Origin of the sequence: Bacillus sp. 17RED48, from assembly GCF_019837545.1 — a bacterium.
Classification (GTDB): Bacteria; Bacillota; Bacilli; order Bacillales; family Bacillaceae_G; genus Bacillus_A; species Bacillus_A wiedmannii.
The window spans coordinates 115,343-171,404 of the sequence record NZ_JADAXG010000008.1 but is presented as its reverse complement, the minus strand read 5'-3'; the positions used below and the strand labels follow the sequence as shown (position 1 = coordinate 171,404).

Annotated in this window: 68 protein-coding genes, 1 pseudogene, 1 riboswitch and 1 other annotated feature (2 of these 71 cut by a window edge); of the genes and pseudogenes, 15 read left to right on the top strand and 54 right to left on the bottom strand. The window is 36.4% G+C overall.

Going from position 1 to position 56,062, the window contains the following annotated elements:
- On the bottom strand, positions 1 to 190 hold the 5' portion of the coding sequence (locus ILT06_RS25800) for a YutD family protein (RefSeq protein ID WP_002008894.1). Its footprint begins 122 nt before the window's first position; the window shows 190 of its 312 coding nt (coding positions 1–190); the start codon lies at positions 188 to 190; its stop codon lies beyond the left edge, outside the window.
- A 115-nt stretch (positions 191 to 305) separates the two neighbouring features.
- Here ILT06_RS25800 and ILT06_RS25795 point away from each other — a divergent pair, with 115 nt between their 5' ends.
- Positions 306 to 884, top strand: a complete 579-nt coding sequence (locus ILT06_RS25795; protein WP_002191082.1) for a YhcN/YlaJ family sporulation lipoprotein — start codon at positions 306 to 308, stop codon at positions 882 to 884.
- A 30-nt stretch (positions 885 to 914) separates the two neighbouring features.
- Here ILT06_RS25795 and ILT06_RS25790 read toward each other — a convergent pair whose 3' ends face one another.
- Entirely contained in the window at positions 915 to 1,646 is a 732-nt protein-coding gene (locus tag ILT06_RS25790) for a MerR family transcriptional regulator (RefSeq protein WP_222655645.1), read from the bottom strand.
- Between the two features lie 99 nt (positions 1,647 to 1,745).
- Between ILT06_RS25790 and ILT06_RS25785 the strand changes: the two genes are divergently transcribed.
- Positions 1,746 to 2,561: a YhfC family intramembrane metalloprotease gene (locus ILT06_RS25785; RefSeq protein ID WP_142289305.1), complete on the top strand. Its 816-nt coding sequence runs from the start codon at positions 1,746 to 1,748 to the stop codon at positions 2,559 to 2,561.
- 22 nt (positions 2,562 to 2,583) lie between these two features.
- Here the strand turns inward: ILT06_RS25785 and ILT06_RS25780 are convergent, their stop codons facing one another.
- Positions 2,584 to 3,027 (bottom strand): hypothetical protein, encoded by a 444-nt coding sequence (locus ILT06_RS25780; protein ID WP_064469504.1) that lies wholly within the window; start codon positions 3,025 to 3,027, stop codon positions 2,584 to 2,586.
- 134 nt (positions 3,028 to 3,161) lie between these two features.
- Here ILT06_RS25780 and ILT06_RS25775 point away from each other — a divergent pair, with 134 nt between their 5' ends.
- Positions 3,162 to 3,716 (top strand): histidine phosphatase family protein, encoded by a 555-nt coding sequence (locus ILT06_RS25775; protein WP_064469505.1) that lies wholly within the window; start codon positions 3,162 to 3,164, stop codon positions 3,714 to 3,716.
- Positions 3,717 to 3,790: 74 nt separating this feature from the next.
- Positions 3,791 to 4,270: a YbaK/EbsC family protein gene (locus ILT06_RS25770; RefSeq protein ID WP_000272726.1), complete on the top strand. Its 480-nt coding sequence runs from the start codon at positions 3,791 to 3,793 to the stop codon at positions 4,268 to 4,270.
- 20 nt (positions 4,271 to 4,290) lie between these two features.
- Here the strand turns inward: ILT06_RS25770 and lipA are convergent, their stop codons facing one another.
- On the bottom strand, positions 4,291 to 5,187 hold the full coding sequence (gene lipA / locus ILT06_RS25765; RefSeq protein WP_000166376.1) for a lipoyl synthase: 897 nt from the start codon (positions 5,185 to 5,187) through the stop codon (positions 4,291 to 4,293).
- 189 nt (positions 5,188 to 5,376) lie between these two features.
- Here lipA and ILT06_RS25760 point away from each other — a divergent pair, with 189 nt between their 5' ends.
- Entirely contained in the window at positions 5,377 to 6,360 is a 984-nt protein-coding gene (locus ILT06_RS25760) for a M23 family metallopeptidase (protein ID WP_064476286.1), read from the top strand.
- Positions 6,361 to 6,396: 36 nt separating this feature from the next.
- On the opposite strand, the gene yunB is transcribed toward ILT06_RS25760, so the two are convergent.
- The 20 genes and pseudogenes from yunB to ILT06_RS25660 form a co-directional block, all read right to left on the bottom strand.
- Positions 6,397 to 7,128: a sporulation protein YunB gene (gene yunB / locus ILT06_RS25755; protein WP_064476285.1), complete on the bottom strand. Its 732-nt coding sequence runs from the start codon at positions 7,126 to 7,128 to the stop codon at positions 6,397 to 6,399.
- A 54-nt stretch (positions 7,129 to 7,182) separates the two neighbouring features.
- On the bottom strand, positions 7,183 to 7,485 hold the full coding sequence (locus ILT06_RS25750) for a YunC family protein (protein WP_000248463.1): 303 nt from the start codon (positions 7,483 to 7,485) through the stop codon (positions 7,183 to 7,185).
- Positions 7,486 to 7,549: 64 nt separating this feature from the next.
- On the bottom strand, positions 7,550 to 8,941 hold the full coding sequence (locus ILT06_RS25745) for a bifunctional metallophosphatase/5'-nucleotidase (protein ID WP_081257355.1): 1,392 nt from the start codon (positions 8,939 to 8,941) through the stop codon (positions 7,550 to 7,552).
- Between the two features lie 532 nt (positions 8,942 to 9,473).
- A complete protein-coding gene (gene sufB / locus ILT06_RS25740; protein ID WP_001118829.1) occupies positions 9,474 to 10,871 on the bottom strand; it encodes a Fe-S cluster assembly protein SufB in 1,398 nt (465 codons plus the stop codon).
- A 48-nt stretch (positions 10,872 to 10,919) separates the two neighbouring features.
- Positions 10,920 to 11,351 carry a Fe-S cluster assembly sulfur transfer protein SufU gene (gene sufU, locus ILT06_RS25735; protein ID WP_000009525.1) on the bottom strand — a complete coding sequence of 144 codons (432 nt, stop codon included), beginning with the start codon at positions 11,349 to 11,351 and terminating at the stop codon, positions 10,920 to 10,922.
- Complete coding sequence (gene sufS, locus ILT06_RS25730) at positions 11,341 to 12,561, bottom strand: cysteine desulfurase SufS (protein ID WP_001020765.1); 1,221 nt, start codon at positions 12,559 to 12,561, stop codon at positions 11,341 to 11,343. Before sufS ends, sufU begins: the two co-directional genes overlap by 11 nt.
- Entirely contained in the window at positions 12,561 to 13,853 is a 1,293-nt protein-coding gene (sufD, locus tag ILT06_RS25725) for a Fe-S cluster assembly protein SufD (RefSeq protein ID WP_000152177.1), read from the bottom strand. The genes sufS and sufD overlap by 1 nt, the downstream gene beginning before the upstream one ends.
- A 15-nt stretch (positions 13,854 to 13,868) precedes the next feature.
- Complete coding sequence (gene sufC / locus ILT06_RS25720) at positions 13,869 to 14,654, bottom strand: Fe-S cluster assembly ATPase SufC (RefSeq protein WP_000929161.1); 786 nt, start codon at positions 14,652 to 14,654, stop codon at positions 13,869 to 13,871.
- A 238-nt stretch (positions 14,655 to 14,892) separates the two neighbouring features.
- Positions 14,893 to 15,699 carry a methionine ABC transporter substrate-binding lipoprotein MetQ gene (gene metQ / locus ILT06_RS25715; protein ID WP_088046858.1) on the bottom strand — a complete coding sequence of 269 codons (807 nt, stop codon included), beginning with the start codon at positions 15,697 to 15,699 and terminating at the stop codon, positions 14,893 to 14,895.
- A gap of 72 nt (positions 15,700 to 15,771) precedes the next feature.
- Entirely contained in the window at positions 15,772 to 16,584 is an 813-nt protein-coding gene (metQ, locus tag ILT06_RS25710; RefSeq protein WP_222655644.1) for a methionine ABC transporter substrate-binding lipoprotein MetQ, read from the bottom strand.
- Positions 16,585 to 16,607: 23 nt separating this feature from the next.
- Positions 16,608 to 17,273, bottom strand: coding sequence for a methionine ABC transporter permease (locus ILT06_RS25705; protein ID WP_000359328.1), 666 nt, complete (start codon positions 17,271 to 17,273; stop codon positions 16,608 to 16,610).
- On the bottom strand, positions 17,266 to 18,291 hold the full coding sequence (locus ILT06_RS25700; RefSeq protein ID WP_000601755.1) for a methionine ABC transporter ATP-binding protein: 1,026 nt from the start codon (positions 18,289 to 18,291) through the stop codon (positions 17,266 to 17,268). The genes ILT06_RS25705 and ILT06_RS25700 overlap by 8 nt, the downstream gene beginning before the upstream one ends.
- Positions 18,292 to 18,492: 201 nt before the next feature.
- A riboswitch (SAM riboswitch) is annotated at positions 18,493 to 18,600 on the bottom strand.
- A 125-nt stretch (positions 18,601 to 18,725) separates the two neighbouring features.
- Entirely contained in the window at positions 18,726 to 19,070 is a 345-nt protein-coding gene (locus tag ILT06_RS25695; protein WP_064476281.1) for a hypothetical protein, read from the bottom strand.
- Positions 19,071 to 19,224: 154 nt separating this feature from the next.
- Positions 19,225 to 19,533 (bottom strand): thioredoxin family protein, encoded by a 309-nt coding sequence (locus ILT06_RS25690; RefSeq protein WP_081257354.1) that lies wholly within the window; start codon positions 19,531 to 19,533, stop codon positions 19,225 to 19,227.
- A gap of 3 nt (positions 19,534 to 19,536) precedes the next feature.
- Positions 19,537 to 19,881, bottom strand: coding sequence for a toprim domain-containing protein (locus ILT06_RS25685; RefSeq protein ID WP_000640866.1), 345 nt, complete (start codon positions 19,879 to 19,881; stop codon positions 19,537 to 19,539).
- 256 nt (positions 19,882 to 20,137) lie between these two features.
- The gene (gcvH, locus tag ILT06_RS25680; protein ID WP_088046856.1) at positions 20,138 to 20,521 is read right to left on the bottom strand and encodes a glycine cleavage system protein GcvH; all 384 of its coding nucleotides are present in this window, start codon (positions 20,519 to 20,521) and stop codon (positions 20,138 to 20,140) included.
- 41 nt (positions 20,522 to 20,562) lie between these two features.
- Complete coding sequence (locus tag ILT06_RS25675) at positions 20,563 to 20,928, bottom strand: arsenate reductase family protein (RefSeq protein ID WP_002129756.1); 366 nt, start codon at positions 20,926 to 20,928, stop codon at positions 20,563 to 20,565.
- 528 nt (positions 20,929 to 21,456) lie between these two features.
- On the bottom strand, positions 21,457 to 21,699 hold the full coding sequence (locus tag ILT06_RS25670; RefSeq protein ID WP_141525236.1) for a DUF3937 family protein: 243 nt from the start codon (positions 21,697 to 21,699) through the stop codon (positions 21,457 to 21,459).
- Positions 21,700 to 21,819: 120 nt separating this feature from the next.
- Positions 21,820 to 22,029, bottom strand: a pseudogene (locus ILT06_RS25665) (hypothetical protein); the annotation flags it as partial.
- Positions 22,030 to 22,319: 290 nt separating this feature from the next.
- Positions 22,320 to 22,709: a hypothetical protein gene (locus ILT06_RS25660; RefSeq protein ID WP_141530027.1), complete on the bottom strand. Its 390-nt coding sequence runs from the start codon at positions 22,707 to 22,709 to the stop codon at positions 22,320 to 22,322.
- Positions 22,710 to 22,861: 152 nt separating this feature from the next.
- Here ILT06_RS25660 and ILT06_RS25655 point away from each other — a divergent pair, with 152 nt between their 5' ends.
- Positions 22,862 to 23,251, top strand: a complete 390-nt coding sequence (locus tag ILT06_RS25655; protein ID WP_088046852.1) for a hypothetical protein — start codon at positions 22,862 to 22,864, stop codon at positions 23,249 to 23,251.
- Between the two features lie 273 nt (positions 23,252 to 23,524).
- Here the strand turns inward: ILT06_RS25655 and ILT06_RS25650 are convergent, their stop codons facing one another.
- Together ILT06_RS25650 and ILT06_RS25645 are read right to left on the bottom strand one after the other, a co-directional pair.
- A complete protein-coding gene (locus tag ILT06_RS25650) occupies positions 23,525 to 23,677 on the bottom strand; it encodes a hypothetical protein (protein WP_002034624.1) in 153 nt (50 codons plus the stop codon).
- Positions 23,678 to 23,732: 55 nt separating this feature from the next.
- The gene (locus ILT06_RS25645; RefSeq protein WP_064476276.1) at positions 23,733 to 24,260 is read right to left on the bottom strand and encodes a hypothetical protein; all 528 of its coding nucleotides are present in this window, start codon (positions 24,258 to 24,260) and stop codon (positions 23,733 to 23,735) included.
- Positions 24,261 to 24,403: 143 nt separating this feature from the next.
- Between ILT06_RS25645 and ILT06_RS25640 the strand changes: the two genes are divergently transcribed.
- Positions 24,404 to 25,051 (top strand): phosphatase PAP2 family protein, encoded by a 648-nt coding sequence (locus ILT06_RS25640; protein ID WP_064476275.1) that lies wholly within the window; start codon positions 24,404 to 24,406, stop codon positions 25,049 to 25,051.
- Between the two features lie 43 nt (positions 25,052 to 25,094).
- On the opposite strand, the gene ILT06_RS25635 is transcribed toward ILT06_RS25640, so the two are convergent.
- The 12 genes from ILT06_RS25635 to ILT06_RS25580 form a co-directional block, all read right to left on the bottom strand.
- On the bottom strand, positions 25,095 to 26,108 hold the full coding sequence (locus tag ILT06_RS25635) for a PTS sugar transporter subunit IIC (RefSeq protein WP_064476274.1): 1,014 nt from the start codon (positions 26,106 to 26,108) through the stop codon (positions 25,095 to 25,097).
- Positions 26,109 to 26,130: 22 nt separating this feature from the next.
- Positions 26,131 to 27,081 (bottom strand): L-lactate dehydrogenase, encoded by a 951-nt coding sequence (locus ILT06_RS25630; RefSeq protein ID WP_064476273.1) that lies wholly within the window; start codon positions 27,079 to 27,081, stop codon positions 26,131 to 26,133.
- Between the two features lie 292 nt (positions 27,082 to 27,373).
- Positions 27,374 to 27,622 carry a spore coat protein gene (locus ILT06_RS25625; RefSeq protein WP_001002991.1) on the bottom strand — a complete coding sequence of 83 codons (249 nt, stop codon included), beginning with the start codon at positions 27,620 to 27,622 and terminating at the stop codon, positions 27,374 to 27,376.
- A 13-nt stretch (positions 27,623 to 27,635) separates the two neighbouring features.
- Positions 27,636 to 27,821 carry a hypothetical protein gene (locus ILT06_RS25620; RefSeq protein WP_001180550.1) on the bottom strand — a complete coding sequence of 62 codons (186 nt, stop codon included), beginning with the start codon at positions 27,819 to 27,821 and terminating at the stop codon, positions 27,636 to 27,638.
- Positions 27,822 to 27,967: 146 nt separating this feature from the next.
- Positions 27,968 to 28,681, bottom strand: coding sequence for a CPBP family intramembrane glutamic endopeptidase (locus ILT06_RS25615; protein WP_103655021.1), 714 nt, complete (start codon positions 28,679 to 28,681; stop codon positions 27,968 to 27,970).
- Positions 28,682 to 29,098: 417 nt separating this feature from the next.
- Positions 29,099 to 29,386 carry a DUF2178 domain-containing protein gene (locus ILT06_RS25610; RefSeq protein WP_064476271.1) on the bottom strand — a complete coding sequence of 96 codons (288 nt, stop codon included), beginning with the start codon at positions 29,384 to 29,386 and terminating at the stop codon, positions 29,099 to 29,101.
- Complete coding sequence (locus tag ILT06_RS25605; protein WP_064476270.1) at positions 29,383 to 29,610, bottom strand: helix-turn-helix transcriptional regulator; 228 nt, start codon at positions 29,608 to 29,610, stop codon at positions 29,383 to 29,385. The genes ILT06_RS25610 and ILT06_RS25605 overlap by 4 nt, the downstream gene beginning before the upstream one ends.
- 175 nt (positions 29,611 to 29,785) lie before the next feature.
- Positions 29,786 to 30,343 carry a TetR/AcrR family transcriptional regulator gene (locus ILT06_RS25600; protein WP_064476269.1) on the bottom strand — a complete coding sequence of 186 codons (558 nt, stop codon included), beginning with the start codon at positions 30,341 to 30,343 and terminating at the stop codon, positions 29,786 to 29,788.
- 3 nt (positions 30,344 to 30,346) lie between these two features.
- The gene (locus ILT06_RS25595) at positions 30,347 to 31,069 is read right to left on the bottom strand and encodes an MBL fold metallo-hydrolase (protein ID WP_064476268.1); all 723 of its coding nucleotides are present in this window, start codon (positions 31,067 to 31,069) and stop codon (positions 30,347 to 30,349) included.
- Between the two features lie 141 nt (positions 31,070 to 31,210).
- Positions 31,211 to 32,995 (bottom strand): acyl-CoA dehydrogenase family protein, encoded by a 1,785-nt coding sequence (locus ILT06_RS25590; protein ID WP_000416287.1) that lies wholly within the window; start codon positions 32,993 to 32,995, stop codon positions 31,211 to 31,213.
- 217 nt (positions 32,996 to 33,212) lie between these two features.
- On the bottom strand, positions 33,213 to 34,385 hold the full coding sequence (locus tag ILT06_RS25585) for an acetyl-CoA C-acetyltransferase (protein ID WP_064476267.1): 1,173 nt from the start codon (positions 34,383 to 34,385) through the stop codon (positions 33,213 to 33,215).
- Positions 34,386 to 34,406: 21 nt separating this feature from the next.
- Positions 34,407 to 36,788 carry a 3-hydroxyacyl-CoA dehydrogenase/enoyl-CoA hydratase family protein gene (locus tag ILT06_RS25580; protein ID WP_064476266.1) on the bottom strand — a complete coding sequence of 794 codons (2,382 nt, stop codon included), beginning with the start codon at positions 36,786 to 36,788 and terminating at the stop codon, positions 34,407 to 34,409.
- A 237-nt stretch (positions 36,789 to 37,025) separates the two neighbouring features.
- Between ILT06_RS25580 and ILT06_RS25575 the strand changes: the two genes are divergently transcribed.
- Together ILT06_RS25575 and ILT06_RS25570 are read left to right on the top strand one after the other, a co-directional pair.
- Positions 37,026 to 37,172 carry a YuzL family protein gene (locus ILT06_RS25575; RefSeq protein ID WP_001096344.1) on the top strand — a complete coding sequence of 49 codons (147 nt, stop codon included), beginning with the start codon at positions 37,026 to 37,028 and terminating at the stop codon, positions 37,170 to 37,172.
- A gap of 97 nt (positions 37,173 to 37,269) precedes the next feature.
- A complete protein-coding gene (locus tag ILT06_RS25570; RefSeq protein WP_064476265.1) occupies positions 37,270 to 38,109 on the top strand; it encodes a D-alanyl-D-alanine carboxypeptidase family protein in 840 nt (279 codons plus the stop codon).
- Between the two features lie 22 nt (positions 38,110 to 38,131).
- Here ILT06_RS25570 and ILT06_RS25565 read toward each other — a convergent pair whose 3' ends face one another.
- The 4 genes from ILT06_RS25565 to ILT06_RS25550 form a co-directional block, all read right to left on the bottom strand.
- Positions 38,132 to 39,049 carry a proline dehydrogenase family protein gene (locus ILT06_RS25565; protein ID WP_000436767.1) on the bottom strand — a complete coding sequence of 306 codons (918 nt, stop codon included), beginning with the start codon at positions 39,047 to 39,049 and terminating at the stop codon, positions 38,132 to 38,134.
- Positions 39,050 to 39,359: 310 nt separating this feature from the next.
- Complete coding sequence (locus tag ILT06_RS25560; protein ID WP_001290592.1) at positions 39,360 to 39,605, bottom strand: YusU family protein; 246 nt, start codon at positions 39,603 to 39,605, stop codon at positions 39,360 to 39,362.
- A gap of 48 nt (positions 39,606 to 39,653) precedes the next feature.
- On the bottom strand, positions 39,654 to 39,956 hold the full coding sequence (locus tag ILT06_RS25555) for an MTH1187 family thiamine-binding protein (RefSeq protein WP_002089423.1): 303 nt from the start codon (positions 39,954 to 39,956) through the stop codon (positions 39,654 to 39,656).
- Between the two features lie 77 nt (positions 39,957 to 40,033).
- Positions 40,034 to 42,034 carry a methyl-accepting chemotaxis protein gene (locus ILT06_RS25550; protein ID WP_064476335.1) on the bottom strand — a complete coding sequence of 667 codons (2,001 nt, stop codon included), beginning with the start codon at positions 42,032 to 42,034 and terminating at the stop codon, positions 40,034 to 40,036.
- Between the two features lie 188 nt (positions 42,035 to 42,222).
- On the opposite strand from ILT06_RS25550, the gene ILT06_RS25545 reads away from it, so the two are divergent.
- The gene (locus ILT06_RS25545; protein WP_064476264.1) at positions 42,223 to 42,981 is read left to right on the top strand and encodes a TrmB family transcriptional regulator; all 759 of its coding nucleotides are present in this window, start codon (positions 42,223 to 42,225) and stop codon (positions 42,979 to 42,981) included.
- 27 nt (positions 42,982 to 43,008) lie between these two features.
- Here the strand turns inward: ILT06_RS25545 and ILT06_RS25540 are convergent, their stop codons facing one another.
- The 3 genes from ILT06_RS25540 to ILT06_RS25530 form a co-directional block, all read right to left on the bottom strand.
- Entirely contained in the window at positions 43,009 to 43,191 is a 183-nt protein-coding gene (locus tag ILT06_RS25540; RefSeq protein ID WP_088047832.1) for a hypothetical protein, read from the bottom strand.
- 82 nt (positions 43,192 to 43,273) lie between these two features.
- Complete coding sequence (locus tag ILT06_RS25535; protein ID WP_098103575.1) at positions 43,274 to 44,458, bottom strand: MFS transporter; 1,185 nt, start codon at positions 44,456 to 44,458, stop codon at positions 43,274 to 43,276.
- Between the two features lie 105 nt (positions 44,459 to 44,563).
- Positions 44,564 to 45,880, bottom strand: coding sequence for an APC family permease (locus ILT06_RS25530; RefSeq protein WP_098103571.1), 1,317 nt, complete (start codon positions 45,878 to 45,880; stop codon positions 44,564 to 44,566).
- A gap of 65 nt (positions 45,881 to 45,945) precedes the next feature.
- Positions 45,946 to 46,182, bottom strand: a binding site (T-box leader).
- 166 nt (positions 46,183 to 46,348) lie between these two features.
- Here ILT06_RS25530 and ILT06_RS25525 point away from each other — a divergent pair.
- Positions 46,349 to 46,576, top strand: a complete 228-nt coding sequence (locus ILT06_RS25525; RefSeq protein WP_064476261.1) for a hypothetical protein — start codon at positions 46,349 to 46,351, stop codon at positions 46,574 to 46,576.
- A gap of 81 nt (positions 46,577 to 46,657) precedes the next feature.
- Here the strand turns inward: ILT06_RS25525 and ILT06_RS25520 are convergent, their stop codons facing one another.
- From ILT06_RS25520 to ILT06_RS25510, 3 genes are all read right to left on the bottom strand, one after another.
- Entirely contained in the window at positions 46,658 to 47,473 is an 816-nt protein-coding gene (locus ILT06_RS25520) for a hypothetical protein (RefSeq protein ID WP_088047830.1), read from the bottom strand.
- A gap of 129 nt (positions 47,474 to 47,602) precedes the next feature.
- The gene (gene yidC / locus ILT06_RS25515) at positions 47,603 to 48,385 is read right to left on the bottom strand and encodes a membrane protein insertase YidC (protein ID WP_098103570.1); all 783 of its coding nucleotides are present in this window, start codon (positions 48,383 to 48,385) and stop codon (positions 47,603 to 47,605) included.
- Between the two features lie 28 nt (positions 48,386 to 48,413).
- Positions 48,414 to 48,698 carry a hypothetical protein gene (locus ILT06_RS25510; protein ID WP_000394931.1) on the bottom strand — a complete coding sequence of 95 codons (285 nt, stop codon included), beginning with the start codon at positions 48,696 to 48,698 and terminating at the stop codon, positions 48,414 to 48,416.
- 276 nt (positions 48,699 to 48,974) lie between these two features.
- Between ILT06_RS25510 and ILT06_RS25505 the strand changes: the two genes are divergently transcribed.
- Entirely contained in the window at positions 48,975 to 49,868 is an 894-nt protein-coding gene (locus tag ILT06_RS25505) for a YitT family protein (RefSeq protein ID WP_000530035.1), read from the top strand.
- A 110-nt stretch (positions 49,869 to 49,978) separates the two neighbouring features.
- Here ILT06_RS25505 and ILT06_RS25500 read toward each other — a convergent pair whose 3' ends face one another.
- Complete coding sequence (locus ILT06_RS25500; protein ID WP_064476258.1) at positions 49,979 to 50,500, bottom strand: GNAT family N-acetyltransferase; 522 nt, start codon at positions 50,498 to 50,500, stop codon at positions 49,979 to 49,981.
- A gap of 461 nt (positions 50,501 to 50,961) precedes the next feature.
- On the opposite strand from ILT06_RS25500, the gene ILT06_RS25495 reads away from it, so the two are divergent.
- The gene (locus ILT06_RS25495) at positions 50,962 to 51,348 is read left to right on the top strand and encodes a DUF3938 domain-containing protein (protein ID WP_001077775.1); all 387 of its coding nucleotides are present in this window, start codon (positions 50,962 to 50,964) and stop codon (positions 51,346 to 51,348) included.
- A 246-nt stretch (positions 51,349 to 51,594) separates the two neighbouring features.
- On the opposite strand, the gene ILT06_RS25490 is transcribed toward ILT06_RS25495, so the two are convergent.
- The 4 genes from ILT06_RS25490 to ILT06_RS25475 all read right to left on the bottom strand — a co-directional run bounded on the left by ILT06_RS25490 (position 51,595) and on the right by ILT06_RS25475 (position 53,845).
- Positions 51,595 to 51,735 (bottom strand): DUF3985 family protein, encoded by a 141-nt coding sequence (locus ILT06_RS25490; protein ID WP_000404783.1) that lies wholly within the window; start codon positions 51,733 to 51,735, stop codon positions 51,595 to 51,597.
- Positions 51,736 to 51,831: 96 nt separating this feature from the next.
- Positions 51,832 to 52,884: a site-2 protease family protein gene (locus ILT06_RS25485; protein ID WP_064476333.1), complete on the bottom strand. Its 1,053-nt coding sequence runs from the start codon at positions 52,882 to 52,884 to the stop codon at positions 51,832 to 51,834.
- Positions 52,885 to 52,926: 42 nt separating this feature from the next.
- Entirely contained in the window at positions 52,927 to 53,634 is a 708-nt protein-coding gene (locus tag ILT06_RS25480) for a DUF3169 family protein (protein ID WP_142289384.1), read from the bottom strand.
- Positions 53,624 to 53,845 carry a helix-turn-helix transcriptional regulator gene (locus ILT06_RS25475; protein WP_088047828.1) on the bottom strand — a complete coding sequence of 74 codons (222 nt, stop codon included), beginning with the start codon at positions 53,843 to 53,845 and terminating at the stop codon, positions 53,624 to 53,626. The genes ILT06_RS25480 and ILT06_RS25475 overlap by 11 nt, the downstream gene beginning before the upstream one ends.
- Positions 53,846 to 54,009: 164 nt before the next feature.
- Between ILT06_RS25475 and ILT06_RS25470 the strand changes: the two genes are divergently transcribed.
- Complete coding sequence (locus tag ILT06_RS25470) at positions 54,010 to 54,801, top strand: hypothetical protein (RefSeq protein ID WP_149173747.1); 792 nt, start codon at positions 54,010 to 54,012, stop codon at positions 54,799 to 54,801.
- A gap of 55 nt (positions 54,802 to 54,856) precedes the next feature.
- Here ILT06_RS25470 and ILT06_RS25465 read toward each other — a convergent pair whose 3' ends face one another.
- Positions 54,857 to 55,471, bottom strand: a complete 615-nt coding sequence (locus ILT06_RS25465) for a DedA family protein (protein ID WP_088047827.1) — start codon at positions 55,469 to 55,471, stop codon at positions 54,857 to 54,859.
- Between the two features lie 413 nt (positions 55,472 to 55,884).
- On the opposite strand from ILT06_RS25465, the gene ILT06_RS25460 reads away from it, so the two are divergent.
- Positions 55,885 to 56,062, top strand: the 5' portion of a protein-coding gene (locus ILT06_RS25460; RefSeq protein ID WP_000388758.1) for a DUF3978 family protein. It continues 266 nt past the right edge of the window; 178 of the gene's 444 nt are visible here — the first part of the coding sequence; the start codon lies at positions 55,885 to 55,887; its stop codon lies off the right edge, out of view.

The following is a 56,062-nucleotide window of genomic DNA, read 5'->3' as shown; positions in this document are numbered from 1 at the left end:
AACCGCGCAATCTAAGTTGCTCATAACCCCAGTCCCCAACGATATAATCATATTTATTTAAAATTTCTGCATAACGCTCTTTAAATGCTTCTTCACTAAAACCGTCACGAAAGTTTTTAATTACTTCGTACTGCACATTATTAATGCTCACCGTAGCATGCATCTCTTGCTCTTGCTTTTGCTCCATCATTAACTTCCTCTCTAAGCATTCTTCTTTTTATCGTATCACAAAGCATACCAACCAACAATTTCAAATACAAAAAATTGAAAATTAGTGCATACTATGGAGAAGGAGGTGATACATCGTGAAAAAACAAATTATACTCTCTCTCCTCACTCTTTCCTTATTTGCAGGCTGTCAATCAACGAATAAAGCCGAAATGGAACGTGAAGAAGGAAGTCGTGTTCTTGTTTCCAATAAAAACGACATGTATCATACGGAAAATACAAATACACGGCTTACAAGAGTCGGTTATTCATCTAAACAAAAACATGAAGTATCTAACAAACAAGTAGGAGCCATTAACCGCGAGAAAGTCGCTGAAATGATTACAAGCATGACAGTCAAACTTCCTGACGTTACAAACGCTGCTACGCTCGTTACCGATGATGAAGTATTTGTTGTATACCGTGCAAACACAACGGATCCAAAACTCGTAGCAGATCAAGTATATAAAGCTGCTTTGTCCATCGTCCCTCGCTATTATAAAGCATATGTATCAACAGACCAAAAGTTGATTTCTCAAATTCAAGGGCTTCAATCTGGCGCGTTAAATGATACAGAATATACACAAAGCCTTGATATGCTAAAGCGAGAAATGAGCAAAAATCCTCATTTGAACAATACGGGGGATCAGACTTTGAATGATATGATAAAAAAATAAAGAAGGTGGAGAAAACCTCCACCTTTTTTACTATTTCTTACAATCCGCATAAACCTCCATCGCATCACACATAAACTGTGCTAACCCCTCACCAAACTTATCGATATTTTTCGTAAAGCGCTCATCAGCGACATACATTTGACCGAGTCCTTTAAAAGCATCTAATGAATATTCTCCGAAGTTTTGCAAGTAATCGTACCATACCCCGATTGCTTCTTGTGCCTCTTTAGAATCTGGTGCGCCGTGTCTAAGCGCCGCCAAATTTCTATAAATCGTATTAAACTCTTCTTGATTGTCTTTTGACATACCTTTCGCGTATTCATTCGCTTTATCTACAGCTGCGTCTCCCCATCGTTCACGCGCTTCTTCTTCGTACGGATTATGGCTGAAATCGAAGCCTTCAAATTTCTCTTTATTCGTCATTTCAATCTCTCCTTTTGTATGCTGAATTGTTTTATCAATCGTCGCAATCACTTTATCTAACCTAGCACGCTTTTCAAGAAGCATTTTCTTGTGAAGCTGTAGTGCTTCTTCGTGGTCAAATGATGGACTCATGATAATTTCTTTAATTTTCTTTAAAGGGAAGCCTAGTTCTTTAAAAAATAAAATTTGCTGCAATGTCTCTAAATTTTCATTGGAATACAGACGATATCCAGACTCTGTCTTCTCGTCTGGGGTTAATAACCCAATTTCATCGTAATGATGCAGTGTGCGCACACTAATTCCAACTAAATTAGCTACTTCCTTTACCTTCATTGTCATGTGTATCTCCCCCTTAATACATACGATAAAGTATGACGCAACGTTAGAGTCAATAAGTACATTCATTTTTTGTTAAAAGTTTCATCTCTCCCATATTTCATGCATAATAGATATGTACATATATTAGAAAGCGGTGAAAGTATGGTTTCAAATACTGTAATTGCCAGCATCATATTTCAACTCGTTGTTTCGGTTCTGGTCCCAATTGTTGTACTCGTTTATTTCCGTAAAAAATATAATATTAATTGGAAAGTGGTCGGCGTTGGTGTTCTTATCTTTATTGGATTTACCCAAATTCTCGAAACACCGTTCCACCTATTTATGCGCGGTAATCCAGCAATCGCTCCATTTTTAGAAAATCCGTTTGTCTTTGCAATTTATGGCGGACTAACTGCTGGTATTTTTGAAGAATTAGGACGCTTCGTTGCCTTCTTCTTCCTACTAAAAAAATATCTAGAATATAAAGATGGCTTCGCTTATGGAATTGGTCATGGCGGGATTGAATCCATTTTAGTTGGCGGATTCTCTGCCTTGCAGACACTTATATTCGCTAATGCTATTAACAATGGTAGCTTCGCTCAAATGGCAGAAAAACTACCACAATTAAATGTTGTAAAGGATATGTTAATAGAACAACCTGCTTATTTATACTTCCTTGGCAGCTTGGAAAGAATTATGGCCCTTGTATTACAAATTGCCTTTACAATGCTTGTCTTATTCGCTGTAAAACAGAAGAAATATATCTTCCTTGTTTACGCTATATTATTCCACGCATTTGTAGACTTTTTCGCGGCGCTTTACCAAACAAAAACAATTAACATCTTCGTCGCAGAAGGAATTACCCTTCTCTTCACAATTGGTGCTGTCATTCTTATTCGTAAAATGAAAGCGAAATTAATGAGTGTACCGGCGTAAAAATAACCCACCAGTTGGTGGGTTATTTTTTATATGGATTATCGTAATGATGATAACTTTTGCCCTCTCGCAGCTCCTTCTTTGTTTCTGCATCTATAACAATGTACTTATGAAATTCGTCTACTTCATTTTGAGAAAAGGAAGCGAAAAAATAAACTTGGCGATCAGGGTGAATAAAAATATCTTGAAGCACCACTTCACCCCGGCAACCCACGGCTGTTTTTTGCCTGAAAGAAAATTCTTCATCGGGCACTTCTTTAAATAAAATCTTTTTCCGAACGCTATATGTTGCATTGTTGTATTCTTTATAGATTTTCTTATCTAACTGTTCGTAAAACACACCCTCACTCACAAACGATTTATTTCGATTGCTTGGATAATTTAATTTTTGATTGGATTCTGCATATGTTGTGGACAAGTGTATAAAAAAACAAAGACCGAATATAATACATATCATTTTTTTCATCATTACACCTCAAATATTCATTTATCCACATTACTTTTCCACATATTTAGATCAATATGCCGTTTCCAATAAAAAGGAATTTTTTCCACATTTGTCGAAGTATATAGCGTCAACTTGAAAGATGGGGATGAATTATGAAGAAATTGATTGTAATACGACATTGTTCAGCAACTGGACAAGAACGTGATGCCGAATTAACGATTGCAGGAAAAAATCAAGCAAACACTCTTGCTACATTCCTCTTAGAAAACCAACCACAAATAGATCATATTATTTCAAGCCCATTTGTGCGAGCTATCGATTCTATTCGGCCCTATGCGCTTCAAGCTAACTTGTCTATCCAAGAAGATGAACGATTAGCTGAACGCATATTAAGCGACGTTCCAATGGATGATTGGTTGCAAAAACTAGAATCTACTTTTACAAATATAGATATTGCCTTTTCAGGCGGAGAGTCTACAAAACAAGCGACGGATCGAGCTATATCACTTATCCAAGACGTTTTAAAGTTAAACCATACTACAACACTACTCGTTACACACGGCAACTTACTCACGCTCATTTTAAAGCACTTTGATCATACGATCGGCTTTATTGAATGGAGAGCTTTAACGAATCCTGATATTTACGAAATTACACTCGATAAACAATGTATCCTAAAACGATTATGGGGAGCACCGTCCAAGTAATATCTCTTTCCAACACATTCAGTTGACGCCACGAGAAGAAACTGTACTAACAATAGAAAGGGGTATCACTCCATATGTACGAAGATGTACTTGCTTTACTACATAAAACAAATGCTTCTTACGAAAAGTTTGAACACGAACCAGTACTCGATTATGAAACAGATCGTATCGTACGTGAAAGGCTTGGCTTACACGGCACTCCAAGTAAAAGCTTATTTTTAAAATCAAAGTCTGGAGATTATTACGTATTTTTCACGTTAGAGGGCACAAGGCTCAACCGAGGAGAGATGAAAGAAATAACTGGAGAAAGCTTATCTCTCTGTTCTCCTGATGAGCTAAGAGAAGAAACAGGCTGTACGCCAGGATGTGTAGCTCCTTTCGGTTATTCACAACATGTAACGATTATTGTGGATAGTGCTATTTATGCTTACGATAAAATTTTAATTACACCTGGTGTACCTGAATTTACAATTGAATTATCCACAGAGGAATTAAAGAAAATCTTATTAACATGCCCAAATACTGTTTTAGAATATAAACAAAAAGAGAGCTAATCATTAGCTCTCTTTTGTCATTATTTTGCTTCTGCTACTTTTTCTTTTGCAGAACGAACTTGCTCGTCCGCATGGTAAGAAGAACGTACAAGTGGGCCAGCTTCACAGTGACTAAATCCTTTGCTAAGTGCAATTTCTTTAAGCTCTGCAAATTCTGCTGGTGGGTAATATTTAAGAACTGGTAAATGCTTCTTAGATGGTTGTAGGTATTGTCCAAGAGTTAAAATATCCACATTGTTTGCACGTAAGTCATCCATTGCTTCAATTAAATCTTCTCTCGTTTCACCTAAGCCCACCATAATGCTCGATTTAGTTGGAATATCAGGCTGCATTTCTTTCGCTCGACGTAAAAACTCTAATGAACGGTCATATTTTGCTCTAGCGCGAACTCGGTTAGATAATCGACGTACTGTTTCAATGTTATGGTTTAAAATATCTGGTTTTGCATCCATTAACATTTTTAAGTTTTCTTCTACTCCACCCATATCAGATGGTAATACTTCGATTGACGTAAATGGGTTTTTGCGACGAACAGCGCGTACTGTTTCAGCAAAAACAGCTGCTCCGCCGTCCTTTAAATCATCACGTGCAACCGCTGTTATAACAACGTGCTTTAAGCCCATTTGTACTACAGAATCTGCTACGCGTTCTGGCTCTTGTAAATCAAGCTCAGTTGGTAAGCCTGTTTTAACCGCACAAAAACGACAAGCACGTGTACAAACCGCACCTAAGATCATAAATGTTGCTGTTTTCCTTACAGCCCAGCATTCATGAATATTCGGACATTTCGCTTCTTCACAAACTGTATGAAGATTCTTAGAACGCATCATTTTCTTTAAGCCTGTATAGTTTTCATTCGTGTTTAACTTAATTTTCAACCATTCGGGCTTGCGCTTATATTCTGTTTGTTTTGTCATGGTTATCAACTCCGCACAATATGAAATAGTTTACCGTGTTCGCTTCTTTCAATGTAACATATCTATTCTAACGTATGAAAGCGATTTGCTCAAATGAAGATTCTAAGATTTTTTCCAATCGTTCCCTATAATGAAATACTCCGTATATCCCACACTAAAAAGAGTGATGTTGTGAAAGGAGTCTATTTCATGCTTCGAAAAATTTCTCTTTTGCTTTCGATTTGCTTTCTTCTCCACCAAAACATCGCTTACGGTGAAGATAATCAGCAAAGCATATACGAAAAGCGCATGGCACTATATAAAGAAACCGAGCAATCTTCAGGCATTCCGTGGTATTACTTAGCTGCAATGGATCAATATGAAAGAAATATACGGAGCGTAAGAAAAGATATTCCGAAAAAACCAGATGCCATCATTTCCCTTTATTTCAAACCAGAAATATGGGCTGGACCCGTTAATATTAACGACACTCTTCCCCATACAATTTCTCTATTTGGCGGGATGGGTTTAGATGGTGACAAAGATGGATTTGCAAATGCAAATAACGACCGTGATCTTTTGCATACAGCAGCAACGATTTTAAAGAAACAAGGACCGTCCGAAGACCGTATTCACATTATGCTTTGGGAATATTATAGACGTGCGAAAACAGTTGAATTAATTACCGAATACGCCCGTATTTATAAACATTATGGACGTATTAATTTAGAAGGAAATGCTTTCCCTCTCCCGATTCGTAGTGATCATAGCTACCGTAGTACTTTCGGTGCTGGAAGAAGTTTCGGGGGAAGGAGAGTTCATGAAGGAACCGATATTTTTGCAGGCTACGGCGTACCAGTAAAATCCACTTGCTATGGCATTATTGAAACAAAAGGCTGGAACCGTCTTGGCGGATGGCGCATCGGCATTCGTGACCTTCATAATAACTACCATTATTACGCTCATTTAGGCGGATTCTCAAAGGAAATACAGCTTGGACAAATTGTTGAGCCCGGAAAAGTAATCGGATTTGTCGGTAGCACCGGTTACGGCCCTCCAGGCACAGCTGGAAAATTCCCGCCCCACCTACATTTCGGCATGTATAAAGACAATGGTTATACAGAATGGGCTTTCGATCCATATATGCATTTAAGTCTTTGGGAGCGAAAAGAACGCGCGAATACAAAGCGATAACCGTAGCAATATGCTACGGTTATTTTTTTAATTCGGCTAACTATCCGTTTTCTTTTTATCAGGTACAACAACACTCCCGCTTCCATAATAAGTAGGTACTTCCCCTTGAACAATGCGCGTTGCAATCGGAACGTCTTGCTTCACTGTTATTTCTTTCGTATGAAATGGAATAATCACTTGCAACGTGACTTCCATCTCCATAATAATTTGAATCGCTGTCGTATTGATCCCGTGCGGTTCAATTTTTTGTTTAATATCCGTATTCACATGACCAATCGTCGTGAAATCGATTGGAATATCGGGACCTATATTTCCAAGAAGCGCATTATCCGTTACACGACCAAAAGGAACTGCCATCGTTGCTCCATTTTTTTCAGAAATACCTAGCCCCTTCAAATCACCTTGTTCTACTTGCTGTAAATATTTTTCTATGTATGTAGTCGTTGATGTTACGATTTCATTTACTTGCTTCGTATTTAAATTAATTGTGGATACTTTCCCGTTTTTATCATTTTGTACTTTCATTAATGAATCGACATCGAATCCTTCATTAATTCTATCTTTTACCGCCTTTGTCATAATCGCTGTCGCCATTTTATGCGTCTCTACTTCTCCATATTTAAGTAATGTTGGCTGAATGCTACTATTCACAATCCATAATCCTTGCACGAGTAATATGACAAAAAGAATAAACGACATAAGCAGTATGTACCGAAAGGAAATAGGCCCCCTTCGAAACCGCGAATTTTTCGAACGAAATATACTCATAAAAAAACCTCCTTCTTATATCATTTCTATGCAAGAAGGAGGGACGATATATGCTTATCTCATTTTTAATAATGCTTCTTTTCCGATTGTGCCTGCCGTAATACCTAAAGCTTCGGCTTCAATCGTTACTGATTCTAGCGGTGCTTCAAGAAGCTGTTCAATCGTTCTTACACCAACCGCACGGCCAGCAATAATTCCTCGATCCCCTAACTTCTCATTTAAAAGACCTACATCTAATGCACCGCACATAATATATCCTTTATCGCTCATTACAGCTAGCAAATTTGTCTTTGGAAGTTTGACGCTAACCGCAATAAACGTATAATTATCAATTATAATTGGCTCCACATTAACCATAGTTCACACTCCTCTCTTTCTTATCTGTATGACAAGAGAAAAATGAGTGTTACAAGTAACTAGCCTATAGTTTGACGGAAGATGTATGAGTTATCAACACGTCTGTTAACACATCTCTGAGTAACTCTGGCATATAATATTGTTTGTCAGAAAGTGTGGATAGCTCTGGGTATAAGTATCCGAACGTAAACATATCAATCGTTCCTACCGTATATATACGATCTAATTCCAGCGATTCCCCGTTAATCAATACATCTTCGAGTAAAATTTTATTCCCAGGAATCGTATCTGGAATGACCTCTACACCAGCATAAATCATTTTTCCCATCACTTTTCCGCGAAATCCGAATCCTTTTACCTCAAGGTTCTCCATATTCGGGCGACGCGCTTTCAAAATAACTTCTCGTAACGTTTTTCCTGGCACTTTTAATAAACATGGATTAATTGGATGTGGACAAATTCTGTGAATATCTCCGCGCGTCACAACACCTTCTTCTAATCCTTCAAGAAGTACACCAGCGTTCACCATGCCAATCTCTGCATCGCACCACGTTTTCAGCGCATTTGCTAACATGTGAGAAAATGATGTCTCATGAAACCAATCGATCGGTAATGATTCCTTTAAATGAACGACAGGCTCTGCCATAATATGTTTACTTTCTTCCTGCAGCATTTCAATTGTGGATAACGGTTTGTTATAAGCACCTAAACGTTCTGTTTTAATCGCCCTACCGTCCTTTTTCAATAACTTCTTCGTCTCTTTATCCACAGTAAGCTGAACGTGCCCAACGTAACGTCCCCACTTTTCACAACAACAAAGTAAAGTATTATTCATGAGAACTCCACGCTCAAATAAATGGTGCGTATGTGCACCTAAAATAACATCTATATCATAATGCTCTGCCATATACTCATCCATGCTTTTTCCAAGATGAGAAAGGACAACCGTAATATGAGCCTCATCTCGCACTTCTTCTAAAATAGACTCTAAATGGATAAGTGGATCTTCAATATGCCAATCGAGCATATGATAAAACTCTGGATAAGCTACCGTTAACCCGATAAAGGCAATCGTAATCCCATCTGTCGTTGTATGTAATTTATAAGGCTTTGCCCACTCCGGACGTACACCTTCTTTTTCAAATAAATTCGCAACGAGCACCTCAAATCCTGCATCATCATATAGACGATTCAAATGCTCCTTCGCTAACGTAATTCCTTCATTATTTCCGATTGTTACATAATCATATAACGCCTCATTCAAAAGCTTCGTATTGCCAAGTCCATTCGTCGCTTCCGAAATACTATGAAAACGATCCACATGATCGCCGATATCAGCCGTCAAAACGGTCTCTCCCGCTTCCTGTCTTCGCTTTTTCTCCCCTTGTACAAACCGAGAAATTTGCGGCCAATTTTCAAAATGACTATGTATATCGTTTGTATGATAAAGGTGGATGATTGTTTCTTTATTTATATTCAGAGAAAAAACCTCCTCTCAGTTCCTTACTGCCATTTACGCTACACGTACGCAATAATCCTGTAAATACTTTTCGTCTTTTCTTGCTATTTTACATTGTACTCGCATTGTGAGAAAAAGCAAAAGATTGCCCTTTTTGATATGAAAACTTTTTCTATTGTTTGGAAGGATTCTAGATGGTTGGGTTGGGGTTCGGGGGATTTGTCAAAAAGTTTAACAGAGAGTTCGGTAGGTCGGGGGCGATTGGATTATCCAGTGGGTTTATCAATATCTTTGCCTTACTTCCAGTTGTTCTCTTTTCATATAAAATGTTGCGGGGTATATGAAGAATTTCTTTTGTCTTACTTTGTCGAATCGTCGATATATTCCGAGTTATGATCGATATATTTAAAAAATCGTTGATATATTTAACCGAACATCCACCCAGGTATCCCTACCTGGACTGAACTGAATAGACCCCAGCACAACATAAAAAAGCGCCCTGCATTGCAGGGCGCTTCCACTTTATCTATTAACCAATAGAACCTTCCATCTCAAACTTGATTAGGCGGTTCATTTCAACTGCGTATTCCATTGGAAGTTCACGTGTGAATGGCTCAATGAAGCCCATTACGATCATTTCTGTAGCTTCTTGCTCAGAAATACCGCGGCTCATTAGGTAGAATAATTGTTCTTCTGATACTTTCGATACTTTCGCTTCGTGTTCAAGTGAAACGTAATCGTTTTTGATTTCGTTGTAAGGAATTGTATCAGATGTAGATTGGTTATCCATGATTAACGTGTCACACTCGATGTTAGAGCGAGAGTTTTTCGCTTTTGGTCCGAATTGTACGATACCACGGTAAGTTACTTTACCACCATGCTTCGCAATCGATTTAGAAACGATTGTTGAAGACGTGTTTGGTGCTAAGTGAATCATTTTTGCACCAGCATCTTGGTGTTGGCCTTTACCAGCAATCGCGATAGATAATGTTAAACCACGAGCGCCTTCGCCTTTTAAGATAACTGCTGGGTATTTCATCGTTAATTTAGATCCGATGTTACCGTCAATCCATTCCATCGTTGCGTTTTCTTCACAAACCGCACGTTTTGTAACTAGGTTGTATACGTTGTTCGCCCAGTTTTGGATTGTTGTATAACGGCAATATGCATCTTTCTTAATGATGATTTCTACTACCGCACTGTGAAGTGAGTTAGTCGTGTAAACAGGTGCTGTACAACCTTCTACGTAGTGTACGTGTGCGCCTTCGTCTACGATGATAAGCGTACGCTCGAATTGTCCCATATTTTCAGAGTTAATACGGAAGTACGCTTGAAGTGGTGTATCCACTTTAATACCTTTTGGAACGTAGATGAATGATCCACCAGACCAAACTGCAGAGTTTAATGCAGAGAATTTGTTGTCTGTTGGTGGGATTACTTTTCCGAAATGCTCACGGAAAATATCTTCGTTCTCTTTTAATGCGCTATCTGTATCTTTGAAGACGATTCCTAGAGCTTCTAGGTCTTCTTTCATGTTGTGGTATACAACTTCAGATTCGTACTGTGCAGATACACCAGCTAAATATTTTTGCTCCGCTTCAGGAATACCTAATTTATCAAATGTCGCTTTAATTTCCTCAGGTACTTCATCCCAAGACTTCTCAGATTTCTCAGATGGTTTTACGTAGTACGTAATTTCATCGAAATCTAAGTCGTTTAAGTCGCCGCCCCATTGTGGCATTGGCATTTCATAGAACTTATCCAGTGATTTTAAACGGAAGTCTAACATCCACTGTGGTTCTTCTTTCATACGTGAAATCTCTTCAACGATTTCTTTTGTTAAACCGCGTCCAGCACGGAAAATCGAAACGTCTTTGTCTTTGAAACCATATTTATAATCGCCGATATCTGGCAGTTGCTTCGCCATGTTGGTGTGTCCCTCCTTAGATAACCTCGTTTTTAGGAACCTTTAACATTACTTATCTTCGTTTAAGCCCTTTTCTAACGCTTTCCACGCTAATGTTGCACATTTAATACGTGCAGGGAACTTGCATACGCCTTGTAATGCTTCAATATCTCCTAAATCAATGCTGTCATCGTACTCTTTTCCTAGCATCATGTCAGAGAAAATTTTAGAAAGCTGAAGTGCCTCTTCAATTTTCTTACCTTTTACTGCTTGTGTCATCATCGAAGCTGAAGACATTGAGATAGAACATCCTTCTCCTTCAAACTTCGCCTCTTGCACAATACCTTCTTCTACTTTCATCGTAAGTTGAATACGATCGCCGCAAGTTGGATTGTTCAAGTTAACAGTAACACTATCTTCTAACACGCCATTGTTACGAGGATTCTTATAATGATCCATAATAACTTGACGGTATAACGTATCTAAATTATTAAATGACATTTGTGAAATACTCCTTTGTCTTGATTAGCGATTCAACAAATGTATCAATTTCTTCTTTTGTATTATATAAATAGAAGCTCGCACGTGCTGTAGAAGAAGCTTTCAGCCACTTCATAAGCGGTTGTGCACAGTGGTGTCCTGCGCGAACCGCAATGCCTTCTACATCTAATACAGTTGCTACATCATGAGGATGTACGTCTTCAATATTAAATGTAACAAGACCAGCGCGATGCTTTGGACCATAAATTGTAACGCCATCTACTTCTGATAGTCTTTCTAAAGCATATTGCGCTAATTCATGTTCATGCTTTTCAATATTATGAAGACCGATTTCTTCTAGGAAATCAATTGCCGCACCAAGTCCGATTGCATTACCGATAATCGGTGTACCTGCTTCAAACTTCCACGGAAGCTCTTTCCAAGTAGATTCTTGTAAATCTACGAAATCAATCATTTCACCGCCAAATTCAATTGGCTCCATATTGTTCAGCAATTCTTTTTTACCATATAATACGCCGATACCTGTAGGTCCGCACATCTTATGAGCAGATAATGCGTAGAAATCACAGTTTAAATCTTGTACATCCACTTTCATATGAGGTGCACTTTGTGCTCCATCAACGATCATGATTGCACCGTTTTCGTGTGCGATTGCTCCGATTTCTTTTACAGGGTTAATCGTTCCAAGTACGTTTGATACTTGCATAATAGAAACGATTTTTGTATTCGGTGTAACTGTTTGACGAACATCTTCTAAAGAAATTGTACCGTCTGGTTGAAGCGGAAGGTATTTTAAAGTTGCACCAGTTTTCTTCGCAACTTGTTGCCACGGAATGATGTTACTATGGTGCTCCATGTAAGAAATAACGATTTCATCGCCTTCTTTTACATTTTCAAGACCATAGCTAGCCGCTACTGTATTTAATGCAGTTGTCGTTCCGCGCGTGAAAATAATCTCTTCCATTGATTTCGCGTTAATAAACTTGCGAACTTTCTCGCGTGCACCTTCATACGCGTCGGTAGCTTTCGTACCGAGCGTATGAACACCGCGATGCACGTTAGAATTATATTCTTTATAGTAACGTTCTAACGTTTCAATTACTTGAATTGGTTTTTGAGAAGTTGCTGCACTATCGAAATATACAAGTTGTTTGCCGTTCACTTTTTGATCAAGAATTGGAAACTGTTTGCGTATTTCATGAATATTCATTAGCGAACTTTCCTTTCAATTACCTCAACAAGCTGTGCTTTTACTCCTTCAATTGGAAGCTCATTTACTACAGGTGCTAAAAATCCATGGATGACTAAACGTTCTGCTTCGCGTTTTGGAATACCACGGCTCATCAAGTAGTATAATTGGTACGGATCTACGCGGCCTACTGAAGCTGCGTGACCTGCCATTACATCATCTTCGTCGATTAAAAGAATTGGGTTTGCATCACCGCGAGCTTTTTCATCTAACATAAGAACGCGAGAAGATTGTTGTGCATTTGATTTAGATGCACCGTGTTCAATCTTACCAATTCCGTTAAAGATAGATGTTGCACTATCTTTTTGTACACCGTGTTTTAAAATCCAACCTTCAGAGTGTTTACCGAAGTGAACAACTTTAGTTGTAAAGTTTTGCGTTTGGTTACCACGGCCAATTGTTACTGTTTTCGTATCAGCATATGAACCGTCGCCCATTAAGTTCGTAACGTTCTCTGAAATTGTGTTTCCGTCATTCATAAGGCCTAGAGCCCAATCAATGCGGCCGTCGCGTCCAACTACACCGCGGCGGTTAACGTAAGTTGTTACATCTTTTGCTAATAGATCAACCGCACCGAACTTCACTTGTGCGCCTTGTTCCACGATTACTTCTGCTACGATATTTGCAATACCTTTAGCATTTTCATTTGCAACGTAGTTTTCTACATAAGTTGCAGTACTGTTCGCATCAGCCACGAATAATACGTGGTTATATACGTTAGCTTCTTCGCCGTCTACTAAGAATACAGCTTGAAGTGGAGTTTCAAGAACAACGTTTTTCGGAACATATACAAATGCACCGCCGTTGATTAATGCAGCATGAAGTGCAGTTAAACGATGCTCGTCTACCTTCACGCCGTCTTTCATTAAATACTTTTGTAATAATTCAGCATGCTCTGTTGCAGCTGTTACGATGTCTGTAAAAATAACACCTTTTTCTTTTGCTTCGTCTGCTAAAGAAACGAATGCAGTTGTACCAGTACGTTGTACTAATACGCTGTTATTTTCATCGATTAAGTTTTTCACTGCTTCTGGAAGCTCTGTTAAAGAACTTACAGGCTCTTGCTTAGCAGCGTCGCCTTTTCCGATAAAGTCCCATTTTTCAATTTTCGTTTTATCAGGCGTTGGCATTGGAAGTTCAGTTGCTTGTGCAAGAGCTTGTAAGCGGAACTCAGTCAACCAAGCAGCTTCGTTTACTTCGCTTGCGCGCTGACGGATTGTTTCTTGATCGAAAGGTAATGTACCGATTGTCATGTTTATGCTCCTCTCTTACGCTTCTTGCTCTGCTGTTTCGTCTTCAATACCTAATTCTTTTTTAATCCAGTCGTAACCTTCAGCTTCTAGACGTTGTGCAAGCTCAGGGCCACCAGATTTAACGATACGACCGTTCATCATAACGTGAACGAAGTCTGGAGTGATGTAGTTTAATAAACGTTGGTAATGCGTAATCATTAGGCAACCGAAATCTTCGCCGCGCATTTGGTTAATACCTTTAGATACAACTTTTAATGCATCGATATCAAGACCTGAGTCGATTTCATCTAAGATTGCGATTTTTGGCTCAATCATCATTAATTGAAGAATTTCGTTACGTTTTTTCTCTCCACCAGAGAAACCTTCGTTTAAGTAACGTTGTGCCATTTCTGGATCCATTTCTAGGAATTCCATGTTTTTATCTAATGTACGGATAAATTTCATAAGAGAAATTTCATCGCCCTCTTCACGACGTGCATTAATTGCAGAACGTAAGAAGTCAGCGTTTGTTACTCCGCTAATTTCACTTGGATATTGCATTGCTAGGAATAGACCTGCTTGTGCGCGCTCGTCTACTTCCATTTCTAATACATCTTCACCGTCGATGATGATGCTACCTTCTGTTACTTCATACTTTGGGTGACCCATAATCGCAGAAGATAAAGTTGATTTACCTGTTCCGTTAGGTCCCATAATTGCGTGGATTTCTCCACCTTTTACTTCAAGGTTTACACCTTTTAAAATTTCTTTGCCATCAATTGATACGTGTAAGTCTTTAACCGTTAATGTAGAACCAGCCATCTCAATACCTCCATTAATCCTATATATACATTTTAAAAATTCCTAAAACGTTCATATTCTCATTTTATTCTCATTCTAATCTTATATCAAATAAAATGATATCGCAAACGACGAAAAAAAGTAACAATTTTTTCACAAATGTATATAAGTATTTCCCTTGCATCCTTATATGATACACCTTTCTTCTTATTTATATAAAGAAAAAAGGACTGGGAATTTTCCAGTCCTTTCCTTGTGTTTATTCACTTACCGAAAGTACAGCACCTTTATATTCTTTATTAATAAAGTCTTGGATTTCTTTTGAATGCAGTACTTCTACTAATTCTTTAATTTCTTTTTTCTTCTCGTCACCTTTACGAACTGCAATAATATTTGCGTACGGAGAGTCTGATCCTTCAATCGCAATTGCATCCTTTGTTGGATTTAACTTCGCATCAATTGCATAGTTTGAATTAATGAATAAAGCATCACCTTCATTATTTTCATACAGCTTTGGTGACAATCCAGGCTCTACATCTGTTTTAAACTTTAAGTTTTTCGGATTTTCTACAACATCTTTTACTGTTGCTTTAACAACATCTACACCGTCTTTTAATTTAATAACGCCGCCTTTTTGTAACAATGCGAGCATACGGCCACGCTCCGCTACGTTGTTACTCATAATAACTGTTCCGCCATCTGGAAGTTCTTTTAAACTTTTATATTTCTTAGAATAAATGCCCATTGGCTCTAAATGGATTTTTCCTGCGTTTACAATTTTATATCCCTTTTCTTGAATTTCTTTATCTAAGTAAGGAATGTGCTGGAAGTAGTTTGCATCAATTTCCTTATCCGCTAATGCTTTATTCGGCAGAACATAATCTTGGAATTTTTTAATTTCTAATTTAATACCCTTTTTCTCTAATATCGGCTGTGCCTTTTCTAAAATAACGGCGTGCGGCACGTTAGAAGCTCCTACAACAAGCTTATTCTCATCTTTCCCTCCGCAAGCAGCTAATGTAAATACAGACAGCGCTGTAACAACTGACAGTAGAATCTTTTTCATATGATGTCCCCTTCTCCCTTATAGTTATGTAGTTATAAAAAAGGGCCGGCATACACCAGCCCTTTTCAGCAATTATTCTTTTACAGGAACAACCGCTCCTTTATATTCTTTAGTAATAAAGTCTTCGATTTCTTTAGAATGCAATACTTCTACAAGCTCTTTAATCGCTTTTTTATCTTTATCACCTTTACGAACCACTAATACGTTTGCGTATGGAGAATCATCACCTTCAATTGCCATTGCATCTTTTTCTGGGTTTAATTTCGCATCAATTGCATAGTTCGAGTTAATTAAAACAGCGTCGCCTTCTTTATTGTTATACACTTGTGGTAATAAACCAGGCTCAATATCCGTTTTGAACTTTAAGTTTTTCGGATTATCTGCAATATCTTTTTGAGTTGCACTAACTGGATCTACTCCGTCTTTAATTTTTAAAATGCCTTCTTTTTGTAAAATCGCTAAACCACGTCCATGGTCAGTAACGGAATTACTCATAATAATTGTCGCCCCGTCTGGAAGTTCTTTTAAGCTCTTATATTTTTGAGAATATACACCGATTGGCTCTAAATGAATTTTCCCTGCTATTTCAAAATCATATTTTTTATCTTTCATTTCTTTTTCTAAATACGGAATGTGCTGGAAGTAGTTTGCATCTAAATCCTTATCCGATAACGATTTATTTGGTAACACGTAATCTTGGAACTTTTTCACTTCTAATTCAATTCCTTTTTTCTCAAGTAACGGTTTCGCCTTTTCTAAAATTTCAGCGTGCGGTACGTTAGAAGCACCAACAACAAGTTTCTTTTCATCTTTATCTTTCCCGCCACAAGCAGCTAACCCAAAAATTGAAGTTGAAATAAGTGCTGTAAGTAATAATTTTTTCATTTGAAATATCCTCCCATTTTTTATTATCGTTTATCTATTCGAGTCGTTAAACTATCACCAATCCACTGAATGAAAAATACAACTAATAATACACAAATTGTCGCAACGATTGTTACATCGTTATTTCCTCGTTGGAATCCTTCTAAATAAGCAAGCGTTCCAAGGCCACCAGCACCAACAACTCCCGCCATTGCTGTATAGCCTACTAAAGCAATTGTCGTAACCGTGATACCAGATACTAATGCTGGTAACGATTCTGGAATTAACACTTTCAAAATAATTGTGCTTGTTTTTGCTCCCATTGCTTTCGAAGCTTCAATTACACCTTTATCAATTTCACGAAGCGCAATTTCAACCATTCTTGCGTAAAATGGTGCCGCTCCAATAATTAAAGCTGGAAGTGCTGCACTCGCTCCAAGAATTGTTCCAAGCAGAATCTTTGTGAATGGGATTAATAAAATGATTAAAATGATGAACGGTATCGAGCGGAAAATGTTTACGAACGCTCCAATCCCCGTGTTAACCGCTTTGTTTTCCCATAAATTATCTTTCGCTGTCATAAAGAGTAACAATCCTAAAATTAGTCCTAATACAAATGTGGCAAGAGCTGCGATTGCCGTCATATATAACGTTTCACCAGTTGCTTCTAACATTTGATTCCAATCAACATTTGCAATTAACTTATCCATGTGCAATCACCTCCAGCTCTACTTGATCTTGATGTATTCCCTCTATTGCTTGCTGAATCGCTGTTTCCTCACCATTTAAATGAACAACTAAACTACCGTAAGAGCCGTTATTCGTTTGTGCGATGTTTCCTTGCAAAATGCTAACTTCTATATCACTGCGTTGCATTAATCTTTGAAGTACTGGTCTTTCTACAGCTTCACCGATAAACTGCAAACGAATTACTTTACCATCTGGATACTTTTCAATTAAACTTTCAATCGTTTCATTTGTATCTTCAGAATCCGTTAACTGCTGTACAAATCGCTTTGTAATGTCTTTCTGCGGATTGCGGAATACATCAAGTACTGGACCCGTTTCTACAATCTTTCCTTTCTCCATTACCGCCACTCGATTACAAATCTTTCGAATCACGTGCATCTCGTGTGTAATGAGTACAATTGTTAAACCGAGACGCTTATTAATATCTAATAATAAATCTAAAATTTGATCTGTCGTTTCTGGATCAAGAGCTGATGTCGCTTCATCACATAAAAGCACTTGTGGGTTGTTAGCTAATGCTCTTGCAATACCAACGCGTTGCTTTTGTCCTCCGCTTAGCTGAGATGGATACGCGTCTCCTCTTCCTTCTAATCCAACAAGATGAATTAACTCATCTACGCGTTTTCTTCTCTTCGCCTTATCGACACCTGCAATTTCAAGTGGGAACTCGATATTTTCGCGTACAGTTCGTGACCAAAGTAAGTTGAAGTGCTGAAAAATCATTCCGATTTCTTGCCTTGCCTTACGAAGTTCACTCCCTGTAATTGCTGAAATCACACGATTTGCAATTGTAATTTGGCCAGAAGTTGGTTTCTCTAACTGATTGAATAATCTAATTAACGAACTTTTCCCAGCGCCACTATATCCGATAACACCAAAGATTTCACCTTTGTCTATTTTTAAATTGGCATTATCTACAGCAGTGACATCACCGCTTTTTGCTTTATATATTTTCTTTACATTTTCTAACAAGATCATGATGTTCACCCCTTTTTTTGTTCTAGCCGCTGAAGCTAGATTTTTGGTCGACTCCGCAATTTTTTATTTTTAATGCGTGTAGTCCACCGTTATCACTACTTTTATTATTTGAATGTCCTCCACATTCAAACAACAAAAAAACCTTTCCGCTTTTAGAGAAGCAGAAAGGTTTATATGCGTATATAACAACATTATCCCTCTCTCTCATCTCTCAAAGCATTTGCTTTGCAGGAATTGGCACCATTTCAACATAAGTTGACGGTTGCCGGGCTTCACAGGGCACAGTCCCTCCACCTCTCTTGATAAGAGAAATCAGATTACATTTTCGTCTGATTTGTAATTTATGAAATTGTCTATATTTTATGAATTGAATTGTATCAATATCCATACGCCATGTCAACAGAAATTTTCGTAAAAAAAGAAACTTCAGACTTTTAAGCACCCACTGACATCGGCTTACATATATGAAACATCGATTCAACTAATAGCATCGTTCGATACGTGCCCGAATATTGTACACGTCCATCGTTCATTAACATTTGCAATCGTACATTTCCGTTCACCAATTGTTTTACATCTTCCTCATCTACACAAACGATTTGCTCCGTTCCTCGTTCCTCATGTAGCAGCTCTATATAATCTCTTGAAATTTGTAACGAACAACTTTCATCTCCAAAGCGGAAATTAACAGTTCTTTCTCCTTGTCTTAAAAGCGGCTCTAAATGATATTGACCATTAGCGTAATTTACAAATGATTGCAGCAAAGAATATAATTTCACCCTAAATCACATCCTTCATATCACTTTCTATTACACATACCATTCCCTCTCACTAAAGAGCAATCCTGTTACTTTCGCTCGACAAATACTGTAGCCACCCTGCATCTCGACATATTTCCCGAGAAATATGTCGAGGCGGCAAAAACTTTGCCGCCTACTTTAATTCCGTATATAAATATTCAACCGAATGAAATGCATATATCTTCTTCATGAGTGTCCCATTTTCAAAAACAAGTAAACACGGTACACTTTCTATCCCATACTCTTTCGCTAAATGCGGGGCATAATTTAAATCTAACATTCCAATTTTCAAATCTTCAATTGTCATCTCAACGACCGTTAACATCTTCTTTGCCAATTGGCATGTTCCACACATTGGTGTATACACATATAACACTGTTTTTTCTTCATTTCCTATTAGGGCTGTAGCTTCGGCACCTGTCCAATCAATCACTTCTATCATTCCTTACCGTAAATATTCTGTATAAACGTCAATGTCAGCTCCCCATAATACATTTGCTAAGTGTGAAGATGGCGCAGTTGCCACTTCTCGGTACGAGCGATCAATATAAATATGCTCTGCTTGCGGAAATTCTTTTCGAAACTGTTTCCTTAACTTTTCTCCAGCATCATCAGCATCCACTAGTACATACACTTCCTTATCAAAAAACTGATCAATGAGCTCATCCATTTTCGATAAACCAATTGTACCATTTGTACAAACAATTTCCACCGGTTCACGAATAATAGATTCAATCTTTCTTCTATCTGATTTACCTTCTACAATAATGACTTTTTCCACATAAATCATATGTCATCACCCGATCACCATATACTATACAACCTTTAACTTAGTATATAGTATATTCGTTATTTTCATGTTGTTTCCTGTTTATTTTTGCAAAAGAAAAGCGCAAGCGGCTCGTTCAGATTACGAAGCCACATGAAACCTTACCGAAAAACGTTCATTCCCATAATAGCTTATTCATTTACACTCGATTTTAAATGTATTATGTAACACAAAATAAAAAAGGACAGCACAAAGGCTGTCCTTTAGTCGACTATAATTAGTCTTGGTTTGTCATTTCTGCATATTTTTCTGCAGTTAATAACTTCTCAACTTGGCTTGCATCAGAAAGTTCAACTTTAACCATCCATGCACCCTCGTATGGAGATTCGTTAACTAGTTCTGGTTGGTCACTTAATTCTTCGTTTACTGCTACAACTTTACCACTTACAGGTGCGTATAATTCAGAAACTGTTTTAACAGATTCTACGCTTCCGAATGGCTCGTCAGCTTCGATTGTTGCACCTACTTCAGGAAGTTCAACGAATACGATATCGCCTAACTCACCTTGCGCAAAATGAGTAATACCGATAACAACCGCATTACCTTCTGTTTTTACCCATTCGTGTTCTTCAGAGTAACGTAAATTATTTGGAATGCTCATGACTGTACCTCCAGTGAATGTATTAATTATGTAAAAATACCTTATTGGTACTTTTTCCACACACTTTCAAACTGCTCTTCGTTAAAACCAAGTGTTACACTCGTTCCATCTGTTACAATTGGACGTTTAATTAACATGCCATCAGATGCTAAAAGCTCATACATTTCGTCTTCGCTTGCATCCTTTAACTTATCTTTTAAACCAAGTTCGCGGTAACGCATTCCACTTGTATTAAAGAATTTTTTTAATGGTAATTCACTTTTCTCATGTAAATTACGTAAATCTTCTTTTGACGGTGGATTTTCAACAATATGAATCATCTCATATGCTACATCGTTTGCCTCAAACCATTTCTTTGCTTTTTGACATGTGCCACACTTTGGATATGAATAAAATGTTACTGTCATAAATTCACCTACTTTTTTACTAACCTTTACCTTTATCATATAGAAAACGTTTTATTATTTCAAACGATTATTCGCTAAACTTTTACTTATTTCGTGATAATTTTTAATAATCCTGCAAATTTTTCTTATTTTTCCGCCATTTATTAAGAAAAAATAAATATATAATTTTTTTAAATTTTTTTCTCATCCCACGCCGAACATATATCTTAAACAAACGTTTGATTAACTCCCTATTTTTCTTTGTTAACCCTTGAATTGCATCGGTTTCTTTCTACCGAACATACACCTTAAACAAACGTTTGATTAATTTCCTACTTTTCTTTGTTAACCTTTGAGTTGCATCGGTTTCTTTCTACCGAACATACATCTTAAACAAACGTTTATTTAACCATTTCAGCCTATAATCACAGAACCCGGAAACACTTTAAATGACAAAGGCGTACAGATAAAAGGAACTAACGATTTTGGCCGTAATAGTGAGAGTATTCCATGATGTTGAAGAAATTACTGCAAAGAAAAAAGACGCATTTAAATGGATGCGTCTTTTGGAGATGTTTCTTTTGTGAAATCATATAAAGCAATTGCGCCTAAAATAACCAATATACTTTCAGGGGCATCTAACAAAATAGTTCTCCAAGTTTCTGAGACTACCCATTTAATACCTGCCGCTGATTCGAGATATGCTTGAAAATAACTGATTGTAAAATCAATTACACATAAACATACAAGTAATGTTAGACCAAATCGAATTAATTTCTTGTTTTTAAACATATAACACCTCTCAAAATTCATTGGATATTTCTGATTTGAGTTCGTTATATACAAAAATCCCTATATTTAATTTTAACATAGAAAATATCCAAATAAATACAATATGTACATTTGCATATTTCATGAATATTGAGGAACTACTTTTAATAAAAAAGCCCTACTAGTGTAGGACAAAATAGCTTTAGCAATCCCAACAAGTAATCGCATAAATAACAGAATCAGTTGAACCACCATATAGACAATCCCAGCTCTTGAAATAAGGGAAAATCCCTGTTCCTGGCCACCGACCATAATGAATAACCCGCCGCATAACGCTACAACGGATGCAATAGCACCGACAGGTAAGAAATTACTGCAAAGAAAAAGCCATGTATACACATGACTTTCATAGCATAATCACTTCTATATTCAATACAAATTAAAGTGAATTATATTTCTTTACTTTTAAAGGAATAGATATTACATATAAATCTATAGCATAAGTAATAATCAAAATCCCTTTTCCTTCATCAGCAAATTTTGCTTGCAGAAACTTTTCTGAAACTTTCCTTTTTCTCCATCTCTTTGGAAGGTATTCGAATCCTAAGAACATAATAATAGCCCGATACTCATTAACTTAACTACTTTTCTTTTTTCCATGATATTTCAAATTCTCCACCATGTTCTTCTGTTATAATTTTAACTTTATATGTATCATCTTTAGACACTTTAATATTATTTTTACTGTTTCCACTATTAACTTCCAGTATTGTATTATCATTTGAATCTAAAACATAAGCCTTTATGGTTCCTTGCTTCGTTTTATCATCAAAGATAAATATCCAGCTTTCACCTTTTTTTACATCCATATCTTGAGTTGCAAAACCTGTGAAACTTTTATACTTTCCATCTATACTATTTGAACCTCCATGAACCTTACCACCAACAATCGTTCCCTCTCTTGTAAAACAACCACTAAGAACTACCAAACATAGAACAAATAATAATGTATTTTTAATAGTTTTCAACATCATTCCCCCCTTATCCTCACAATACATATCCTCTTATTTACATTTTTTCTTTCATAAAGAAAAATGGATCTTTGTCCCCGTAAATAACGTAATGAATGTTGACAATCCCCTTGTTAGAGTACCATATTAAAAATAAAAAGGAGTAATAAGCAATGGATATTAAAATAGTGGATATATCAGAAAAATTATTAGATGGATATAAAGTTTTAGTTCAAGTAGATAGCAATCCATTTATCGCTGAGTGTGATGGGGATAAGCCAGAAAAAAACGAAAACTATAATGTAGAAATACATATAGATGATGAATTTATATGGAATACAAATATAACCTTTTCAGATAAAAATGCAAATGCAATAATTCAGAATAGTAAAGGCTTTAAAGTAATTGCTAAGCTAGATTATAACAGTGAGGATAACTTAGCAACACTAAATATCTACGATAGTATCATACTAATTGATTTAGAAGGAATTGAGCAAGATATAACAAATGAATGGGTAGAAATGCAGTGCACTTCAATTAAGATATTTAATACTAATTTTTAACAGAAATCCATTACATAACTATGGCATAGTCGTTATGATGTAGTGAGGTATAGAAAGAGTAAGCGAGTATATAAATAAACATGTTTATATGCATATGAATATCCTACTGCAATTCCTGCTCAAGCAGACGCCACTAACCATACCTTAGCCACTCATAACCGCAAGTCCAGTCTCAACAGGAACGCTTATTGGCCATAATGAAGCTAAAGCTGCTTGCATACTTGCCCACAAACCAATACCAATCGCAAGGGGGGAGATGTGGAACTAACATTATCATCCCTTGATAAAACGAGCTAATACTCGATGCGCTTTATTAAATTTTATAATTAAATCTGCAATAGCTGATATAAAATTATAAATCGGTATCATTACAGCCGCGAATGCATCTGGCATACGTTGTAAAGCTTGCGTGAGCTTCTCAATCACATTGTTATATGCTTCTACATAAAAAAATAAGAAGCCTCGTTTACAGGCTCCTTCATCATCTATTCAAATAATCTGCAATTGTTTGAAATACTACGATATACATATTATGAATACTTTCTTCTGTATTTCCACCATTCGATAAACCAACTGCCCATTGTTGTCCTTCACCACTTCCGATATTTGCAAAACCTTGCGTATACATAGCATTTACATCTTTTCGTGCACTGTTATACTCTATCCCTTTTGTAATAAAAGTTGAATATGATTTATCTTGTAAACCAATAAAAAACACTGGTTTCTTTAGCGATGAAAATACATCTTTATACTGCTCTGTTGAGGCTTCTTGAAAGTGATCTTTCATTATTAGAAAACCATCCACTTCCTTAGATTTCTTTTCCAATTCCTCTAACTTCACATTTTCAAACTTTATATTTCTAAACGTATCTTTCGGCTTTTCTCCAATAACTCCAATTACGAGTGCTCTCCCGTTATATTCTAATTTCTCTCCTTCTTTATCCTTTGCACACCCAGCACTCACTAGGCATATCAATATAAAAAATAAGAAATACGATAAACGCTTCATTTAGCACCCTCCCCTTCTTTTAAGTCAAGTGACGAAAACGTAAGGTTAATTCAAGAAAATGTAAGTAAAATCGATAGCTCAAATGACATTTCTATATTATAATCAATTGAATTTACTTACATTACTAAACATAGGAGATTATCATGAAGAAATTTAAACTTTCATCTTTTCTTCCGTTAAGTTATATACTTCTACTCGTACTCGTAAGTCCCCTTTACGATGTATTAAATAAATCTACTGTACACGCAGTAGATGTCACAACTGTAGTAGATGATTGGATTCCATTTGTGAAAGCATTTATTATTCCTTATTTACTTTGGTTTCCTTACTTATACGGCGCACTTATTTATTATTGCTTTGCAGATCGAAAACAATATTATGTCACTTTAAGTAGTATAATTTTTGGAAAACTTGCTTGTTTTTCTATTTATTATTTTTGGCAAACAACTGTACCACGTCCAACAGTCGTTGGATCAGACGTATTTTCCGAACTAGTCCGCTATATTTATAGTATCGATCAGCCGGTAAACTGTTTCCCTAGCATTCACGTTCTTACTACCTTTGTGATTATGCTAGCTGCCTTTAAACGTAGAGAACAACATGCTTTTGAATATTATATTCTTACCTTCTTCGGTACGCTTATTATTTTATCAACGCTATTTACGAAGCAACACGCATTTGTAGACGCCATTTCTGGAATGACGCTTGCAAGCATACTTTACTTCGGCGTTCAGCTTTTATTAGCAAAAGAAACTGTACGTGTTCCAGTAAAACAAAATCACAAAATGTAAAAAGCAGACTGTGGCTTCCAGTCTGCTTTTCTCTATATAAAATTTAAGATTGCGGTACAGTCATATCACCAGAATGAATACGACCTGCTTTTTTAAGAGCAATGTAAAGTATATAAGAAACAGCTACTGGAATGATGATATAAGTGATTACCATCGCTGGGACAACTTCCCATCCTTCGCTAGAAATTAAATTAATTGGTGCGATAAGAGAACTTAATCCAAGACCTGCAATTTCTTTTCCTGCTTCCAGTTGGAAAATTAATGCAGATACTGGACCAACTATAGCACTGGCGACGACAGTTGGGACGAGAATCATTGGATTTTTAGTGATATTTGGCAACTGTACTTTCGGAGTACAAAGCGCTTGAGCTAATATACCGCCTAAATTATTTTCTTTCGCTGAGATTACAGAGAATCCGATAAACTGAGCAACGCAGCCTGCAAGAGCAGCACCACCTGCAACACCGTCTAAGCTAAGTGCGATCGCTAACGCAGCTGATGAAGCTGGAGAGATAAGTAATAGTCCCCAAACGACTGCAATAACAATAGAAGCGATGAACGGGCTACCAGCTGAACTATCTTTAATGAATGCTCCAACTGTATTTAACACAGGAGTAATATTATGAGATAACCATATACCGACTAAACCAGAACCTAATATTGCTGCAAATGGAACGAGCATCATATCTAACGCAGTTTTTCCGCTTAAACGTTTACCAATATATACAGCTAAAGTTGCTGTTAATAATGCACCGATTGGTTCACCTGTTTTAATGATTAGACCCGCTTCAGTAATGGAAATGGATCCGGCACCAATCGCTCCAGCTACCATAGCCGAGAAAATTACAAGACCATTTGCGCCGAGCATAAAGGCAATTCCGGCACCAATGGCTGGTGCCATAAGTGATTTTGCAACAACCCCGATTGTAATAAGCATTGGAATATCAACAATTCTTCCTATATTTTCGATTAGTAAACCAATTCCAAGGGATACGAAAATACCTTGTGCGATTCCAGCTGATGCTTTAAATACACGAGACATTATATATTCCTTCATTTGTTTCACCTTCTCCTATAAGTTAGTAACCAATTGTTTTCATATAATCACGTAAAATATCGTTTGATTTTGCGAATCGAGATTCTTCATCCTCTGTTAAATTTAGTTCTACAATTTCTTTCATACCATCTCTAGTAATAATAGCTGGCACTCCTGTACAAATATCATATTCACCATACTCACCATCTAAAATGGCTGATACAGCAATTACACGGTGATCATCATTAAAGATTGAGCTCGCAATATACGCTAGAGAATTTCCGATTCCGTAATAAGTAGTACCTTTTCGTTTATAAATTTCCCATCCAGCTTTTGCAGTCTTCTCAACAATTTCATCTAAATCTATTTCACCAAATTGGTCTTTTTTCTCTTCTAAAATTTGTAGAATCGGCTTTCCACCAACCGCTACGTGAGACCAAGCAACCATTTGAGAATCACCATGTTCTCCTAGAGAATACCCATGAATACTACGAGGATCTACATGTAACATTTCAGATAAAATTGTTCTTAAGCGAGAAGAATCTAATGATGTACCAGTACCGATCACACGATTTCTAGGTAATCCAGATAATTTCCACACTTGATATGTAATAATATCAACTGGGTTCGATGCAAGTAAGAAAATACCATCAAATCCACTTTCCATTACGCCTCCAACAATACTTTCCATAATCTTCGCACTCGCTCCTAAAGTATCTAAGCGACTTTGTCCAGGTTTTGGTGCTGGTCCTGCTGTAATAATAACGATGTCCATATCTTTGCAGTCTTCATAGCTTCCTGCATATACTTTTGTTCTTGTATTTGTAAAATTAATGCAGTGTGATAAATCCATCGCTTCCCCAACTGCACGTTCATGATTTATATCAATTAATAATAGTTCTTCGCAAATGCCTTGATTTACAATGGAATATGCACAACTTGATCCAACTAATCCAGTACCGATAATTGCAATTTTTCTTGTATTTCTTTTCATAGCAATCTCTCCTAATTGATCATATAATCTATTTCTTTTGTTCTTTACACTCCTCATTATATAGATTCCCACGATATAAACCATGGATACTTTGTGAATCATTGAGCAAACTTTTTGTCTTTTTTGTGAATTGTTATATTACATTTTCGTCATATTTGTTACAACTGGAAAAATATTTATTATATATTTATTGACATATATAAAGTGAAACCTTAATCACCCTTCACCAATTGTACTTTTACGGGACAAAACAAAAAAACGAGCGACTTCATTCGCCCGTTTTTTCATCCCATTATTCTGCACTTAATTGGCCTTTTAATTGCTGTACAATCATTGGGTTAGCAGGTGCAGCTGGCTTATAATAACTCTTTTGCTTTGCGTACTCATACATATTACGTTGACGCATCTCATCTTGATTACGAATTTGGATTAACGTTTGATGTAACTGTTCATTATCAGACTGAGAAATATAATTTGCATAACTTGTTAAACTTGCATTTAATCCTGCTAAATAATCGTTTACCATATCTTTTTCATTCATCTGTCGTTTCCTCCTATCCTAGGAAAGTCATTAATTGCTGTTTCGTATTTCGTGCATCTTGCGCATCCTTTTGTAACATTTGTTTCAGTTGTGGATCTGTACAAGCCTGTGCATACTGGTCTAACTTATTAATAATTGTTGCATGTCCACCAATTAAATGGCGTAAGTTTTCTACTTCAAGCTCTGTTAAATTTTGCATAGAATACTCCTACCTTTCTTTATTCGTTCACTGTTAGTATTTAGCTCTTTTTTGATTGTATACATGAATTAACTTTTTCACGTGCATACAAAATAAAAGATGAATAGCTAAGCCATTCATCTTTTATACTGGTTATGTATTTATTTTTATAGAGACACAATCATACTTATACTCACAAGTAAGTTCCATACAATGTGTAAAACAATACTAGGTATAATAGATTGCGTCTTTTTGTATAACATTGCAAATACCATTCCCATAATCGTTGCCGTAATCAGAAGACCTCCATGAAGAATTCCAAAAATGAAGGAAGAAATAATGATACCAACTAAAAAATTATATTTCTTTTCTAAAAATCGATATAAAATACCTCGAAATAGAATTTCTTCTTTAATCGGTGTAATTATAGCAACACTTAACACATATATAATACTTTGTATGCTATTTTGAATCCCTAAGCTCCCTAATTGTTCCTTCTGTTCTTCTGCACTTTCAAAACTAAACACATGTAACATTAAATATTGTGATAACGCAATGACTATAAAACCAATTAATAGATATAAATATGTCTTCCCATTCTTCAAAACGGATACATCCCAAATAGATTTAATAAAATGAAGAACTGGTTTATAAGCTAGTAAAACGATAGCAACAACAGCTGCATCTATTAAAAGGAAATAGTACCCCTCTAAATTATCACGCAACGCTTCCTCACCATAAATCCCCAAAGCCAAACCAAGGAATAATCCTCCCAGAAGTAAGAATCCTAAAATGGTTGCTATCATTACAAATAGATTTTTATATGTTATATTCTCTATTTTTCTTTCCGCACTATACGCTTCTAACCCTGTTTTACTCATAATATTCCTCCATTTGTTTTCATTTCCCTCAACAAAAATCCTTTAATGTAAATATAAAGATAATATAGCAAATCTTTCAAAAGAATAATATGCAATTTTACATATTATGAAAACTTTGTATTCTATAGTTTTAGGAATCAGATTGCTATACAATAATTATTATATGAAGTTTCAAAAAACTTTCTATCCACCATACCCCTCGCATCATATAAAACTTATTAGTTAAAGGAGCAATGACTATGAAAACCCATGAATTCCTTACAGAAATTCAGAAAGGCTCTGAACCTAGTCCCTATCAAGATCCTATCGCATTCAGTTTCGTTTGCTTTTTCTTAGCGATATATACATTTTTCAAACCTGCAAAATAATATCATTTAATAAGAAAGAGCCTCTAAACCATTAGAGACTCTTTTCCATCTAATATCTTCTTTTCAAAACTACAATAGTTAAAGCATACGAACAAAGTACTCCAGCTAATAAAAATGCATTTGCTAACTTATACTCTTCGCCTGTCAATGAATATAGATTCCCGATTAAAAAGATAACTAAATATAGAAATAAAAATACAAATAATGAAATTTTAGCTGCATTCCCTGTAATATGCTCGCCTCTTTCATCTTCCCCTTCATTCTTCTGAAAACGTGTTGAATATAAAACACCTATTATTCCTGCTACTGAGATTATGATCCCTATTACAACACTCATTCCGTTTCCCCCTCTATCTTATATTGAAAAACTTCATGAAACTCCTTACCGAAAATATGTGCAATTTCAAAAGCTAAAATTAAAGATGGATTGTAACGATTCGCTTCAATTGAGGCGATCGTTTGTCTACTTACCCCAGCTTTGTTCGCTAAATCTGTTTGTGACCAGCGCTTTTCTGCTCTAAGTACAACGAGATTATTTTGTAAATTTCCACTCTGTTTCATAACCCCTCCTCTTTTTACATTATTTTCTATATTTTAGTTGTAATTTATTTTTAACATCATGTAAACTATTTTCAACACCAAATGAAACTTTTATCCATCTACCGTTCTTTTGAAATCATATATACTAAAAAACCTTAGAATCGCTTCTAAGGTTTCGGGTTGTCTCGCTTCCTATTCAACCTCTCATTACATGTAATCCTTTAATAAATGTTTCCAATAATACATGTAAACTTGTATCTAAATCTAGCGGCAAACCAAATCCACCCTGCTGTTCAATCGACGCAAATCCATGGCAAATACTTCTGAATCCACGTGTCGCATGAAGTGCATTCTCTCCTTCTAAGCCGTACTGCTGTAAAACCTGAAGACAAAGCTTTACAATTCCGTCACCTGCTTTTCTTACTTCTTCATCTCGTAAAAAGGTTGCTTCATACAGTCCAGGGTGTTTGCGGACGAATGCTACATACGCTTCTCCTAAAGCATGAATTGCTTCATCCATACGTTTACCCTCAGCCGATTCTTCCAGTCTGTTATGCAGCTGTTTTATTCCGTACATACCGAGATTTTTCCGTACATCTTGTAAACCTTTCACATGATTATATAGCGAGGGTGAACGTACCCCTAATGTTTGCGCTAATGAGGCTAACGTTACTTCTTGTATTCCATTTATATCTGCAATTTCTGCTGCTGTTTCTACAATTTTTTGCAATGTAAGTCCGATTCTCGGTGACATAAATTAACCTTCTTTCCTACTTTCTATATTCCGCTTAGCTTCCTTAATAGCAAGTTTTATGACAGTGCCTGGATCCTTTATCATTTTCCCATGTCCTGCCGCAAGCAAGGAAGGCTCATATTCGCTTAACTTCTCTGCACTTTGTAGTGATATTTCTTTGCTCCACGTTGCCATCGCAGGAAACGGAAACCAAAATTTCATTTGTCCCGAAACAGCCATACCTCCTCTTGTTTGGAAGGCATCCCCGACAATAAGAGCTTTATTTCTTACATCAAGGAACGACATGGATCCTGGCGTATGTCCCGGTGTCATAATCGCAAGAAGCGATCCAACTCGGTCGCCATCTTCCAATAAAACATCAGGTACCGTTTTTATCTTTTTAGGTACACCGCCTTTTATCGGCATATTCGGTTCATCCTTTTGTAACTTCGTATCTCCTTCTAAAAGCTTTGCGTCCCGCTTAGAAATATAGACTGGAACATTAGGAAGCACTTCCTTTAATGCGTCTAATGCACCAATATGATCATCATGCGCATGTGTTAATACAATCTTAGTAATTGGCTTCCCTATTTTCTCAGCCACCTGTAAAATTCCTTTCGCGCTATATGGCAAAGCCGCATCAATTAAAGTTAAACCATCTTCTTCCTCGACAAAGTAACAATTCACAGGAAACACTCTTGGCAAAAATGACAATTGGTATACCGTTTTTTCATGTATCACTCTCATATTTCCAGCTCCCTTTCTGAATAAAACTAATGCTATTAGTTTTATTATACTAATGGTATTAGTTTTATGACACTAAAATTTTCATTTTTGCAAAAAAAAAAGAACAGTAGCCGTTTATACGACTACTGTTCTTTACACCTATTAAACTGTGTAACGCTCATCTTCTAAAATTTTCGCAGCAATTTCACGCTTCTTCGGAATTACGTTAAGTGGTGTGTGGCGAGTTAATTTACGTAATGATGATAACATCATGCGCAGCATGTCGCCGTTTTCAACTGCGATAAGTGTTTCTTTCGCATCTGCTTCGATTTCGTTGAATGCTTCTTGACAGAATACTTCAGTGTATAACACTTTTTGTTTATTCTTTTCAAGACCAGTTGTTTTAATTGCTTTTTCTGTACGAAGAACAGCTGACTCCATTGCGTAAAGGTTGCTTACGATATCAGCGATATTCACAAGAATTTCTTGCTCTTTATCTAATGCTTTACCGTATTTTTGAGCAGCTAATCCAGCTACCATTAAGCCGATTTTCTTCGCGTTAGTTACTAAATATTTTTGAAGTGCTAATGGCTCATCGCCTACTTCTTCTGGCATCATCATCATTAACTCTTCTTGTAATTTTTGTGCTTTTTGAAGAAGTGGTAATTCACCTTTCATCGCTTTACGTAAGAACGTACCTGGTACGATTAGGCGGTTAATTTCGTTCGTTCCTTCGAAAATACGGTTAATACGAGAATCGCGGTACATTCTTTCAATCTCGTACTCTGCCATAAATCCGTAACCACCGTGAATTTGAACACCTTCATCTACTGTATAATCTAGTACTTCAGAACCGAATACTTTATTTAAAGAGCACTCGATTGCATATTCAGCGATAGAAGCTGCTACTGCTTTACCGTCCTTTACTTCCTCTTCAGATAATGTGCTCATGCGGCTTTCGAATAAACCTACTGTACGGTATACAGAGCTTTCAGCTGCATATGTTTTCGCTGCCATGTTCGCAAGTTTCTCTTGAATTAATGGGAAGCGAGCGATTGGTTGTTTGAACTGTTGACGTTGGTTTGCATATTGTGCTGAAATTTCTACTGCACGTTTCGCAGATCCAACTGTACCAACACCTAATTTATAACGGCCGATATTTAAAATGTTGAACGCGATAATATGACCTTTACCGATTTCACCAAGTAAGTTTTCTTTCGGTACTAATGCATCTTCTAAAATTAACGTACGAGTTGAAGAACATTTAATACCCATTTTCTTTTCTTCTGGGCTTGTAGATACGCCAGCATATTCTTTCTCTACGATAAATGCAGAGAAGTGCTCTCCATCAATTTTTGCGTATACGATAAATACGTCAGCGAATGCAGAGTTTGTAATCCATTGTTTTTCACCATTTAATACGTAATGTGTACCTTCTGCATTTAAACGTGCAGTTGTTTTCGCACCTAATGCATCAGACCCTGAACCTGGCTCTGTTAATGCGTATGCCGCTAATTTTTCACCAGTTGCAAGTAATGGTAAATACTTTTTCTTTTGCTCTTCGTTACCAAATAAAACGATTGGTAAAGATCCGATACCTACGTGAGCACCGTGAGTAATTGCAAAACCACCAGCGCGAGAGAATTTCTCTGCGATTAACGCTGAGCTTACTTTATCAAGGCCAATTCCGCCGTACTCTTCTGGTACGTCAGCGCCTAATAAACCAAGTTCCCCAGCTTCTTTTAAAAGGCGAACAGAACGATCAAACTCGTGTTGCTCTAAATATTCAAGCTCTGGAAGAACTTCATTTACGATAAAGTCCTCTGTCGTTTTTGCAATCATTTTATGCTCAGATGAAAAATCCTCTGGCGTAAACACTTGATCAATCGTAATCTCATCAACTAAAAAGCTACCGCCTTTAACCGCATTTCCTACTGTTTTTTCCATGAAAATTTCCTCCTTCATATTTTCATAAGCCGCTCCTTTCTTTTTGAAAGAAGCTGGCTCTCAATTTTATTTTTTATAAACCTTTGTTGCTTCCATTCTTTGCATGGGCGTCTCGTTCTGAACGAGCCACTTCCACTTTTTATAATCTAGTTCCAGCGGCTAGAATGTTCGGTGGCTTCGCTTCTTCCTCACATTCTGAACGAGCCGCTTCCACTTTTTATAGTAATTCAAACACTCCCGCTGCTCCCATTCCGCCACCGATACACATTGTTACGATACCGAATTGTTGGTTGCGGCGTTTCATTTCGTGAATAAGAGATAGTGTTAGTTTTGCTCCTGTACAGCCAAGTGGATGTCCAAGTGCGATTGCACCGCCGTTTACGTTTACTTTTTCTTCATCTAAACCAAGCTCACGAATAACTTGGATCGATTGAGAAGCGAATGCTTCATTTAGTTCGAATAAGCCAATATCAGATAGCTCTAAACCAGCTAATTTTAACGCTTTTGGAATTGCAGCAATTGGGCCGATTCCCATTACTTCTGGTGGTACGCCAGCTACTGCAAATGAACGGAATTTCGCAAGTGGTTTCATGCCATCACTCACTGCTTTTTCACGATCCATTAATAGTACAGATGCTGCACCGTCACTCATTTGTGAAGAGTTACCAGCTGTTACAGAACCGCGAACGTTAAATGCTGGACGTAATTTACCTAAAATGTCTAGCGACGTTTCTGCTCTTACACCTTCGTCTTGTGCGAAAATGATTGTTTCTTCTTGCAGTTTATTGTTTGATCCAACAGTACGTAACGTTACATCTACAGATACTGTTTCATCAGCAAAGTTCCCTGCAGCTAATGCATTCGCAGCACGTTGATGACTTCTTACTGCAAATGCATCTTGTTCTTCACGAGAAATTCCATATTTCACAGCAACTTGCTCTGCTGTATGTCCCATACCCATATAATATTCTGGAGCTGCTTCAACAAGGCGACTATTTGGACGAACAACGTGTCCCATCATCGGAACTAAACTCATTGATTCCGCTCCGCCTGATAATACTGCTTCCGAGTGACCAAGCATAATACGCTCCGCTCCGTAAGCAATACTTTGTAACCCTGAAGAACAGTAACGGTTAATTGTAATAGCTGGAACATCGTAAGAAAGTCCTGCTAGTCCGCCGATATTACGAGCCATATTTAAACCTTGCTCTGCTTCTGGCATTGCACAACCGAAAATTAAATCGTCGATTGGTCCTTCATAATTCGCACGCTTTAACGTTTCCTTTACTACTAACGCCCCTAGATCGTCAGGACGAACTGTTTTTAATGAACCCCTCTTTGCTTTTCCAATTGGTGTTCTTGCTCCCGCAACAATGACAGCTTCTCTCATGAACGATATCTCCCCTCGTTATTAGTTACGTAATGGCTTTCCTTTTACAAGCATGTGCTGCATTCTTGCTTGTGATTTCATCTCACTTACTAAGCTAATAAATGCTTCACGTTCTACATCTAATAAATACTGCTCATCAACTTCTGTTCCGTACGGCACTTTTCCGCCCGCAATGACATATGCAAGTTTCTTCGCAATGTGAAGATCATGTTCAGAAATGTAACCTGATAAATGCATTGCTTCTGCACCAAGTACAAGTGTTGCATATCCTGTTTCACCAACAACTGGTATCTTTTTGCGAATCGGCGCTTTATAACCTGCTTCATATAAAGAAAGTGCTTTTTGTTTCGCATCATATAGTAAGTGATCACCATTCACACTAATACCGTCTTTATCGCCTAAGAAGTTGTTCGATACAGCTTCTTGTGCTGATGTAGAAACTTTCGCCATCGCTACAGATTCGAATACTTTATTCGCAACTTTTTGCAGATCAAACTCTACACCGTTTGGCATTTTATTTAAGTGTTTAATGTATAGCTCTTTATTACCGCCTCCGCCAGGGATTAAGCCAACACCAACTTCTACTAAGCCCATATACGTTTCGCTAGAAGCTTGAATGCTAGCTGCTGGTAAACAAACTTCTGTACCTCCGCCAAGCGTCATACCGTATGGTGCTGCTACAACCGGCTTAGAAGAGTATTTAATTTTCGTCATTGCATCTTGGAAGTTTTTCACAACCCACTCAATTTCAAAGTAGTTGTCATCTTGTGCTTCCATTAAGATCATTGCTAGGTTCGCACCAACGCAGAAGTTCTTCGATTGGTTACCGATAACAAGACCTTTATAATTCTTTTCTACTTCATCAACAGCGTAGTTAATCATTTGCGTAATATCCATACCAATTGCATTACTCTTCGAATGGAATTCTAAGCAAAGGATGCCGTCACCTAAATCAATTAAGCTCGCTCCGCTATTTTTCTTTAATACGCCATTTTTCGCTTTTAATTGTTTAAGAGAAATTGCCTTTTTATTACGTTCGATTAGCTTATATTCGCCATTATCGTAATAGTAGCTATCTCCGTTATCATGTTTGTAGAAAGTAGTGAAACCTTTCTCTACCATTTCTTTCACCCAAGTCGGAACAACTGCACCGTTTTCTTCCATCTTTTGAACGGACTTTTCAACGCCAATTGCATCCCAAACTTCAAATGGTCCTTGCTCCCAGCCGAAGCCCCACTTCATCGCTTGGTCAATTGCAACGATATCGTCAGCAATTTCTTTATGAAGTTTTGCAGAGTATAAAAGAGTCGGTGTAATGATGTTCCATAACAACTCTCCTGCACGGTCTTTCGCGTATACAAGCGCTTTCAATTTATTCGATAAACCTTTTTCTTGTTTACTTAACTCGATAGATGCAGCTTTTAATTTTTTGCGAGCTTCGTACTCCATCGTTTCAGGGTTCAATTCTAAAATTTCTTTTCCTTGTTTTAAGAAGAAGCCTTGACCTGTTTTGCTTCCAAGCCATTTTTTATCAAGCATGTCATGCATGAAAGCTGGTACTTTAAATACATCACGCTCTTCTTCTTGTACGTTTTCATATACGTTATTTGCAACGTGTACGAATGTATCTAAACCGACAACATCTAATGTACGGAATGTTGCACTCTTCGGACGACCAATAAGTGGGCCTGTTACAGAATCAACTTCCCCAATGCTATAGCCGCGTTTTATCATCTCTTGAAGAGTTACTAATAAACCGTACGTACCGATGCGGTTTCCAATAAAGTTTGGTGTGTCTTTTGCGATAACAACGCCTTTTCCAAGAACGTCTTCGCCAAATAGTTTCATGAAGCTTAATACTTGTGGATCTGTTTCTTTCGTCGGTATTACCTCTAGAAGTTTTAAATATCGTGGTGGGTTAAAAAAGTGTGTGCCTAAGAAGTGCTTCTGGAAGTCGTCTGAACGACCTTCTGCCATTTTTTCTACTGAAATGCCTGACGTATTCGAGCTTACAATAGAACCCGTTTTACGAACAGCATCTACTTTTTCAAATAGTTTCTTTTTAATATCTAAGTTTTCAACTACTACTTCAATAATCCAATCAACATCAGCCAGACGCTCAAGATCATCTTCTAAGTTACCTGCTTCGATCAGTGCTAGATTTCCTTTCACTGTCAGAGGAGCTGGTTTTTGCTTTAGTAGTTTTTGCACAGCCGTATTACTAAAACGATTTCTCACACTTTTATGTTCTAATGTAAGTCCCTTCGCTTCCTCTTCTTTTGTTAGCGCAGGTGGTACAATATCAAGCAATAATGTCGGAATACCAATATTAGCTAAGTGTGCCGCAATCCCTGAACCCATTACGCCTGAACCTAGAACAGCAGCCTTTTTAATTTGGAACATCCAATTCTCCCCCTATTCTTGAATGAATGCTCATTCAATTTTTCGACATAAGTCGCAATCAATGAGTGAGCCTCTACTAATAAATATATGATACAGTTTGAATTTTCGCAATATATTTATTGATAAAATTTTCTGAAATAAATATTTTTCTTTTATTTGTCCATGCTATATATATGTATTTTCTTCACTCAAATACACTTTTCCTTTTTATAATCTGACGAAAATGGAGGAATATATATGGCAAAACTTAAGAAGAACCCTTCAAAGGCTGGAATTAGCGCAGCAAGCGTAACGGGAAATGCAGGTCCGCATAATCACGGTGTGGAAAAGGGCCGTCAAGGTAATAACCAACAATATAAGAAGCATAATATGGGCGAAAAATAACGGTATATTTTTGGGCAGAAAACGTGGCATAATGGGTAATGGCTGCTTTTTCTGCCCAATTTATTTGTACATATGGAAAACAAAAGAGGGAACGATGATGAAACGAACAATAGTTATGATTGTAATGATTGCTACACTATTTACAGGGATGATTTTCTTCTCTTATGCACAAAGGCAACAAGCTGTAAGAGCGGATCAACCTAACATTACTGGGCAATACGGCATTACAATCGATGCAGACACAGGTGAAATTTTGTATGGAAAACGGGAAGACGAACGCTCTTATCCCGCTAGTATAGGGAAAATGATGACTACCTTACTCTTACTAGAGAATGTAAAAGAAGATGAAGAAATTACGGTTACAGAGAACGCAATTAAAACGGAAAGTCAAAGTAAGAAGATTAAACTTCGTGCTGGGGAAAAGTTAAAGCGTGATGAGGCATTAAAACTTATGCTTATCATTAGTGCAGACCCAATCGCTGAATCTATCGCAGAACATATCGCAGGATCAAAAAATGAATTTGTAAAAATGATGAATGCAAGAGCGAAGGAACTTGGTACAAAGCATGCGACTTTCAAAAATGCAAGTGGTGCTGATGCACTCGGAAATAAAGTATCACCATATGATATTGCTATGATTACGAAAGAAGCATTAAAGTACCCAGTTGTTTTAGAATATATGAATTCAACACGTACAACTCTACATACTTCAGAACGCTCTCCAAACATCGCAAACTATGGACGAGAAGAACTATATGACGATCCATATGCAATTGGAAGTAAAAGCGGTCTATCAGCACTCGGAAAATATACGGTCGTAACAGTGGATGAAAAAGACGGTAAACGCGTCATTAATGTTGTATTATCTTCTACTCGCACACAACTATATCCTGATACGAAAAAAATGGCACATTACGCATTTCAGCAATTAAAATAACCAAGGAGTATTTTCTCCTTGGTTATTTTTTAACCATACCTTTTAATACGAACGCAACGTTTGCTGGACGCTCTGCTAGACGACGCATGAAGTAGCCATACCAGTCGTTTCCATAAGGTACGTAAACACGCATTTTGTAACCTTCTTTTACTAGCTCAAGTTGACGCTCATTACGAATACCATATAACATCTGGAATTCAAATTGGTCTCTTGGAATGTTGTGTTCTTCGGCAAGTTTTTTCGTATATTCAATAATCGCTTCGTCATGTGAAGCAATTGCAGTATAATTTCCATTTAATAAGTGCATTTTAATAATTTTTTTATAGTTATCATCTACATCTTTCTTATCCGGGAACGCTACCTCTTCAGGCTCTTTATAAGCTCCTTTTACAAGACGTAAATTAGGACTATAAGCATTTAATTCTTCCATATCTTTTTCTGTACGATATAGGTAAGCTTGAATAACTGTACCAATATTATCGTATTCAGATTTTAATTGTTTAAAGATCTCAATTGTTTTCCCGCAGCGCGTATAGTCTTCCATATCAATTGTAATAAACACACCATTTTCTTTTCCAGCTTCTAAAATACGGCGCATATTGTTCATTACGATTTCATCAGAGATATCTAATCCCATAGAAGTCATCTTTAAAGAAAGCTGCGAATTAAGACCTTCTCTTCCAATTGCACGAATCGCTTCAATCGATTCGCTAGCCATTTCATTTGCTTCCGCTTCGTTATCAACGAATTCACCTAAATAATCGATTGTTACACAAAGACCTTGCTTATTTAATGCTTTAATTGCAGCTGTCGCTAATTCAATCGTCTCCCCTGCGACGAAGCGACCTGCACCAAAGCGCAAACCATACTTTTTAGCCAGTTTTGTTAGCGCTTTATTTTTTGACAAGAAAAGAAACGAATTTCGCATTAATTGTTCCATGTAATTCACCCCTATGACTGTGATTTATCTGTTTTTTACCCCTCTTCAAAATTATATCACTGTTTAAAATTATTGGATACAAATAATTATTTAGATAATTTATAAAATACTATAAAAACATTTAAAACCCTATATTTCCGCTTATAAATATGCAGGGAATATTTTTCGACATTTAGAAAAAACGAATTTACTAGGCACAAAATAAGCATGTCGAAAATATTCGACATGCTTATAAAACCCTTTATATTCCATGTAAATTATATAAGGATATTAATACTGAAAACTTGAGATTATATTTACCTCAAGTTTTTTATTGCTCATTTCTCTTCTCTTCATTCAGCTTTTTAATATCTGTAATTAACTGTACCATCTCTTCTTTTGCATCGGGATATGTCTCATTCCAGTGCTTCACTAAAGCTGGCATCGTCTTTGCAATATAAGAATACAGGGCCCACTTCTGTACCTGTTCTTTTCTCTCTTCATTGCTCTCTCCCAGTAATAACTCCGTGTATTTCTCTAGTAATCCGTCAAATTGCTCGTTAAACTTTTCACTCATTTTATTTACCTCCTATATGAAAAAAGCAGCGAAAATCGCTGCTTTTTCTTATAATTTTGATTGAACAGAGTTTAATTTCTTCTCCATTGTGCTTACTTTATCACGACGATCATCGATACGAATTGTTGTTGCAACGCGCTGTGCACCTTTCGTATATGGAACTTCATGCATTTGTTGAATTACTTCTAGAATGACAGGAAGATCTCCTTCAATTACTGTATTCATTGGTGTTAATTGATACTTCACGCGATCTGCATTTTTCTCTAGCACCTTTTGTACTTCTGCTACATATTCACTAACACTTGGATTACCCGTTCCTACTGGAATAATCGATACGTCAACAATTGCCATAGTAGTCTTCCTCCTATAATTGCTTCTTATATATCCATTGTCTATTTTACCGAAATACTCATCATTTTACTAATTTGTTATTCCTCTATTTTAAACTGCTCAACCAATCTTTCTAAGTCTCTCATATGCTCCGTCAAACTTTCCATCGTATGAGCTACCTTTTCTAGATGACTCACTTGAGATTCAGTTGCAGCATTTACTTCTTCCGAAACAGCTGCGCTTTCTTGACTCGTACTAGCAATTGTATGCATTACCGTTGTAATTTCTCCTTGCTCATAACCGATGTTATGTACCTCTTCTACAATTTGTTCGACTGAAGTACTAATCGTATTTACAACTGACATAATTGTGCGGAATTCCGTTTCTGCCTCTGTCGTAACTTTATTTTGTATATCTGCAATATCTTTTAATTTACTTACAACTTCTACAACCCGTCTTACCTCTACTTGTACATCGCCAATCATCGTTGCGATTTCTCCTGTCGCCTCTTTAGATTGTTCCGCTAACTTTCGAACTTCTTCGGCCACAACAGCAAAGCCTTTACCTTGTTCCCCTGCACGTGCCGCCTCAATTGAAGCATTTAAAGCAAGTAAATTCGTTTGATCCGAAATACCTTTTATAAGCTCTACAACATTTTGAATCGATCCAACTCTTTGCTCTAACTTTCCGGATGCTTCCTCTGTATGAACAACAATCGATGATGATTGGCCCCTCGTACGAACTAAATTACGCATCGTATTTAATCCTTGCTTAGATGCCTCTTCAGCTTTGCCAGCCACACCTTTTATTTCACCAACGGAGTGATTCATTTGTTCCACTGACTGCGCCATATTCTCGAGCTGTTCTGAAACTTCATCTACACTATTAGCAAGAGTGGACGCTCCTCCGCTCACATCATCCATTGCACCTGATACTTCTCTACTAGCTGCTACAGTTTCATTCGTTAAATAATGTAGATTATTCGTTGATTGTTGCACTGTTGATACACTATTTTTAATTTTACTTACCATTTCATTCATTTGCTCAACCATATGATTAAAGTGGTTCGTCAGTTCTCCAACTTCATCCTTACTTGTCACTTTCATTTGCAACGTTAAATCACCTTCTGCTACTTTTTGAACGTGATTCGTTAATAGTTGCAATGGTCTTGCTAATCTTCTTGAGAACAAGTATGAAGCTGCGATTCCAACTAATAAGCTAATACAAGCCATTATAATGACTGTATTTCTCGTACTATTTAATAGCCCATCAATCGTTTCTTTCGGATAAAAAATTCCTATTTTCCATTTCATCAAATCAAATGACTGGCTATAAACAACTACATCTTCACCTTTTAATGTAGTGACAGCATATTTTGTTACCTCTTTATTTAAACTCTTCACAAGTGGCTCTTTCGAAACATCTTTCCCTATTTTCTCTGGGTAAACAAGAGCCATACTTTTATCATTTATAATAAACATTTCTCCGCCATTATTGTATTGAATATTATGAAGTAATTTCTGAATTGTTCCAAGTGATACATCCATCGCAACAACACCTAATACAGATCCATCTTGAGCTGTAATTGCTTTAGAAACTCCCACGCTTAGCTTACCTGTTGCAATTTCATACATAGGTTGTCCCCAGTGAACCTTTTTCACATCAGCTTCTGAGTCTTTATACCATGATCTTGTCGTTGGATCATATCCTTCTGGCACTTGTCCACCTTCAGCAAGATTGGCACTTAATGTTTTTTTATCTTTCGTACCAATATATAAGTCTAAAATGCCAGGATGATTCTTTTTGTACTCCGAAAACTCTTTCGTCAAAAAGGCTTCTTCTTCTGGAGTAACACCGTCTTGAAGTATATTACGAACCATCTCACTGTTCGCATAATATCCCATATCTTCATCCGTTCTTTGAACAAATGTCGTAAGTTGCTCTGTCACAAGATCCATCGTATTTTGAGAATACTGGTCTAAGGAGCGCACTTCCTTCTCTTTCTGTAATTGATACATTGCTGTACCTAATATTACAAACATCATAGAAATAAGCACCGAAAATACTACCGCAATTTTTAAACGTAAACTTCTTAACATCTTCCCCCAAGCATCCCCTTCTCGTTGTATTGTAATCATATTAATCACTATATTAAGTATAATGGATAAAATTAAAAAATTGAAATTAATTCTCATCTCAATTTGAGTAGACAACCTACTACCACTTGTGCAAAAACAAATAGTTCATTATCCTTAAGCTATATAATCTCATTCGTTCGGAGGGAACTATGTTACAAAAATTCGGTTTCTCACAATATGAAAGCCAAGCTTATGAAGTTGTCGTATCAAGCAACGAACCACTAGATGCTACAACGATTGTGAAGCACTCTGGTGTTCCAAAAGCAAAAATATATGAAGTGCTAGCACGCCTGATCGATAAAGGGATGGTAATGGATTCTGTTTCAGAAAAGAAAAAGCTGTATACAGCTTTACCACTCAAGCTAGCAATTGAAAAATTAACGACAGAATTCCAATCAAATATTAAAGAATTGGAAACAAATATATCGAAAAAATCATTTACAGATGACCGTGTGTGGAGCTTAAAAATGCAATCTTCTATTCGAGTGCAAAGTAAGGAACTCATCGAAAGTGCAAAAGAATCGATTCGCATTTCAGCTTGGAATGATACTCTTTTAGAATACCTTTCTTCATTAGAAGAAAAAGCAAAACAAGGCGTCAAACTCGAGTCCCTTATAGTTGGACAAGTAGAAACAGACTTAGAAAACATGCATTTTCTAATCCCAACTGAAGAACCTAATGCATTAGAACGCTACTTGCTGCTAATCGTTGACGACCGCGAAATTTTATTTGCTGGTGTAGAGCAAGAGTCATGGCAAGCGATGAAAACAATGTCACAACCTTTCGTAAAGTTCTTTACAGAATTCTTCTATCACGACGTTGCACTTGCAAAAATTACAGAGAAGCATCTGGATCTCTTCATGCAAGATGAGGAAATTAAAAGTTTGTTGCGGAAGTTGCGGTATTAATTGCATACAAAAAAGGAGTCTAGTTCTTCACCTAGACTCCTTTTTATTTTGCTCCTTTATCTCCATCAACAGCTCAATAATTTTCTCATTTTGCTCCACTTGTTTCTCTGAATTTTGATAGATGACACGAATCCACCCTAATACAAAAACAACTACAACTATCGGCAATAGTGCAAGTATTATACCGAATATCGAGAAATTAAACATCATTTACCCATCACCTCGCTGCATACAACTTTCTCCATATACCTACTAAAACCTGCAATTTTTTACAAATAAAAAAAAGAACCTATCAAACGATAGATTCTTCCTTCGCAAACTGAGCAGAACGTCCTCTCGTAATAGAGAAAATCGCACAAAGCAGCGCTAATATAATAAAGCCGCCTCCTACCCAAGCGTTATATATAACAGATGATTTTTCAATAACAACTCCGCCTACTGTTGAACCGAGTGCAATTCCTAAGTGAAGGGCAGAATTATTTAAACTTTGCTGAATACCAGCTGATTCTGGCGCAATTTCAATTAAATAATTTTGTTGCGCTGGCGAAATAGCCCAGCTCAGCATACTCCAAAGTCCCATCATAATAATGAACAGCGGGAATGAGAATGTCATCATTGGTAATATAAAGATTGCACATGCAAATACAATAATGATGGAAATAATACTTTTCTTCGATCCCCATTTATCAGCAAGCAAGCCCCCAAGACCGCCTCCAAGTACCGCTGCAATTCCGAAAATGAAGTAAAATACACTAATCCAATCCGCTTCCACGTGCATCACATCTTTTAAAAATGGTGTTAAATATGCATATAGTGTTAAATGCCCCGTTAAAAATAAAAATGATGTTAACTGTGCACTTACGATTTTCTTATCTTTTAACGTAGCAATTTGTTCTCTTATTGATAACACTGATGTCGGTGGTACTTTCGTTAAGAATAATGAAATACAAGCGATTGCTATAACTGTTAATACCGAAATTAATACAAATGGTGCACGCCATCCATATGCATTTCCTAGTACAAGTCCAAGTGGTACTCCAAGTACGAGCGATCCACTAATCCCCATGAAAATAATTCCAATTGCACGCGCACGAAAATGCGGTTCTACAACACTAGAAGCAAGTGTTACTGATAGTGCAATAATAAGCGAACCACTCGCTGCACAAACAACCCTTGAAAACATTAACATCCCGTAATTCACACTAAATGCTGAAATAATATTTCCGATTAAAAAAATTGATAATGCCCCAATGTATAATCTTTTTCTTTCAAATTTTCCAGTTACCGCTAATAAAACCGGACCTGATAAAGCAAACACTACTGAAAATATTGTTATAAGCTGACCAGCTGCACTAATAGATACTCCTAAATCATTGGCAACTAGATCGAGCGTTCCTCCTATAATTAGCTCAACCGTTCCGACTACGAAAGCCGCGATAGCTAAAATATACACACGAAAATTCAAGTTTTTCCCCACGCTTTCTTTTTGGTTACTACGACTATAGTAACCAAAAAAGAAATTGAAAACAAGTACAATTTTTTTACAGTAAAAAAACAGGCGTATCATACGCCTGCCTTCTAATTATGAAACACTATTTTTGTTCTTCTTATTTAAATACCAATACACCGGCAGTCCAGTAAAGACAATTCCAATTGATAAGAAACAACTTACCGGATCATTAATAATCGCACTTCCAAGTACAAACAATGATCCTGAAATCGCAACGATTGGTACAATCGGGAATAACGGTACACTGTATGCACGCTCTTTATTCTTGTTACGTTTTCTTAAAATGAAGACACCAATAAACGTCATTACATAGAAAATATAAATAATGAATACGGAAATCTCAGATAGCTTATTCGGATCACTAATAATCATTAAAATAATTCCTAAAATGATTTCAACAGTAATCGCATTTGCTGGTGTTTTAAATCTTGGACTTTCCTTTGCGATAAACTTAGAAAACGGAAGGTGTCCACGCTCTGCCATCGACATCGGAATACGTGGGAACGTTAAAATCTTTCCATTTAAACAACCGAAAATAGAAACGATAATACCGATACTAATGATTTTTCCGCCATATTCTCCAAGTAACATGCCCGCAGCTGTCGCTGTTGCATTCTCTCCAAGGTCTACAATTTTCGCTGCTGGTAATACATTTAATAACGCTAAGTTAATTAGTACGTAAGCAGCCGTTACAATTAAAATCCCAACTGTCATCGCTTTCGGTAATAACTTTGTTGGATTCTTCATTTCTCCGCCAATCGAAGCAAGTAGAATCCAGCCGTCATAAGCAAATAATGTTGCTAAAATTGCCATACCGATACTTTGATTTTCTGATATCGGCACTACTACATTAAAGATATCGCTATTCCCTTTCCAAAAACCTAGTACAACAATTAATACGATCGGAATCATTTTCCCAATTGTCGTGATTGTTTGAACGATACCTCCGTATTTTGTTCCCAGACTATTTACAACGCCAAGGAACACAACTGTTCCAATAGCAATTGGTAAATTCCATACTTTATCTAAATAGAAAAAATTAATCATTAAAGAACTAAAGTACAATCCTAATGTTCCAATAATAGCTGGTCCATAAACAATCGTTTGCATCCAGCCTGATAAATATCCCCAAAAGCTTCCGTAAATCTCCTCTAAATACGTATACAACCCACCATTTTTCGGGATTTGCGCTCCAATTTCAGCTACTGTTAAACCACTGGCTAGCGTCAATAGTCCACCAATTACCCAAGCAAGAATAGCCATATTAGAACTCCCTGAGTAATCTAATACGCTCCCTGGTTTCATAAACACACCAGATCCAATAATCGTTCCTACTACGATAGAAAGTGCTACTGTTAAACCAATTTTGTTCTTCTCATCATGATGCATGCTGCGTATCCTCCTTCCAATTCTAGTGTGATGCAAAAATGAAATAAAAAAACACTCCTCCCTAAAAAAGGGACGAGTGTTGTATTCGTGGTTCCACCCTTGTTTCAATTCGCAAAGTAACACACTTCACCAATTTCTCAAGTCTAAATAACGGTTTTTGCCGGCAAGCAATTACTAGGTATCCGTTCACTGCTGCAGTTCAGAGGTGGTAATCCAGTTTTCCGTATTAGGAAGCTCACAGCCAAAGGCTTCCCTCTCTGAGAATCGTAAAAAATTGATCATGTCCTCATCATCACTTCTTGATGTCGAATTTTGTAGTTATTGTTCATTATATTGAATTGTTAGAAAAAATCAATATATTTTTTTATATAACATAAGAAATATTTCTCTTCTTATATTATAACAGAAGTTACGACACTTCTCTAATTCCCTAAAAATGGTACAATCTATATAGGAGGTGCACCAATAATGATTGCTGTTTTTTGTATCATCGCTACGTTTCTTTCTGTTCTATTCGCTATCATGTACAGGCACAAGTATCCTGGTTATAGCATTTTAGCGGTAGCTATTATACCAGCTGCTGCCTTCTACGTATTAGGTAAATACCAATACACAGAAGTGTTTATCGGTTTTGCAATCTTCTACTGCGTCTTTGGATACATACTAACAATGAAAAAAATTTTATTGAATCATTAAAAGGGACCGATTTCTGCTAACAGAAATCGGTCCTCGCACGTACCTTCCGGTTGCCCACACGAAAGATACGACTTCACTCAATTATTTCTCATCTTTTTTCATAAAAATCTTATGATGCGGAAGATCCACATTCAACGCCTCTAATTGTTTCTTCTCATTTTCTAAAATCGCTTTTGCTTTTGTTTTCGTTGCCTCATCTAATCCCGCAAACATGTTTTCATGCTTCTCTTTCTCTGGAAGTTTCACACCTAGCTTTGTTAATTCTTCTTTTACTTGCTCATGAGTTAATTTCCCGGATTTTTCTTGTTCGAAAATAGACTTTGCTTTTTCTTTTGTTGCTTCATCTAAGTCAGCAAGCATGTCTTTATGCTTACCTTTCTCAGGGAATTTCACACCTAGCTTTGTTAATTCTTCTTTTGCTTGTTCACGTGTTAGTTTGCCGGATTTCTCTTGTTCTAAGATTGATTTCGCTTTTTCTTTTGTTGCTTCATCTAAGTTAGCAAACATATCTCCATGCTTACCCTTTTCCGGAAACTTCACGCCTAGTTTTGTTAATTCTTCTTGCGCTTGTTCACGTGTTAGTTTGCCGGATTTCTCTTGTTCTAAGATTGATTTCGCTTTTTCTTTTGTTGCTTCGTCTAAGTTAGCGAACATATCTTTCCGTTTTTCTTTCTCTGGAAGGTTTACACCTAACTCCTTCAACTGTTTCTTTGTATCGTCCATAATCGTTTTTACTTTTTGTTTTGTAGCGTCATCCAAATCTTTTTTCGCCGTTTTTGTAGACTGCTCAGCTGCTGGAGTATTCGTTGCCGCGAATGCCGGAATACCGACTCCTCCAATGATTCCGAATGATAAAGCACCTGCAATCGCTAAATACCCAACTGTTTTCTTCTTCATAGGAAATTTCCTCCTTCATATTTCTAAAGCATGTACACTATCGTATACAATGCCTATAGTAATGTTGGTTTCTTAACATTTCCTTAACGACTTAACCAAAAAACACCGCTCATCCCGAGCGGTGTTGTTCTAAGCTTTTTGTAATTGTAATTCTTCACGTTCCATTATTCTTCTTAATACAATTGTTTGTGTCATTGTAAATAAATTACCCGTTATCCAGTACAACACAAGTCCTGATGGCGCCGCAAATCCCATAAATAGAATCATTGCCGGCATCATAATTTGCTGCATTTTCAGCATCTGTACTTGTTCTCCAGGTGTAATATTAGATTGGAAAACTTTCATCTGAATAAATGTCGTTAACGCTGCGATAATCGGTAATATATGATAAGGATCTGCATGTCCTAAGTTCACCCATAAAAATGAAGATGTGCGAATCTCTTCTGTTCGGCTAATCGCATAATACAAAGCAGAGAAAATCGGCATTTGTATAAAGATTGGCCAGCAACCAGCAAGTGGATTCCAACCGCCTGATTTCATTAGTTCCGACATTTCCTTTTGATACTGCTTTTGTTTTTCAAGATCTTTACCCACATCACCGTATTTTTGTTTCAGCTTCTGCAGTTCAGGTTGCATTTTCTTCATTTTCGCTTGACTACGATATTGCGAAACAGCTAATGGAATCATGGCTGAACGAATAAAGAGCGTCATAATAATGATAGCAATCCCGAAGCTAGCTCCTGGTATATGATGAGCAACAAATTGAATCATATACGAGATTGGATATACGAAATAATGATCCCAAATTCCCGTACTATGTGCATCAATTGGGGCTGCATTACTGCAACCAGATAAAACAAAAACAAGTAATAATGATAAACTAACGAGCACAGCTCGGTATGATTTTAACATGTTCATTCCTCCAATGTTTCGTAATTATTTAGCGAAACATTGGTGTATACGGACCGACCTCGTCATTCTCTTCACTGGATTCTTGTCTGCGCACAGAACGAATCATTCCATATTTATAAAAAATAGAGAAAAGCGATACATTACCAGTACCCTCTTCACACGTATTAACTAGTTTAAAAGCTCTTTGTCTACCGCTTGATGCTTGCTGACGCACAAAGCGAGAAACATTAGCAAGGAAGAAAACTTCTAATAAACAAAGTGCTGTCGTTACAAACGATATATATAGAATTGCATCCTGCAATAAAAATTCCATCGCTTCACATCCTTAATAAGGTCATTTTAGCACATTCCACAAACATTCTCTATTTCCTTTTATCGTCAAAAAAGTATTTTGCATATTTTCTCAAGAAAACTATGCTAAAAAAATAATGTATTCGCTTTCTTTAGTATATTCACACGCATCCTTGTATAGGTTTAATTTGTTAGAAATTTATAAAATTTTTGCATTATAATAAAACTATTGCCAGTTTTTGAAAAAACCTTTATTCTCTTCTTGTAATCAAAAATGAATATGGAGATGAAACATACTATGGGTCAACTAGGAGACGCCGATTACGTTCCCGACACCGCCTTTTTATCCTTCCCAGCAGCTAAAACATTCCACTTAGAATTTATCATACAGTTGGTTGTTATTTTCGTAGCCTCTATTTTGTATGCAATTTCTATGAATATGTTCTTTATCCCGCATAACATGATTAGCGGTGGATTCGCTGGTGTAGGGATGATTATCGGTTATTTAATGCACTACAATATCGGTGCACTTATCTTTTTACTAAACATTCCTCTTCTTATTTTAAGTCACTTTTACTTAGGCAAGAAGACAACCTTTTTAACAGCGTACTTTGTAGCTGTATCATCGTTAGCGATGAACATTATCCCTGTACACCAAGTTTCAGACGATATTTTACTATCTTCTGTATTCGGTGGTGTAATCTGTGGAGCAGCTTCAGGGATCATATTCCGATTTGCTTCTTCAACAGGTGGCTTTGATGTTGTTGGATTGATTGTAGCGAAACATCGAGATATTTCAATTGGAGCAATCATCTTTGGATTCAACTTAATCTTACTTGTTGCAGCAGGATTTATTTTCGGATGGGATATTACGCTTTATACGTTAATTAGCCGGTTTGTAGTCAGCAAAGTTATCGATGCTGTGCATACGAAACATATTAAATTAACGATAATGACAGTTACAGAAAAAGGCGAGGAAATAAAAAGCGCACTATTGCATCACGGCATACGCGGGGTGACAATGGTAGATGCTGTCGGCGGCTATACAAACCATAAGAAAAAAATGATTTACACTGTCGTGACTCGCTATGAGTTAGGCGAAATGAAACGTATTATCCGTCAAGTGGATAACAAAGCATTCATGAACATTACTGAAACAGTTGAAATTGTCGGCCGTTTCAAACGCATATAAAAAAGGTTAATACATGAAAGGGCATAACATATTAGTCATATATAATATGTTATGCCCTTTGTTATGCAACTAACGCACCCTTTAGCATAATAAAATCACGAAGTTTATTACTACAAATCGGAGAATAGCATTCCATATACAAAACTATCTGTCCATTCATTTTTATTCCAAAAATCTTGTATGAAATGGGCTTCCTTTCTCATACCTATTCGTTCACACAATTTTTTTGAAGCAGTATTACGTGCATCAAGGTTAGCTTGTATACGGTGTACATTAAATTCATTAAATAATTTAAATACCAAACTACTTACTGCTTCTGTTGCCAAACCTCTCCCAGCTACTTCATTTGAAAAACTATAACCAATCTCAACAGTATCTTTCATATTTGTGTACCATACGGATAAATCACCAACTACTTTAGCCTTGTATATAACTGCCAAACTTAATATTGATTCTTCAGTAAGTACACTGTTTGCTAGCTTCTTATTAAATTTTTTCTGCATGTCTTCATGAGTCCACTTATTATGTAATAGGAACTTACATGTATCATCATTATTATAAATAGCAAATACATCCTGTAAATCAGTACTCTTAAAAGGTCTAATTATTAATCTTTCTGTTGTGATCTCCAAGTTAGCTCTCCTCCCTTACATTCATGCTACAAAACATTTTTTATAGTATGTAAGCTTCCTTCTTAAATCTCACCTTGATTACATATTTCATCATAATAAATTAAAATCCTTCTTCCACTAAACTGCATTGTTAGTGGTATTTCCTTGCGATTTTTATTTTTTACACTTATTACAAAATCAGATAATTCTATTATTGTGGCCCTAAATGTGTTATAATGAAAGCAGACTCACAAAAAAAGAGTATATAGACTTGGAAGTTTCTCTTATTTTTACAAGCAAAAAGAAACGAGCAGTCAGGTATATTTCAAACACCATACACGTAACGGTTTAAAAAACCGATCATCTTAGTTATTCTTCCATGATCTTTTTATAAAAAGATACGTACAACTAAAATTCACTTCAATATACTATACCTACCTTTTTGACTTCCAAATCATCTTATTACATAAGGAGATGAACATATGAATCAATATATAAGATATACAATAGCTGTCCTGTTTGCTATTATCGGCGGAACAATCTGCTTCTGGACAAACACTCAGCTTGGAGAGAATATCATTTTTAATGGAATCGAAACGCTTGTAAGCGCTTCAATTTTAGGTGGATACATTTACTTCCTCTTCAATCCAGAAGAAAATGCACAAAAAACAATGTTATTAACAATGATCGGAATCGTTGGCGGATGTATTTCCTACTCAATGACTAACTATACATTACCACTTCAATTAAGCTCAGCTTTCTTCCACGGTCTATGGACTTGGTTCATTGCATTCTGCCTAGCAGACGTATTCAACCTTTTACAAGACAATGAAGAAGAAAACGGTCGCCAAATTGAAAGTAACTCGTAAGCTGGAAGAATATCTTCCAGCTTTTTTGTTTGTTATTCTTTCTTGTTCATACCCATTATCAAAATAAAAAGAAGCTACCCTCATGGCAACTTCTTTTCCACATACCCCACTTAGTATTCACTAAAATATATCAACGATTTTTCAAATATATCGATCATTTCTCCACTTATATCGGCGATTTTTTCATTATATCGACGCTTCGACACAACATATCGACTTACCGACATTCAAAGCGTACAATATACCCTATCCCCCAAGCAATTTACTGCCGAACTCTACGATTAAAAAGATAACTAATAGGATCGCGAGTATCTTTAATGCTACATATGCTACTTTAAAAACAGCATAAATGAGCAAGACTATTAAAATAATCGTTAAAATTTCCATCTAGAATTCCTCCAAGCTTTGCTCTTCTAATCTTATTTTACTCGCCCCAGACTTTTTATGGAACGGCAGAAGACGACATAGAAAAAAGAGGATACCTTACCCATCGTAAGATACCCTCTCTTTCAACTGCTCAAACCATTCTCTCTCTAATTGTAAATATCCCAGTTCATTCTTTTCAGCATTCTGTAATTCTTTATCGGCTTTCTTCATATACATACGGGAAGCTTCTAAATCATTCTCTGCATATGTAACAATTGCTTGTGCTCGATAATACCCATGTAGGTCTATTTTTGTAATGGCCTTCCCATGCACCTTCGCTTCTTGCAGAGAAAGACGATCCATCTCATAAAGAGCTTTATATAAAAGATACCAACTGTGAAAACTGCTAACGAAATATTTATTTTCTTTCGTTACAGGGAGCTGGGCAACTTGTTCTATATATGGTATCGCTCTTTCCATTCCCTTTTGATCCGACCGGGCAAGGAAGACAAGCATAAGTCCGCTCATGATCTCTCTTATACTTTTATGTTCTTTTATTTTATCTTCGGTAAGTTTTACTAATCTCTCGTCCCAATCTTTCGGCCTCTTATAACTAAATAACTCACTCGATACTTGAATGTTATATACATGCTGCTTCGCCTTTTCATCATCTTTAATTAAAATAAGAAATTGCATACCATCGCTCATAAGCGTTCCTTTTATCGGTACGATTGTAACCGCAAAAATGATAAAATGGAAAACAGAAAAATATAACAGATATTGATAATAACTTACCATGTATATGTAACCAAAAGTAATACCAAATAGTAAACTTGTTATCGGTCCACCTAAAGTCATCCATGCCCATTTTTTCGAAAGGTTCGGTGTTACTATAGAAGGCGGTATTAACATTGCCACGCCTCCGAAGTACGCCCATAATTTATTTTCTCGAATACGTACTTTCCCCTTCTCTTTTTGAACAGTAATAGGCCCTACTGTCATAAATTTAAATGTCAAACCACCCATTACGCCGAATATGACATGTCCTAACTCATGAATGATTACCACTAACAGAAAAATAGCCAATAATGCCCATATGTTCAGCATTGTTTCTAATTTTCCAGTTCGGATTACTCCGTATAAAATGGACAAAACTAACGCCACCGTCATAGAACCAGCTGGCCTTCTTAAAATATCCACCTTTTTCTCCCCTTAATAAATCATTTTTCTCTGCATCTCGTACATGAATTTTCCGAGATGCAATATCCAAATAAATGAGATTAAGCCAATTAATACAAAATCGATATCACTAGCCGCTGTATATATAACGGCAGCCCACCATACATATGCTAATATTGTATTCGTAAATTCATACGCTTTATATCCAGCTTCATGCACAATGTGCTTTAATCCTTCATCTGCGTTTTTCGTCCACATTTTCATAGATTCCATATATGTTACACCTTGTTCAGGATATAACTTATTATAACGATTTTTTGTTATGAGCCCGATAACCACTACAATAGTCAAACAGACAATAGCAGCTACTAAATTCCACACTGCAAATGACACATTTGTATCCTGCAACAGTGCACGTCTACATGTAATAACTGCATATACAAACCATGCCTGGGTAACTATATCACCTACACGTAAATATATACTTATAATACCTAACTTTCTGCCTTGTACGCTCTCTTCTTCATCGCGTGCCTCCGCTAACATACGTGTATTCTTCCAAGTGTAGTACATCATTAAGATTCCAAAAATAGTACATACACCTATAAATGTATTAGATGATAATTTTCTCGGTTCATCCGAGGGTAAATTTAAAGCTATATAAGATGTTAAAAAGCCACCCATCATACTTAATGCTATTTTCCCCACAAAATCAAATTGTTTTTTTCGTTTACTCTTCATCATCCTCTTCCCCCTCCACTAACGTAAATATTTCCTCCACCGGTACATTGAAAATTTGTGCGATTTTTAACGATAATACGATAGATGGTGCATAATCCCCGCGCTCAATTAAACTAATCGTTTGCCGTGATGATCCTATCGCTTTCCCTAAATCCCCTTGTGATAAACGATACTTTGCTCGCAATTCCCTCACTCGATTTTGAAGCTTCATGTCTTCCCTCTTTTTCATTTATTTAATTAAAATTGTAAATAATATCCTTATCTTTGTCAATTATAATTGTCATTACGACTATAATAATTGACAAAAATAAAGATGTATTATGATGAAAATAACTTATATAATGAATGTGAAATATTAAACAAAGGAGGTTCCATATGAAGAAAACATCTACCTTTTCTTACATTCTTACTAAGCTTACAGCAGCTTTATTATTATTATTACTTATTAGCACGCTTCTCTTAACAACTAGTCAACAAACATTATATAGTTTCTTAGCTGGATTACGAGAACTACTATATGTTCCCTTCGTTCCTATTCTTGCGGCATATGCAATTTTTTGTTCTATTTGCATCGATAAATTGAAATTAAAAACATATACAAGACTGAAGACATTATGCCTTTATATTTTTTGCGGCTATTTATTTTCTCTTCCATTCCTAATATTTAAAGAAGCTAGTCTAATACAGTTCTTGTTTCTCGGATCAATTGGAGCAGTGTGTTCTCTTTTTTTCTACTTATGTGCAGTTATAGCAACAAAATTTAAGTGGATACAATATGTCGTGCCAGGTATTATGCTTATTATATTTATCACAATCAACTTAATCGATCTAGGAAAGATTGGAACATCAAAAGAACAATGGGTCGAAACAAAAACAGAAAACTCTTTCGAAGCATCTTTTCAACATTTTAGTGGTGAACATAAAGTCCCCATTGAACTAAAACGAGGTGACATATTAGAATTTACCATTGAATCACGAGCTGAAAATCCAGATGGCTACATGGGAGCCGTAAAAATGGCTAGTGAGTTTCAAGAGGAAGAAAATTATTTAGCTTCAAACGGTCCTAATACATACCAATTTGCAGCAATTAAGACGGGAACGTATTACATTATAGTTAATGGCAATAAGTTAAAAGGAAAGTTGAGAATAGATTGGAATATAAAATAAAAAGGCAGTGCTTTTGCACTGCCTTCCTAAATTCTGACATAGAATGGATTCCATATTAACTTGCGTTTTGTAACAATACTCGTTTTAACTGTTTGCGGAAACGAACACCTAACGTAATTGCTACGATAACGATAACTCCAACAATGATTTTACCGATATGATCTTCTAGCACTCCAAAGATGTCATGTAAGTTTCCACCTAACCAATAACCACCGATTAAGAAGAATGATACCCAAAATAGAGCACCTGAGTAAATTGTAATTGCAAAACGACGGAATGGTAAGTTAATAATTCCTGCAAAATATCCTGTAAAATGACGTACACCAGGAATAAAGAAGCCGATAAAAATAAGGAAGTATCCATACTTATCAAACCACATTCTTGTTAAGTCGATTTTTCTTTGTGTTAAAAATACGTATTTCCCATACTTTTGAACAAAGGGCATACCTAATTTATTTCCTAAAAAGTATTGAATTGTCATTCCTACACTTGTCCCAATAAAGGATAAGATAATTAAAATCGGTAAACTTAAATCGCCCTTCTGTGCTAAAAACCCCGCATATGCTAACGTTGGCTCTCCCGGAAACGGAAGTGCAATATATTCTAACAGCAAACCAACAAGTACAACATAGTACCCGTACTGCTGAAATAATTCATGAACCCACTCCATGTCATCTCTCCTTTCAATCACGTACAACTTCTTACTATTATTGTATAAAAAAATTGTCGAAATAACTATCACAATAGCTTACATTTTTATTACATTTTTGTAAGGCTCACACTAAAGTTTTCTGTTCTTTATTTACTTCTATGTACGTTCATTTAAAAACAACTTAACAAATATATACCGTGAGAAACCTGGCCTTAATATACATTTTTCATCCATTTTTTAACACTTAAAAATCACCTTATTTCGTTCTCAATAAAAAACCACTACAAACTCATACTAACTTCATATTAGCTTCATATACGTATTGTAAGATTATAGCGGAATTTGTTGAAAAATTTAACTAATATATTACTAATCATTAAATTGAATAAATATAAGTCGCTTTTCGAAATTAAAAAAAGGGTGAATAAGAAATGGAAGCTTATAAAATGCACGATTTTATTAATACAAATGTTGAATCTCACCAAAATGAAACCGTTTTTAATTTACACATATGTGAAACAAGTGAATTTGACGTAAGTTTAACAAAATCTACAACACTGTCTTTTATCGTTTCAAAAAAGAACATTAAGATTGTTACGAAAAAATGGA

Coding starts and splice junctions, on each gene's coding strand:
- ILT06_RS25790 (WP_222655645.1), bottom strand. CDS start 1,646: ATGACAATGAAGGTAAAGGAAGTAGCTAATTTAGTTGGAATTAGTGTG.
- ILT06_RS25785 (WP_142289305.1), top strand. CDS start 1,746: ATGCATAATAGATATGTACATATATTAGAAAGCGGTGAAAGTATGGTT.
- ILT06_RS25780 (WP_064469504.1), bottom strand. CDS start 3,027: ATGAAAAAAATGATATGTATTATATTCGGTCTTTGTTTTTTTATACAC.
- ILT06_RS25775 (WP_064469505.1), top strand. CDS start 3,162: ATGAAGAAATTGATTGTAATACGACATTGTTCAGCAACTGGACAAGAA.
- ILT06_RS25770 (WP_000272726.1), top strand. CDS start 3,791: ATGTACGAAGATGTACTTGCTTTACTACATAAAACAAATGCTTCTTAC.
- lipA (WP_000166376.1), bottom strand. CDS start 5,187: ATGACAAAACAAACAGAATATAAGCGCAAGCCCGAATGGTTGAAAATT.
- ILT06_RS25760 (WP_064476286.1), top strand. CDS start 5,377: ATGCTTCGAAAAATTTCTCTTTTGCTTTCGATTTGCTTTCTTCTCCAC.
- yunB (WP_064476285.1), bottom strand. CDS start 7,128: ATGAGTATATTTCGTTCGAAAAATTCGCGGTTTCGAAGGGGGCCTATT.
- ILT06_RS25750 (WP_000248463.1), bottom strand. CDS start 7,485: ATGGTTAATGTGGAGCCAATTATAATTGATAATTATACGTTTATTGCG.
- sufB (WP_001118829.1), bottom strand. CDS start 10,871: ATGGCGAAGCAACTGCCAGATATCGGCGATTATAAATATGGTTTCAAA.
- sufU (WP_000009525.1), bottom strand. CDS start 11,351: ATGTCATTTAATAATTTAGATACGTTATACCGTCAAGTTATTATGGAT.
- sufS (WP_001020765.1), bottom strand. CDS start 12,561: ATGAATATTCATGAAATACGCAAACAGTTTCCAATTCTTGATCAAAAA.
- sufD (WP_000152177.1), bottom strand. CDS start 13,853: ATGACAATCGGTACATTACCTTTCGATCAAGAAACAATCCGTCAGCGC.
- sufC (WP_000929161.1), bottom strand. CDS start 14,654: ATGGCTGGTTCTACATTAACGGTTAAAGACTTACACGTATCAATTGAT.
- metQ (WP_088046858.1), bottom strand. CDS start 15,699: ATGAAAAAGATTCTACTGTCAGTTGTTACAGCGCTGTCTGTATTTACA.
- metQ (WP_222655644.1), bottom strand. CDS start 16,584: ATGAAAAAATTATTACTTACAGCACTTATTTCAACTTCAATTTTTGGG.
- ILT06_RS25705 (WP_000359328.1), bottom strand. CDS start 17,273: ATGGATAAGTTAATTGCAAATGTTGATTGGAATCAAATGTTAGAAGCA.
- ILT06_RS25700 (WP_000601755.1), bottom strand. CDS start 18,291: ATGATCTTGTTAGAAAATGTAAAGAAAATATATAAAGCAAAAAGCGGT.
- ILT06_RS25690 (WP_081257354.1), bottom strand. CDS start 19,533: ATGATAGAAGTGATTGATTGGACAGGTGCCGAAGCTACAGCCCTAATA.
- ILT06_RS25685 (WP_000640866.1), bottom strand. CDS start 19,881: ATGATTTATGTGGAAAAAGTCATTATTGTAGAAGGTAAATCAGATAGA.
- gcvH (WP_088046856.1), bottom strand. CDS start 20,521: ATGAGCATTCCAAATAATTTACGTTACTCTGAAGAACACGAATGGGTA.
- ILT06_RS25675 (WP_002129756.1), bottom strand. CDS start 20,928: ATGACAGTAACATTTTATTCATATCCAAAGTGTGGCACATGTCAAAAA.
- ILT06_RS25670 (WP_141525236.1), bottom strand. CDS start 21,699: ATGTTTAAAAACAAGAAATTAATTCGATTTGGTCTAACATTACTTGTA.
- ILT06_RS25660 (WP_141530027.1), bottom strand. CDS start 22,709: ATGTTGAAAACTATTAAAAATACATTATTATTTGTTCTATGTTTGGTA.
- ILT06_RS25655 (WP_088046852.1), top strand. CDS start 22,862: ATGGATATTAAAATAGTGGATATATCAGAAAAATTATTAGATGGATAT.
- ILT06_RS25645 (WP_064476276.1), bottom strand. CDS start 24,260: ATGAAGCGTTTATCGTATTTCTTATTTTTTATATTGATATGCCTAGTG.
- ILT06_RS25640 (WP_064476275.1), top strand. CDS start 24,404: ATGAAGAAATTTAAACTTTCATCTTTTCTTCCGTTAAGTTATATACTT.
- ILT06_RS25635 (WP_064476274.1), bottom strand. CDS start 26,108: ATGAAGGAATATATAATGTCTCGTGTATTTAAAGCATCAGCTGGAATC.
- ILT06_RS25630 (WP_064476273.1), bottom strand. CDS start 27,081: ATGAAAAGAAATACAAGAAAAATTGCAATTATCGGTACTGGATTAGTT.
- ILT06_RS25625 (WP_001002991.1), bottom strand. CDS start 27,622: ATGAATGAAAAAGATATGGTAAACGATTATTTAGCAGGATTAAATGCA.
- ILT06_RS25620 (WP_001180550.1), bottom strand. CDS start 27,821: ATGCAAAATTTAACAGAGCTTGAAGTAGAAAACTTACGCCATTTAATT.
- ILT06_RS25615 (WP_103655021.1), bottom strand. CDS start 28,681: ATGAGTAAAACAGGGTTAGAAGCGTATAGTGCGGAAAGAAAAATAGAG.
- ILT06_RS25610 (WP_064476271.1), bottom strand. CDS start 29,386: ATGAGTGTTGTAATAGGGATCATAATCTCAGTAGCAGGAATAATAGGT.
- ILT06_RS25605 (WP_064476270.1), bottom strand. CDS start 29,610: ATGAAACAGAGTGGAAATTTACAAAATAATCTCGTTGTACTTAGAGCA.
- ILT06_RS25600 (WP_064476269.1), bottom strand. CDS start 30,343: ATGTCACCGAGAATCGGACTTACATTGCAAAAAATTGTAGAAACAGCA.
- ILT06_RS25595 (WP_064476268.1), bottom strand. CDS start 31,069: ATGAGAGTGATACATGAAAAAACGGTATACCAATTGTCATTTTTGCCA.
- ILT06_RS25590 (WP_000416287.1), bottom strand. CDS start 32,995: ATGGAAAAAACAGTAGGAAATGCGGTTAAAGGCGGTAGCTTTTTAGTT.
- ILT06_RS25585 (WP_064476267.1), bottom strand. CDS start 34,385: ATGAGAGAAGCTGTCATTGTTGCGGGAGCAAGAACACCAATTGGAAAA.
- ILT06_RS25580 (WP_064476266.1), bottom strand. CDS start 36,788: ATGTTCCAAATTAAAAAGGCTGCTGTTCTAGGTTCAGGCGTAATGGGT.
- ILT06_RS25575 (WP_001096344.1), top strand. CDS start 37,026: ATGGCAAAACTTAAGAAGAACCCTTCAAAGGCTGGAATTAGCGCAGCA.
- ILT06_RS25570 (WP_064476265.1), top strand. CDS start 37,270: ATGAAACGAACAATAGTTATGATTGTAATGATTGCTACACTATTTACA.
- ILT06_RS25565 (WP_000436767.1), bottom strand. CDS start 39,049: ATGGAACAATTAATGCGAAATTCGTTTCTTTTCTTGTCAAAAAATAAA.
- ILT06_RS25560 (WP_001290592.1), bottom strand. CDS start 39,605: ATGAGTGAAAAGTTTAACGAGCAATTTGACGGATTACTAGAGAAATAC.
- ILT06_RS25555 (WP_002089423.1), bottom strand. CDS start 39,956: ATGGCAATTGTTGACGTATCGATTATTCCAGTAGGAACGGGTAATCCA.
- ILT06_RS25550 (WP_064476335.1), bottom strand. CDS start 42,034: ATGTTAAGAAGTTTACGTTTAAAAATTGCGGTAGTATTTTCGGTGCTT.
- ILT06_RS25545 (WP_064476264.1), top strand. CDS start 42,223: ATGTTACAAAAATTCGGTTTCTCACAATATGAAAGCCAAGCTTATGAA.
- ILT06_RS25540 (WP_088047832.1), bottom strand. CDS start 43,191: ATGATGTTTAATTTCTCGATATTCGGTATAATACTTGCACTATTGCCG.
- ILT06_RS25530 (WP_098103571.1), bottom strand. CDS start 45,880: ATGCATCATGATGAGAAGAACAAAATTGGTTTAACAGTAGCACTTTCT.
- ILT06_RS25525 (WP_064476261.1), top strand. CDS start 46,349: ATGATTGCTGTTTTTTGTATCATCGCTACGTTTCTTTCTGTTCTATTC.
- ILT06_RS25520 (WP_088047830.1), bottom strand. CDS start 47,473: ATGAAGAAGAAAACAGTTGGGTATTTAGCGATTGCAGGTGCTTTATCA.
- yidC (WP_098103570.1), bottom strand. CDS start 48,385: ATGTTAAAATCATACCGAGCTGTGCTCGTTAGTTTATCATTATTACTT.
- ILT06_RS25510 (WP_000394931.1), bottom strand. CDS start 48,698: ATGGAATTTTTATTGCAGGATGCAATTCTATATATATCGTTTGTAACG.
- ILT06_RS25505 (WP_000530035.1), top strand. CDS start 48,975: ATGGGTCAACTAGGAGACGCCGATTACGTTCCCGACACCGCCTTTTTA.
- ILT06_RS25495 (WP_001077775.1), top strand. CDS start 50,962: ATGAATCAATATATAAGATATACAATAGCTGTCCTGTTTGCTATTATC.
- ILT06_RS25490 (WP_000404783.1), bottom strand. CDS start 51,735: ATGGAAATTTTAACGATTATTTTAATAGTCTTGCTCATTTATGCTGTT.
- ILT06_RS25485 (WP_064476333.1), bottom strand. CDS start 52,884: ATGACGGTGGCGTTAGTTTTGTCCATTTTATACGGAGTAATCCGAACT.
- ILT06_RS25480 (WP_142289384.1), bottom strand. CDS start 53,634: ATGAAGAGTAAACGAAAAAAACAATTTGATTTTGTGGGGAAAATAGCA.
- ILT06_RS25475 (WP_088047828.1), bottom strand. CDS start 53,845: ATGAAGCTTCAAAATCGAGTGAGGGAATTGCGAGCAAAGTATCGTTTA.
- ILT06_RS25470 (WP_149173747.1), top strand. CDS start 54,010: ATGAAGAAAACATCTACCTTTTCTTACATTCTTACTAAGCTTACAGCA.
- ILT06_RS25465 (WP_088047827.1), bottom strand. CDS start 55,471: ATGGAGTGGGTTCATGAATTATTTCAGCAGTACGGGTACTATGTTGTA.